The following is a 55,991-nucleotide window of genomic DNA, read 5'->3' on the forward strand; positions in this document are numbered from 1 at the left end:
CGGCAGCCGCCGCGCGGCCGAGGAGGGCGTCGAGAACCGGCACGCGGCCCGCCGCGGCGCCCATCCGGTGCAGGCCGATCATCACGTTGTCGAACACCGTGTCGTCCGGGAAGACGCTGGTGCGCTGGAATGTCCGGGCGAGGCCGAGCCGCGTGATCGCGTGCGGCGACAGGTCTTTCAGGGATGTGCCGCGGAAGCGAACGTCTCCCTGGCTGGGCTTGAGGAAGCCCGTCATCACGTTGAAGGCGGTGGTCTTGCCGGCCCCGTTCGGGCCGATCAGGCTGACGATCTCGCCTGCGTGGACGTCGAAATGCAGGTCGGCGATGGCGACGAGACCGCCGAAGCGGACCCCGACATGCTCGACCGAGAGGATCGCGCTCATCGCTGCACCGCTGGATTGACCTCGAGGACGGGCGCGGCCGGGGCCGGCCGGCGGCCGAGCAGCGCCGCCAGTCCCGGCACGATGCCCCGCGGCATCACGAACAGGATCACGATCAGCACGAGGCCGTAGACGATCCACTGCGCCTCCGGCGCCATGACCGGGCGGAGCGCCACCGGCAGCAGGCCGAAGATCAGGCCGCCGACGACCGGCCCCATCAGGGTGCCCTTGCCGCCCGCCACGACCATGATGACCATGCTGACCGTGGTGGCGAACAGGAACACGTCGGGATCGATGATCCGCAGGTAATGGGCGTAGAGGCTGCCCGCCGCGCCGGCCATCGCGGCCGAGATCACCGCCGCCACCGTCAGCGTGCGGGTGGCGTTGATGCCGACCGAGAGCGCCAGCGGCTCGTTCTCCTTGAGGCCCCGCATCGCCCGGCCGAAGCGTCCGCCGACCAAGCGGGCGATCGCGCCGTAGCAGAGCGTCCCCATGGCCAGCACGAGGTAGTAGTTCTGGAGCTTGGTCTTGAGGGTCCACATCCCGAGCCCCGGCAGGCCGAGGGTGATGGCGGGTATGTTGGTGAGCGCGAGCGGACCCTGCGTCAGCTCCACCCAGTTGAGCGCCACGAGCCGCACGACCTCGGCGAACGAGATCGTCACGATCACGAAGTAGGCGCCCCGGACCCGGAAGGAGAGCCGCCCGATCAGGTAGCCGCAGCCGCCGGCCGCCACCGTCGCCAGCAGGAGGCCGACTGCCGCCGGCCAGGGCTCGTGGACCGCCCGGATCCCGAAGCCGAGATCCACGTCGAAGCCGAGGCTCGTCAGCGCGCTGACATAGGCGCCGATCCCGAAGAACGCGATGTGGCCGAGGCTGAGCTGCCCGGTGAAGCCGAGGAGCAGGTTCAGGCTCATGGCGCCGATCGTCAGGATGCCCGTCACGATCAGCGCGTTGAGGAGGTAGGGGTTGGCGCCGAGCCCCAGGGGCAGGGCGACGAGGCCGGCGAGCAGGGCGAGGGGGAGGAGCCGGTTCATCCGATGCGCTCCGCCTTCGCGAACAGCCCGGTGGGCTTGTAGAGCAGGACCGCGATGATGATCAGGAAGCCCATCGCGTCCCGGTAGCCGGAGGAGACGTAGCCGGCGCCCAGCTCCTCGGCGAGCGCCAGGATGAAGCCGCCGATCGCCGCGCCGGTGACGTTGCCGAGCCCGCCCAGGATGACGATAGCGAAGGCCTTGAGCTCGGCGAGGCCGCCCATCTGCGGGAACACCACGTAGACCGGACCGAGGAGCGCGCCGGCGGCCGCGGCGAGCGACGAGCCGAGCGCGAAGGTGGCGGTGTAGATCCGGCGGACGTCGACGCCCATCAGCGCCGCCGTGTCGGAATCCTGGAACGCGGCGCGCATGGCGAGCCCGAGCTTGGTCCGGTTAATCAGCGCGTAGGTGAGCGCGATCAGGGCCAGCGCCGCCCCGAGCACGAACAGCCGCAGCCACGACACCGAGACCGGGCCGACCTGGAGCGGCGCCTCGGGGAACGGCGACGGGATCGCCTTGGCGACGCCGCCGAAAGTCCAGAGCGTGCCCGATTGCAGGATGATCCCGGCGCCGATCATCACCAGCATGGTGGTGTCGATGTCCGAGCCCCGGAACGGGCGCAGCAGCACGAACTCGATCGCGGCCCCGAGCAGGAGCCCGCCGAGGATCGCCACCGGCAGAGCCAGGAAGAAGTTCAGCCCGAGCGCCGCGACGGCCAAGTACATCACGTAGGCGCCGACCGTGTAGAGCGCGCCGTGGGTGAAGTTCACGACGTTCATGATCCCGAAGATCAGCGTCAGGCCGATCCCCAGCAGCGCGTAGGTGCCGCCGAGGATGAGCGCGTTGACGAGGTGCTGGATCAGTTCGTTCACGGGCGGCCTCCGAGGGTGCGCCCCGGCCCGGGGCCGGTTGACGGGCGAGGGGACCGGCGTCGGGCCGCCGGTCCGGAGGCGCTCACAGCGCCGGCACGATTACTTTCCCGTCCTTGATCTCGATGAGGTAGACGTCGGGCTTGCTCTGGCCGCTCTCCTTCCCGGCGGGGCCGGCCTTGGCGAAGCGGATCGGCCCGTTGAGCCCGACGAAGTCGACCGACCAGAAGGCCTTGGTGATCGCGGCCGGATCGGCCGACCCCGCCTTCTCGATGGCGTGGGCGATCGCGCGGATGCCGTCGTAGCCGCGGAAGCTCTCGGTGACGCCGGCGAAGTCGAAGCCGCGCTTCTTCCACGCGGCGATGAACGCCTCGGTGGCCTTCGGGTCCGGCGTCTTGTCGGGCGACCAGGGCAGGAAGGTCGTGAGGTGCATCGTGCCGTCGGCGGCCGCGCCGGCCTGGGCGATGATCTGGTCCGGGTTCTGGGATCCGCCGGTGGTGATGACCCGCTTCTTCAGGCCGAGCGCCGCCATCTGCTTGAACAGCAGCACGAGCTGATCGACCGAGCTCGTGATCATGATCGTGTCGGAATCCGACGCCTTCAGCTTGGCGAGCTGGGCGCTCATGTCCTGCGCGCCCTGGTCCATGGTCTCGACGAGGCCGACCGTGACGCCCTTGTCCTTGAGCATCTTGCCGAAATCGGTCGCGGCGCCGCGGCCGAAATCGTTGTTGAGGACGAGGAAGTCGACCTTCTTCATGCCGAGGCGGTCGACCATCGGCGCGAAGGTCGCGGCCTCGAGCGACGAAGGCGGCGAGATCCGGAACACGTAGGGGTTGCCGGAGGTCGTGATTTTGCCGGACGAGGAGGTCTCGACCAGCATCGGCGTCTCGTAATCCGCGAGCTTGGGCATCACGGCGAGCGTCAGGCTGGAGCCCCAGGCGCCCATCATCACCGGGGTCTTGTCGCTGGTGATCAGCTTCTCGGCGACGGCGGCGGCCTCGGTCGGGTTGCTCTTGTTGTCCTCGATCACGAGCTCGATCGACTTGCCGAGGACACCGCCCTTGGCGTTGATCTCGTCGGCGGCGATCTTGGCGCCGTTGACCACGTAGGTGCCGGAGGCCGCGAACGGCCCGGTCAGGGGCTCGTTGACCCCGATGCGGATCGCGTCCGCCCGGGCGCCTGTCGCCGTCAGCGCCAGCAGGATCGCGGTCGTGAGGGTGAACCTGCTGGGCATTCGCTTGTCTCCGGTGGATTGAGGCGGAAGGGGATCAGGCGCGGCCGAACCACGCCGCGAGGCGCGCGCGGGCGAGGCCGAGGAGCAGGCGGAGCGGGTTGAGACCGGCGGGCGCCGGCGCGGCGACGCCGGAGAGCCGGGCCTCGAGGCTTCCGATCTACGACGCGATCTGGCCGCAGGATATCCTCGCCGCCGTGCGGGACAGGATCCTCCAACGGCTCGCCGCGGATGGAGTCGATCTCCGACGGACCGGACGGCGCATCATCCTGTCCCGGCGGGGGTTCACGCAGCGCCAGCTCGTCAACGAGGCCGATCGGCCCGATCCGCACCTGCAGGCCGCCCTCCATTGTGTCGGCGGTGGGCCGTGCGGTCAGCACCGCGCCCGGCAGGCAGGCGGCGACCGCCGCGATGTCGCCCAGCAGGGCGAAGACGGCCTCCGGCGGGTGGGGGAGGTCGAGCACCTGCGTGAAGCCGTGGGCCGGCGTGAACGCGTCGGACAGGTCCGCGACGGCCGCGGGCGCCGCCGGGGCGATCCGATCCGCCGGCGATTCCAGGGGCGCGAAAGCCGCGTCGCCGATCCGGGCGCCGACCGGGCCGAGCGGCCGCGCCGCACCGGTCTCCGGGGGGATGCCGCGCCCGCGCCGGTCCGCGATCACCGCCATCACGGCCCGGACGATGCCGGCATAGCCTGTGCAGCGGCACAGGTTGCCCGACAGGCCGACCCGGATCCGCCGCTCGTCGGCCTCGGGCAGCCGCAGGACTAAGTCGCGGGCGGCCACCAGCATCCCGGGCGTGCAGTAGCCGCACTGGAGCGCGTGCTCGCGGTTGAAGGCGGCCCGCAGCTCGCCCGCGATCGCGTCCGCGTCGAGCCCCTCGATCGTCGTGACGGCGGCGCCCGCGCAGGCGCCCGCGAACGTCAGGCAGGCGCGGGCCGGCTCGCCGTCGAGGAGTACGGTGCAGGCGCCGCAGACGCCGTGCTCGCAGCCCAGATGCGTGCCGGTGAGGTCGAGCCCGTCGCGCAAGACGTCGCCGAGATGGCTGCGCGGCTCGGCCGCGACCCGCACGGCGCGGCCGTTCACCGTCAGCGCCAGGGCCATGCGGGACGGCCCGGGTTCGGCCAGCGCGGCGCTCATGCGGCCTCCGGAAGGGTGTTGGATCGGGGTTCGGGCGCGGCCGCCGCGGCCACCGCGCGGCTCAGGACGGTGACGTGGATGTGTCGCTCGACCGTGTCGGCCATGCCGGCCTCCCGCAGCGCGAGGTCGGCGGCGCCGGCGTCGAAGCGCGCGGCGAAGTCGGCGCCGATGCGGCCGCCGAAGAGCGGGCGGGCGTCGGCCAGGAGCACGGGCGGCCCCTCGACCGCGCCGATCACGGCCCGACCGAGGCCGGCGTCGGGCTCGAGGCGCACGGCCCCGATGGCGTGGGCGAACTCGCCGATCTTCGCGCAGTGCTTGACGTAGCCCCAGGCCGCGCCCGCCGGCAGCGCCGGGACGCGCACCGCGACCAGGATCTCGGCCGCACCGAGGGCGACCGCGAGGGCGCCGGTCACGAAGCGCTCCAGCGGCACGGTGCGACGCCCGTTCCGACCCGCGATCTCGACCTCGGCGCCGAGGGCCGTCAGGGCACTCACCCAGTCGGCGGCCGGGTCGGCGTGGACGAGGCTGCCGCCGACCGTGCCGCGGTTGCGCACGGGCCGGTAGGCGATCGCGGCCGCGACCCGCCGCAGCGCGCCACCGGTGAGATCCGGGACGCGCCCGTCCTCGATATCGGCGTGGGTGACGCAGGCCCCGAGCACGAGCGTGTCGCCCTCGACCCGCGCGGTCCGGAGCTCGGGCACGCCGGTGATGTCGAGGATGAGGGCGGGCTCGACGAGGCGCAGGTTCAGCATCGGCCCGATGGACTGGCCCCCCGCGATCAGCTTCACGCCCGCGGGAGCCTCGGCGAGGCGCGCCAGCAGCGCGGGCAGGCTGTCGGGGCGCTCCCAGGCGAAGGCGGCGGGCTTCATGCGGCCTCCCGCGCGGTCACGGCGGGGGCGCGGGTGGCGAGCACCGCCTCCACGATCCGCCGGGGGGTGGCGGGCGAGTGCAGCAGCTCGACGCCGAGCGGCGCCAGCGCGTCGTTGACCGCGTTGGCGAGCGCCGCCGGCGGCGCGATGGCGCCGCCCTCGCCGATGCCCTTCTGGCCGAAGCGCGTGTAGGGCGAGGGCGTCTCCATGTGGTCGATGCGGGCCATCGGCACGTCGGCGGCGCCGGGCAGGAGGTAGTCGGCGAAGGTCGAGGCGAGCGGCTGGCCGCGGGCGTCGAAGCGCATCTCCTCGAACAGGGCCGTGCCGATCCCCTGGGCGAGGCCGCCGTAGATCTGGCCGTCGACCACGAGGGGGTTCACCAGCGTGCCGCCGTCCTCGACGATGACGTAGTCGAGGATCTCGACCGCACCGAGATCGGGGTCGACCGCCACCACGGCCGCGTGCGCCGCGTACGAGAAGGTGCCGGAATCGCGCACCGGCTTGTAGCCGGCGGTGACCTCGAGACCCCCGGGATCGGTGTCGGGCGCGAGATCCTGCGGGCGCCGGTACCAAGTGCGGGCGATGGCCTCCAGCGGCACGTCGCCCGTGGGGCCGACGACGTGGCCGCCCTCGAACCGGCACGCGTCGGGCCGCGCCTGGAGCAGGTGGGCGCCGATCCGCACGGCCCGGGCCCGCAGTTCCTCGCAGGCCGCCGCAACCGCGCCGCCCGCCATCACCATCACTCGGGAGCCCCAGGAGCCGGTGGAGTAGGGAGTCATGGCGGTGTCGCCGTGGACGAGGCGGGTGCGCGCCACCGGGACGCCCAGGATCTCGTGGGCGACCTGGGCCAGCGTCGTCTCCAGGCCCTGGCCGTGGGAATGGGCGCCGATGCGCAGCTCCAGGCCGCCGTCCGGGGTCAGGCGGGCGCTCGCCTGCTCGTGGCCGGGCACCATCGGAATCCCCCAGCCCGAGTAGACCGAGGTGCCGTGCGCGGCCTGCTCGCAGTAGATCGCGAGGCCGAGGCCGATCCGGCGCCCGTCCGGCTCGCCCTGACGCTGGCGGGCGCGGATCGCGTCCACGTCGACGGCCTTCAGCGCCCGGGCCAGGGCCTCCGGGTAGTCGCCGCTGTCGAAGTGCTTCTTCGTGATGTTCTCGAACGGCATCTGCTCGGGCCGCACGAGGTTCCGCTCGCGCACCGCCTCGGGCGCGATCCCCGCCGCGCGGGCGACGGCGTCGAGCACCAGTTCCAGGGCGAAGCAGACGCCCGTGCGCGCCACCCCCCGGTAGGGCAGGATCGGGCACTTGTTGGTCGCCACCGACCATGTCCGGCAGCGATAGGCCGGGAAGTCGTAGGGTCCCGGCAGGATGCTGGCGACCTGCGCGGCCTCCAGGCAGGCCGAGAACGGGTAGGCCGAGTAGGCGCCGGAATCGACCGTGGCCTCGCAGTCGATGCCGCGCAGCCTTCCGTCCCGCTCCGCGTAGGCGGTGATGCGGTAATGGTGCTCGCGGCAATTGGCGTTGGAGGTCAGGTGCTCGCGCCGGTCCTCCAGCCAGCGGACCGGGTGGCCGCAGCGGAGCGCGAGCCAGGCGAGGGCCACGTCCTCGGCGAGCAGGATCGCCTTGTAGCCGAAGCCGCCGCCGACATCCGGCGAGACGATGCGGATGCGGCCCTGCTCGATCCCGAGGCATTCGGAGAGGCCGTTGCGCACGATGTGCGGCATCTGACTCGCGGTGTGGACCACGAGCTGGTCGAGGCGGTGATCGAGCTGCACCACGGTGCCGCGGCCCTCGATCGGCGCCATGCACTGGCGCCCCGTCGAGATGGTGCGGCTGACCTTGATCGGCGCGTCGAGGGCGCTCTCGATACCGACGTCGACCAGCGTCTCCAGAAAGACGTTGTCGCCCCAGTGCTCGTGGACGAGGGCGGAGCCGGGCTCGCGCGCGGCCAGCATGTCGTGGACGGCCGGCAATTCCTCCAGGTCGAGCACCACGGCGGCGGCGATGTCCTCGGCCTCGGCGCGGGTCGGAGCGACGCACATCGCGACGAGCTCGCCCACCTGCCGGACCTTGCCGGTGGCGAGCACCGGCTGCTCGGAGACCTTGAAGCCCGGCAGCCCCGAGACGGCGCGGATCGGCAGCACGCCGTCGAGGTCGGCGGCGGTGAAGACGCGGTCGCGGTAGGCCTCCGGCACGTGGACGGCGCGGATCCGGGCATGGGCGAGCGGGCTGCGCACGAAGGCCACGTCCTGCATCCCCGGCAACCGGAGGTCGCCGACATACTGGCCACGCCCGCGCATCAGGCGGTCGTCCTCCTTGCGGGGCAGGGGAGCCCCGACGCCCTCGCGGCTCATCGCGGACCTCCGAGAAGATCCTGCGCGGCGCGGACCAGGAGGCCGTCGGGCCGGCGGAACCCGTCGAGGATCGAGAAGTGGTCGGCGCCCGGCACCGGCAGCAGGGCGCCCGGCGCGTGGGCGGCGCCGCGCAGGGCGTGGAGGTTGCGCGCGTCGCGGACGAGGGCGGGCAGCTCCCGGCTGCCGTAGGCGACTGTCATGGGCTTCGGCGTGACCGGCAGCCGCAGCGGCGACAGGGTCTCGATCTCCCCGTCGGTCAGGCCGAGCTTCTCGTTCAGGTAGGTCTCGCGGAGCGGCGCGAGGTCGTAGACGCCGGAGATCGCCAGGACCGCCGCGACGGCCCGATGGCCGAGATGGAGGGCGGCGAGCTGCGCCCCCGCGGACCAGCCGGAGAGGACGATCGGGCCGCCGATCCCGCGCGCCGCCCCCTGCCCGGCGAGCCAGTCGAGCGCGGCCCCGATCTCGGCGACGATGCCGGTGAGGCTCGCCTCGGGCGCCAGGGTGTAGCCCGGCATCGCCACCGACCAGCCGGCGGCGTTCAGCCCCTCCGCGAAGCAGGCAAAGTCGGCCCGGGCGTTGCGCTGCCAGTAGCCGCCGTGGACGAAGACGAGGCACGGGGCCCGCGCGTCCGCCGCCGGGTAGAGATCGAAGGCGGTGCGGTCCCCCGCGGCATACGGGATGTCGAGGCCGGCCGGGTGCGCCGCGCGGTAGGTCGCGGAGGCCGCGTTGCGGGCCGCGACCTGCGCGGGGCTGTCGGGCACGCCCGCGTTGTTGTCGTAGCAGGCACCCCGGGCCGCGAAGTCCAGGCTGTCCCAGCGGCGGCGCGGGTCCGGCGGGGTCGGGTCGTCGAGGACGAAGGCGGGCACCGGCGCCACCTCAGGCCGCGATCGCCTGGGGCAGGATCGGTGAGTCGGCCTCGAAGCGCTTCCCCGCGCGCAGGCAGAAGGCCGGGCGCAGCAGGCGGTCGGCGATCACCCGCGTGTCCTCGTTGTCGCGCAGCAGGAAGCGGCCGCGATCGTCGTGCAGCACCGACACGTCGGCCGCGTAGCCGACCTTGAGGGCACCGATCCGGTCGCCCATGCGCAGCATCTCGGCCGGGTGCGACGTCACCATCGGCACCACGTCCTCCAGCGGGATGCCGAGCGCCATCATCGAGCTCATCGCCTGGGTGAGGCTGAACCGGGCCTGCCCGAGGAACGGGTGGTTCTCGTCGTCGTGGTGCTCGTCCGGGGTGCCGGCGGGTTGAGGCACCTCGGTGTTGTAGCCGTGCATGTCGGCGCCCAGCGTGTAGGGGATCACGCCGGCCGGCAGCGAGGCGCGGGCGACGCGATAGGAGAAGTGGCTGCCGTGGCCGACATCGACCTTCAGCCCGGCCTCCATGGCCCGGCGGATGATGTGGTGGACCTCGCCCTGCTCGTTGATGAAGCCGCCCGGGTGGCGGGTGAAGGGATGGGCCAGCACGTCACCCGGCCGCAGCAGCGGGATCACCCGCTCGACGATGGTGTCGGCATCCTCGCCGTTGGCGCCCGATTCCGGCAGGCCCCAGAGCTGGCCGAAATGCACGTAGAGCGGCAGGTCGGCGCGTCGGCTGATCTCGGCGGCCATCTCCATCACCTTGATGCCCCAGCGGGCGAAGCCGCCGATCTCGGCGTGCCCCTTGATGCCGCGCACGAGGTCGCGGTTCTCGGTGGCCGACTTCACGGTGGCGTCGATGTCGACGCCGTCTGGGCTGTAGAGGTTCGGGTAGAAATGCCCCTCCAGGCCGCCGACGAGGTAGGCCGACAGGAAGGCGAGGACCTGCGTCTCCGAACGCTCGGCGATGAAGTGGCGGAAGCCCGGCAGGGTCATGCAGGACGGGCCGCCCTGGTCCACCACCGTGGTCACGCCCGAGCGCACGCCGACCATGTCGGGGTTCAGGCCGAACCGGCCGGTGACGTACTGGTAGACGTGGGCATGGGTGTCGATCATGCCGGGCAGGACGAGCTTGCCCGCGACGTCGACCACCTCGGCGGCGGCCGAGGGCAGGATCGTCTCCGCCAAGGCGGCGATGCGCCCGTCCTGCACCGCCACGTCGCGGATGCCGTCGATGCCGGAGGCTGGGCAGATCACCCGCCCGCCCCGCAGAACCAGATCATAGCGGCGATTGTCCATGTCGACCTCGTGGTCCCGGCCGGCGCGCGCCGGCCTCGCCCTTGCCAAAAGCGAAGCATGCTTCGTATTCCGGCGTTGCACGCCGCGTGCCAAGGCTGGAACCGTTCTGCGGAGGCGGACGATGGATGAGGTCCCGGACACCCGATTCGCTGCGGGATCGGCGGAGGCGGGGGCCGCGGCAGGGGCGGCGAACGAGGCAACGGACGCGGCGGCGGACGTGCGGCACTGGCCCCTGGCCGAGCGCCCCGGCTTCCTCGCCCGGCGCATGCATCAGATCCACGTCAGCCTCTTCGCCGAACGCTGTGCCGCGTTTCGCGTCACCCCGCTCCAGTACAGCCTGCTCTCGCTGCTGCGCGACCTGGAGGAGGCCGATCAGACGACGCTCGCGAGCGCGGTCGCCCTGGACCGGACGACGACGACCGGCGCCCTGAAGCGCCTCGCGGCCCGCGGTCTGGTGAGCCGAACGACCTCACCCCACGACCGCCGCGCGCAGATCTGCCGGCTGACGGAGGCGGGGGCCGCGCTCCACGGCGCGATGGAGCCGGCGGCGCGGGCCGCGCACGCGCTGACCGTCGAGGCCCTCACCGCTTCGGAGCAGGACACCCTGACCCGGCTCCTGCGCCGCGTCATCGCGGGGCACGAGCACCGGAGAGGCCAGCCCGACATCGTCTAGGGCATCGCCGAGGAAGCCGCGAACACGCGCGCCTGCTCAAAGAAAAACCAGTTTGTACTGCTCCTAGACGCTTCGAGAGCGCTCTCCTTCCAACACCTTCGGGAAAATTGGACGCGCGTTCCATTTACAGGACGCGAGCCCGTTGCGCATAAATACGGCATGGAATGCCCACAGGTCGCGCTGATCTGATCACACGGCGCGTCTGAGCTTCCTACCGCACGACGAATGTCGACTGCCGGCCGACGTTTCGTGCGCCGATGCTCGCCGCGCGCGACCGGACCGGCGTGGGGTTGGCACATGTCCTGCCTACGGTGAGCAGCTCACAGCATGCTGTGGGAGCCTCAATGCCTGAACAGCGAGGTGCCATGACGACGCGCGATGACAGGTCCCGGCCGGATCGCCCGACGGCGACGGTGCTCGCCGTCCCCGACGCCACGCGCAAGGGCAACCAGGCCTACGACCTGATGCGGCGCGAGATCGTCGCCTGCCGCCTCCTGCCCGGCACGCGCTTCACCGAGGCCGAGGTGATGGAGCGGTTCGAGATCGGGAAGGCGAGCTGCCGGATCGCGCTCCAGCGCCTGGCCCAGGAAGGCTTCGTCAGCTCGATGCCACGGCACGGCTACCGGGTCAGCCCAGTGACCGTGAAGGACGTTGACGAGGTCTTCGCGCTGCGGATGGAGCTCGAGCCCCTCGCGGCACGGGGCGCCGCCGGCCGCGTGAACCGGGCGCATCTGGAGCGCCTGGAGCAGGCCTGCCGCCGCAAGATCACGGTGGAGATGGGCAACCAGATCGACTTCTTCCTGGAGGCCAACCGGGGCTTCCACCTCGCGATCGCCGCGGCTTCGGGGAACGGGCGCCTGTATCGGACGCTGTCGGGCCTCCTCGACGAGATGACCCGCCTCGTCGCCCTCGGCTTCGGCGTGCAGGGTGTCCGGCCGAACATCGCGAACGACCACACCGCGATGATCGAGCATCTGGTGGCCGGCGACGCCGACAGCGCCGCCCTGGTGTCGCGCCGCCACGTCGAGACCTTCCGGGCCATGACGATGGAGAAGGTCATCGCCAGCCTGCGCGACACCGCGGTGGTGGCGCCGGTGCGACCGAACCGGGCCGACGGGGGCGAGCCGTGAACGCCGTCGAGCTCGACCAGGTCAGCAAGTGGTTCGACCGGCGCGAGGGCGGGCCGCTCCACGTCCTCGACGCTGTCGACATCGCGATCCCGCAGCACGCGATCGTCGCGATCCTGGGCGCGTCGGGCTGCGGCAAGAGCACCCTCCTGAACATGATCGCCGGGCTGGTCGAGCCCGACCAGGGCGCCGTCCTCCTGAACGGCATCCCGTCGCACGCTTTCCGCGACTGGCGGGCCATGACCTACATGTTCCAGGAGGACCGGCTGCTGCCCTGGCGAACGGCCGCCCAGAACGTCGCCTTCGGTCTCGAGGCCGGGCCCATGGGCCGGGCGGAGCGGGCCCGGCGGGTCGACGAGACCCTGCGTCTCGTCGGGCTCGAAGCTTTCCGCGACGCCTACCCGCACGAGCTGTCGGGCGGCATGCGCAGCCGGGTGGCGCTCGCGCGCAGCCTCGTCACCGAGCCCCGGATCCTGCTCCTCGACGAGCCGTTCTCGAAGCTCGATCCCGAGATCCGCGCGCAGATGCACGCGGAGCTGCTGCGCATCGCCGGCCTGCGGGCGATGACCCTGGTCTTCGTCACGCACGACGTGGAGGAGGCGGTGGTGCTGGCGAGCCAGGTGGTCGTCCTGCACCCGCGGCCGGGGCGGATCGGCACCGTCCGGGCGATCGATCTGCCGTACCCCCGCGACCCGCTCTCGACGGAGGTCGCCGAGGAGGTCCGGCGCCTGCGCATCAGCCTCTCCGCCGCGAGCGCGCGATGCTCGTGAAGACCCCGCCGCGCCTGATCCGGCGGACGCGGACGTCCGGCGCCGGGCGTCGGGCCGGCCTGCTCCTGCAGCGGTTCGCCCTGCTCGCGCTGGCACTGGCCGCGTGGCAGCTCGGGTCGCTGCACGCGCCGAGCTTCGTCCTGCCAAGCCCCGCGCGGGTCTGGCACGCGTGGCTCGGCCTCGTCGCCACGCCGAGCTTCGCCGCCGATCTCGGCATCACTTTGGGCCGGATCGGCGCCGGCCTCGCCTTCGCGGCCCTGGTGGGCCTGCCGCTCGGCCTGCTGCTCGGTGCGAGCCCCCGCCTCGGCCGGTTCTTCGAGCCGGTGCTGACGGTGACCAACACCGTCTCGTCGGCGATCTGGGCGATCTTCGCGCTGATCTGGTTCGGTCTCTCGAACTGGACCACGATCTTCGTGGTGTTCATGACCGCGATGCCGCTGATCCTGACCAACGTCTGGCAAGGCACGCGCACGGTCAGCGCCGAGCATCTGGAGCTCGCCCGCACCTTCCGCATGCCGCGCCGCAAGGTGCTGACCAAGATCTACCTGCCGACGATCCTTCCCGCCTTCTTCTCGGGCGCGCGCCTCGCCATCGGCTTCGGGGCCCGGGTCGTCCTCGTGGCGGAGTCGCTGGGGGCGAGCAGCGGCATCGGCTACCGCCTCCGGCAGGCGGCGGACCTCGTCCAGACCGACCAGGTCTTCGCCTGGACCCTCACCCTCGTCGCCCTGATGATCGGGCTCGAGACGCTCGTCCTGAAGCCGGCCGAGCAGCGCCTGTTCGCCTGGAAGAAGGTGGCGCAGCCGTGACGGCCGGCGCCAGCCGGGGACACGCCCGCCGCACGTCCTCCCATCGCAGCTCCTGGAGAACGCCTTGAAACGAATCGGCGCCCTCGCCGTCGCCGCGCTCTGCGCGGTCGGCCTGCCCGGCCTCGCGCGCGCCGAGACGGTGCGCATCGGCTACTGGAGCTCGGGCATCAGCCTCGGCTTCGGCGCCGTGCTGGAGGCCGGCAAGTTCATGGAGAAGGAGGGCCTGACGGTCGAGTACGTCAAGTTCCCGGACGTGAACGCGCCGACCAAGGCCATGGCCGCCGGGGCGATCGATTTCGCGATCGCGGCGAGCGCCGGGACGGCGCTGAGCGTAACCGCCGACGGCCTGCCGATGAGCATCGTCCTCGCGACCCAGGTGGCCGACCTCGACTTCGTCGTTCCGGAGGACTCGCCGATCAAGACGATGGCCGACCTCAGGGGCAGGAAGATCGGCACCTCGCCGGCCGGCAGCGGCACCGCCGCCATCGCGGCGGCGATCTTGGAGACCAATCACGGCCTCAAGCCCGCCGACTACCAGGCCGTCCCCGGCAACGATTCCCGGCTGGCGCAATTCCTCGTCCAGAAGGACATCGACGCCGCGGCCCTGCGCACCGTGACCCTCGCGCTCCTGCCGGACGTGAAGCTGCGCCGGCTCGGCACCTTCCGGGAGGAGTGGAGGCGCCTCACCCAACAGGACGCGCCGCCGGTCCTCGGCGTCGGCCTGATGCGCAATGCCTGGATGACGCAGAATCCGGACGCGCCCGCCAAGGTCGTGGCCGCGATGCGCAAGGCCTACGCTTTCGGCCAGGCCGACAAGCCCGGCGTGGCCAAGATCCTGAAGGCGGCCGCGAACCTGAGCGACGCCGACGCCGCGGCCTACGCGGGCCTCTGGGACGGCATCTACACGGTCAGCCTGGAGCCCGCCGACATCGCCTCGCTGAAGCGGGAGTTCGACGTGTTTAAGGCGGTCGGCGCCGTCCAGGGCAGCCTGCCGGACACGGCCCTGGTCCCCGGCCCTTACGAGCGGTCGAAGTCGATCCCGTAGCCTTTCCGACCTGCAGAAGAGGGTTTCCACGATGGCTCAGACGATGAAGGCGCTCGTGCTGGAGGCGCACGGCGACATCGACACGCTGAAGGTGGTGAACGACTATCCGAGGCCGTCCCCCGGCCCGGGCGAGGTCCTGATCCGGGTCGGCGCATCCTCGTTCAACTACCACGACGTGTTCACCGTGAAGGGCATGCCCGGCATCAAGGTGCCGATGCCCGTGGTAATCGGCCTCGACATGGCCGGGCAGATCGTCGAGCTCGGCGACGGCGTCACGGAGTGGCGCGTCGGCGACCGGGTGCTGGTCAACCCGCTCAACAAGGCCAAGGGCCTGATGGGCGAGATGCTCGACGGCGGCATGGCCGAGTACTGCCGGGTCTCGACGGGCCAGCTCATCGCGATGCCGCCGGACGTGAGCTACGCGGACGCCGCCTCGCTGCCAGTGGCCTACGGCACGGCCCACCGCATGCTGATCACCCACAACACCGTGAAGGCCGGCGACAAGGTCCTGATCCTCGGCGCCAGCGGCGGCGTCGGCACCGGCTGCGTGATGCTGGCCAAGCAGCTCGGCGCCGAGGTGATCGCTTGCGCGGGCAGCGCGGAGAAGATGGCGGCGCTCAAGGCGCTCGGGGCCGACCATGTCGTCAACTACCGCGAGACCGACTTCTCCAAGTGGGCGATCCAGCAGTACGGCAAGCCGCAGCGCCGGACCTACGAGGGCGGGGTCGACGTGGTGATCAACTTCACCGGCGGCGACACCTGGGTGCCCTCGCTCAAGTGCCTGAAGCGCGGCGGCACGCTGCTGGTCTGCGGCGCCACCGCGGGGCACGATCCCAAGGAGGATCTCCGCTACATCTGGAGCTTCGAGCTCAAGGTGATCGGCTCGAACAGCTTCTACGACGATAACCTGTCGGCCCTGATGGACATGATCCAGGCCGGCACGCTGAAGCCGACCATCGACAAGCTCCTGCCCCTCGAGGAGGCCGCCGAGGGCCTGCGGATGATCCGCGACCGCGAGGTCATGGGCAAGATCGTCGTCACCCCCTGAAACCGATCCGGTCAATCGCGCGTCGTCGCCCCCCAGCCCCGCCCGAGGAGATCCCGAAGCCATGTCCGACATCCCCCTCACCAAGGAGCAGGTCGAGGCGCTGCTGCTGCGCGGCCCTTTCCACCAGTGGCTCGGCCTCTCCGTCGTCTCGGTCGGCGCGGGCACTATCGAGCTGAAGGCGACGTGGCGGCCGGAATGGGTCGTCAACGCCGAGCGCGGCTACGTCCACGGCGGCATCCTGGCGACCCTCGTCGATCTCACCGCCGACTGGGCGCTGGTCTCCAAGACCGGCCGGGGCGTCCCCACCGTGGACCTGCGGGTCGATTACCACCGGGCCGCGATGCAGGGCGATCTCACCTGCCGCGGCACGGTGGTGAAGTTCGGCAACCAGCTCTCGGTGGCGGAGGCGCAGATCCTCGACGAGGAGGGGCGCCTGCTCGCGAGCGGCCGCGGCGTCTACATGACGGCGCCGGCGAGATGACAGGGCCGGACCTCGCCGCCCCGGCGGACAGGGCCCTCGACCACGTGGTGATCAACGTGCTGCGGCGGATGGACGAGGCGGCGGAGCTGTTCGCCGCCCTCGGCTTCCGCCTGACGCCGCGCGGCCACCACTCGCTGGGCTCCGTCAACCACCTGATGATGACGGCGGGCCCCTACCTAGAGCTCGTCGGCCTGCCCGAGACGGGTCCGCAGCGGCAGGACGTCTTGGACAGCCCGTTCGGCCTGAACGGGCTCGTCGTGGCGAGCCGGGACGCCGACGCGACGCATGCCCGCCTCGCCGCGGCGGGGCTCGCGGCCGGCCCGCCCGTCGCCTTCACGCGCCCCGTGACCGTCGACGGCCGCGAGGCGGCGGCCCGGTTCCGGACGGTGCGGGTGCCGGCCGACCGGTTCCCGGCGGGCCGCCTCTACCATTGCGAGCACCTGACCCCGGATCTCGTCTGGCGCCCCGAATGGCTCGACCATCCGAACGGTTTTTCGGGGATCGACGCGCTGAGGATCGAGAGCCCGGCCCCGGAGGCTGACGCCGCTCTCTACGCCGCCGCGACAGGCACCGCGGCCGAGGCCACGGGCGGCGGCTGGACCCTCCGGCTGGGCGAGACGCGGGTCGCGATCGTGCCGGGCGCGACGGCGCGCTTCGCCGCCCTGACCCTGCGCTTCCGCGGCCTCGACGCCCTCGAAGCCCGCGCGGGCGCGCTCCCGGAAGCGGCCTGGGTTCGGCACGGGCCGGACGCGGCCACGCTGACGCTACCGGCCTTCGACCTCCGTCTCGTGTGCAGGGCGGCCCCATGACGCGCGCGTCCAAGGGGCCGACCAATCTCGGCGATCTCGTCGACCGGTCCGGGCCGCCGGAAAGGCCGCTCATCATCGGTGTCGCCGCCGATGCCGAGCCCGAGGTGATGACCCGCGCCGGCCTCGATGCCCGGGCCGACGCCTTCGCCCGCGGCCTGCTGCGCGGCGGGATCGCGCGCGGCGAGCGGGTCGCGATCCTCTCGGCCAACCGGCCGGACACAGTCGCTTCCCTGCTCGGCGCGATGCGGGCCGGCGTGGTCCCGGTTCCGGTCAATCACAAGTTCCCGCCGACCACGATCGCCGCCGTGCTCGCCGATTCCGGGGCGCGGCTCGTGCTCTGCGACGGCCCGCGCTGGGCGATGCTCGCGGGGCTCGGCCCCGGCGTCCGGGTCGCCGGGTTCGACGACGACGGGCCGGAGGGCTTCGCGGCCTGGCTCGATCCCGGGCCCCTCGTGCCGATCGTCCCGGAGCCGGACGAGGCGGCCCTGTTCCTCTACACCTCCGGCTCCACGGGGCGACCGAAGGGCGTGCGGCTGAGCCATGCGAGCCACCTCTGGGTGGCGCGAACCCGCGCCGCGGAGACGGACCTGCGCGACGACCGGCTGCTCGTCGCGGCGCCGCTCTACCACATGAACGCGCTGGCCCTGGCGCTCCTCGTCTGCGCGGCCGGCGCCACGATGGTGCTGCTGCCCCAGTTCGAGGCGCGGGCCTACATCGCGGCGATCGACCGCCATCGCTGCACGTGGCTCACCGCCGTGCCCCCGATGATCGCCATGATGCTGCGGGAGCAGGATCTCCTGGCGGAGGCCGACCTGACCGGCGTGCGGACGGTGCGGATGGGCTCGGCGCCGGTCAACGACGCGCTCGCCCGGCAGATCCGCGCCCTCCTGCCGAATGCCCGCATTCTCAACGCCTACGGGACCACCGAGGGCGGCCCGGTCGTGTTCGGCGACCATCCGGACGGCCTGCCGACGCCGGTCGCGTCGGTCGGCGCGCCGCATCCCGAGGTGGACTTGCGCCTCGTCGGGCCGGAAGCGCCGGAGACGGGCGTCCTGCAGATGCGCAGCCCCGCGATCATGCTGGGCTACCACAACCGGCCGGACGTCCCCGTGCCGATCACCCCGGACGGGTTCTACGATACCGGCGACGTGTTCCGCCGCGACGCGGACGGGTTCTACTATTTCCTGGGGCGGACCGACGACATGTTCGTCTCGGGCGGGGAGAACATCTTTCCCGGCGAGGTCGAGCTGGTGCTGGAGCGCCACCCCGCGGTGCTCCAGGCCTGCGTGGTGCCCGTGGACGACGCCATCAAGGGCACCAAGCCCGTCGCCTACGTGGTCCGCCGGCCCGGCGCCGCCGTCGACGAGGCCGCCCTCAAGGAGCACGCGCTCGCCCAAGCGCCCGCCTACCAGCATCCCCGCCGGGTCTGGTTCGTCGAGGCGCTGCCGCTCGCCTCGACTGGCAAGATCGACCGCGCGGCCCTGCGCCTGCGCGCCGAGGAGACCGTCCGCGCCCAGTGACCGGGCCGGGCGGAACGGCGCTTGCAGGTTGTGTTCCTGCGGAATGCGCGCCCGCAGAAGGCATCCTCGCGAGGGATCCCGCCCGGCGCACCCGTCCCCGCCCGCCTGACCCGGAACGCCAGGAGTGACCCCCATGCTGCGACGAACCTTCCTCGGCGGCGCCGCCGCCGCGGCCGCCGCGCCGTTCCTGCCGGCGCGCCCGGCCCTGGCCCAGGGTGACCGGGCGAGCGTCCTGCGCTTCGTGCCGCAATCCGACCTCACCATCGTCGATCCGGTGACGACCACCGCCTACGTCACGCGCAACCACGCGCTCATGGTGTTCGACCAGCTCTACGGCCTCGACGCGCAGTTCACGCCGCAGCCGCAGATGGTCGAGGGCCACACGGTCGAGGAGGACGGGCGGCGCTGGACCTTCCGGCTGCGCGAGGGCCTGAGCTTCCACGACGGCGAGCCGGTGCGGGGCCGCGACTGCGTCGCGTCGATCCGGCGGTGGGCGCAGCGCGACAGCCTCGGGCAGGCCCTGATGGCGCGCACGGACGCCCTGGAGGCGCCGGACGACCGCACCTTCGTCATCCGCCTGAAGCGGCCCTACGGGCTGATGCTCGAGACGCTGGCGAAGCTCGGTCCGCCGGTCCTCGTCATCATGCCCGAGCGCCTCGCCGCCACCGACCCGGCCCAGCAGATCCCCGAACTGATCGGCTCCGGGCCGTTCCGGTTCAACACCAAGGAGCGGCTCGTCGGAGCCCGCGTGGTCTACGACCGCAACCCGGATTACCGGCCCCGCGAGGGCGGCCCCGTCTCCTGGGTGGCGGGGCCGAAGCGGGTCCATTTCGACCGGGTCGAGTGGCAGGTCATGCCCGATCCCGGCACCGCGGCCGCCGCCCTCCAGAACGGCGAGGTCGACTGGTGGGAGAACCCGATCAGCGATCTCGTGCCGACGCTGCAGGCCCACCCGCAGATCGCCACGCAGCTCGCCTCGCCGCTCGGCAACCTCGGCACCGGCGTCATGAATCACCTCTACCCGCCCTTCGACAAGCCCGCGGTCCGGCGCGTGGTCCTCGAGGCCCTGTCGCAGGCGGACTTCATGGCGGCCGCCGCCGGCGACGATCCCAAGCTGTGGCGCAAGGATGTCGGCCTGTTCACGCCGGGGACCGCGATGGCCACCGATGCCGGCCTCGACGTGCTCACCCGGCCGCGCGATCTCGCGAAGGCCAGGCGCGACCTCGTCGCGGCCGGCTACAAGGGCGAGCGCGTCGTGCTCATGTCGACGAGCGAGAACCCCGTGCTCGGCGCCCTTGGCGAGATCATGCACGACCTGCTCCAGCGCCTGGGGATGAACGTGCAGTACGTCGTGTCCGACTGGGGCACGCTGGTCACGCGCCGCGCCAGCAAGGCGCCCCCCGACCAGGGCGGCTGGAACATCTTCAACACGACCTGGACCGGCCTCGACATGGCCAACCCGGTGGTGGAGCAGGTCCTGCGCTGCGGCGGTCCGAAGGGCTTCTTCGGCTGGCCGGACCTGCCCGAACTGGAGAGCCTGCGCGAGGCCTGGATCGAGGCGCCGGACCAAGCGGCGCGCAAGGCGATCGCGGCCCGGATGCAGACCCTGGCGATGCGCGACGTGCCGTACCTGCCGACCGGCCAGTACTTCTACCGGACGGCCTTCCGGCGCGACCTTCAGGATTTGGTCGACGGCCAGTTCGTCTTCTGGAACGCCCGGCGCGCCTGACGAGCGGTGCGGCCCAGCTGCCCGTCGCCGCTCCGGCGACGGGTGGCTGCAAGGGGCGCGGGCGCGCGTCAGTGCGCGAAGACGCCGGCCAGATCCCGGAAGCCCTTGATCTCGATCGGATTGCCGCTCGGGTCGAAGAAGAACATCGTCCGCTGCTCGCCCGGCTCGCCGGCGAAGCGGATGACCGGCGGGATGTCGAAGGCGATGCCGGCCGCCTCGATGCGCCCGGCGAGCGCCTCCCAGGCGTCGAGCGGCAGCACCACGCCGAGATGCGGCATCATCACCAGGTGCTCGCCGACCTTCCCGCTCCGGGTGGTGGCGAAGGGCTCGCCCAGGTGCAGCGACATCTGATGGCCGAAGAAGTCGAAATCGACCCAGGTCTCGGTGCTGCGGCCCTCCCGGCAGCCGAGGACGCCGCCGTAGAAGCGGCGCGCCGCGTCGAGGTCGGTGACGTGGTAGGCGAGATGGAACGGCGTGAGCATCGACGGTCTCTTGCTTGCTGGGCTCGGTGAGAGGGGGTTGCGGCGCCGTCAGGGCGCCGGATCGGGGACGCGCGCCGAGACGACGCCGCCGACGAGGTTGCAGGACAGCAGGAACGCGCTGTCGAGAGCGCCGCCGCCGGCCGGCACCAGCGCCGCCAGCCGCGCGGCCAGAGCGCTTCGAGCCGCGCGGGCGATGGCCTGCGCCTCCGCGACGGCGACGGCCGCGAACCGGATCGTCTCGCCCGGCCGCACCTGCGCCAAGCGGCCGAGATCCGCCGAGATCACGGTGGCGATCTTGGGGTAGCCGCCGGTGGTGTGGCGGTCGGCGAGCAGGATCAGCGGGCGCCCGTGGCCGGGCACCTGGATCGAGCCGTTCACGATCCCGTCGGAGACGATGTTGAAGCCGTCCGCGTGGGCGATCGGCGGCCCGTCGAGGTGGCAGCCCATCCGGTCCGCCCGCGCCGTGAGCGTGTAGGGCGCGGAGAGGAAGGTCCGCAGGCCGTCCGCGGTGAAGCCGTCGGCCTGCGGCCCGAGAACGACCCGGATCGGCCCGCCGAAGGTCGGCCGGTGGGGCGGCGGCAGGGTCAGCGGACGGTCGCGGGGCGCGGGCGCGGCGAGGGGCAGCAGGTCGCCCGCGGCAAGGGGGTTGCCGTCGAGNAGGTCGCCCGCGGCAAGGGGGTTGCCGTCGAGGCCGCCGAGGCGGGTGCGGGTGTGCGTCGCGACGCTGCCGAGCATCGGCGCGACCGCGAAGCCCCCGGCGACCGCGAGGCAGGCGCGCAGGCCCTGCCGCGGAGCGCCGAAGGTGAGCCGGTCGCCCCGCCGCAGGTCGTGGGCCGTGAACAGGTCGAGGGCGCGGCCGTTCAGGCTCAGGGCGAACGGCGCCCCGGCGAGGGCGACGCGGCAGGTCTCCGTCTCGCAGACGAGGGTCGGACCGACCATCGCCATCTCGATCACCGCGGCGTCGAGCGGGTTGCCGACGAGGCCGTTGGCCAGGGCGAGCAGGTCGGGATCCATCGCGCCGGACCCCGAGATGCCGTAGCGGAGGTAGCCCGACCGCCCGGCATCCTGCAGGGTCGAGGACACGCCGGGGGCGACGACGCGCAGGCCCTCAGGCATCGATCCGCTCCAGGATGGCGACGGTCTCGCCGGCACGGGCGGCCTCGCTGAGGGCATCGAACGCGGCGCGGTCGATCGGCTCGAACCGGATCAGGTCGCCGGCCGCGAACAGGAACGGCTCGGCCCGGGCCGGATCGTAGGAGCGCGCGGGCGTGCGGCCGATGAGCTGCCAGCCGCTCGGCAGCTCCAGGGGCGGCGAGACGCCGGTCTGGTTGCCGCCGATCGAGACGCTGCCCGCCGGGGTCTTGGGCCGGGGATCGGTGCGCCGGCTCGCGTGGAGCCGGGGATCGAGGCCGCCGAGATAGGCGAAGCCGGGGGCGAACCCGATCATGTAGACGCGGTAGTCGCGGCCGGCATGGAGCGCGACCACCTCCTCGGGGCTGAGTCCGGCCCCGGCGGCGAGGTCGGCGAGGTCGGCGCCGTGCTCGTCGCCGTAATGGACCGGCACCCGCCAGCGGCGCAGCGCCCCCGCCGCCCCGTCCGGTGGCGGCCAGTGCGCGGCGATCAGCGCGACGAGGTCGTCCCGGGGCAGCAGGTCCGGATCGTAGAGGACGAGGAGCGAGCGGTAGGTCGGCACGGTCTCCAGGAGGCCGGGGCGGGCGGCGCCGCGGAGCGCCGCGTCGAGGGCGATGACCCGCGCGTTGAGGGCCGGGTCGACCGCGCGGCCGAGCTCCACCGTCAGCGCCCGGTCGCCGCTATCGAGGAGGCGGTAGCCGGCCTCAGACACCGAGCACCTCGGCCATCGGGCGCAGGGCGATCCCCTTGGCGGCGCAGTCATCGCGCAGGCGGCGCGCCATGGCGACGGCGCCGGGCGTGTCGCCGTGGACGCAGACCGTGTCGATCCGCGTCGGGATGCGCCGCCCGGACAGGCAGGTGATCGCCCCGTCCTCCAGCATCCGCGCCACGCGCGCCGAGACGGATTCGGGATCGTGCAGCACGGCGCCGGGGAGCTTGCGCGAGACCAGGGTGCCGTCATCCGCGTAGGCGCGGTCGGCGTAGATCTCGCGCGCGATCGGCAGCCCGAGTTTCTCGCCGGCCCGCTCGGTCTCCAGGCCGGGCATCACCACGAAGATCAGGTCGCGGTCGAGGGTGCGGATCGCCCGGGCCACCGCCAGGGCGAGGTCGGCATCCTCGTTGGCCATGTTGCCCATGGCCCCGTGGGTCTTCACGTGGCGCACCGGGCAGCCGGCATCCTGCGCCAGCGCCAGGAGGGCGCCGACCTGGTAGAGGACCGCCTTCTCGATGTCGGCCGGGCGCTCGCCGTGAATCGGCCGCCGGCCGAAGCCCCAGAGGTCGAGGAAGCTCGGGTGGGCGCCCGCCTGCACGCCGTTCGCGGCGGCGCGGCTCAGGGTCTCGTGCATCACCAGCGGGTCGCCGGCGTGGAAGCCGCAGGCGATGTTGGCCGAGGTCGCCACGGTCAGCATCTCGGAATCGTCGCCCAGGCGGTAGACGCCGAAGCCCTCGCCCATGTCGCAGTTCAGATCGACGATCATCGGTGCATCCTTTCTCTCGCGCGGGGTCAGGCTTCGGCGGCGAGGTGGGCCACCAGGGTCGCGGCCGCGCAGAGATCCTCGATCCGCATCGCCTCGTCGGGGTTGTGGCTGCCGTTCTGGTTGCGGATGAAGATCATCGTGCTCGGCACGCCCTGGCCGGCCAGCGTCGCGGTGTCGTGCCCCGCCCCGCTCGCCATCGTGCGGAACGGCGTCCCGAGCCGGCGCGCGTGCCCGGACAGGGCCTCGACCAGCGCGGCGCTCATCCGCGCCGGGGTGCTGCCGGTGCGCTCGCCCAGGACGAAGCGCACCGAGCGGGCGGCCTCGACGGCGGCGACGCGCTCGGCGAGCGCCACCTCGACCCGGTCGAGGACGGAAGGCTCGGTGCTGCGCACGTCGAGGCAGAAGCGGACCTCGCCGGGGATCTTGGCGAAGGCGTGCTGGACCGGGTCGGTGGCGACCTCGCCCAGCGTGATCGTGGCCGGGGAGCCCTCCGCCTCCAGCGTGCCCCAGAGCGCGTCCAGGCCGGCGATCAGGTCGGCGAGGGCGAAGACGGCGTCGCTGCGCTCGCCCCGCGCCACGGCACCGGAATGGCCGTAGCGGCCGTAGCAGGCTGCCTTGCGGTAGCGGAAGCTGCCGCTGATCGCCGTGACGAAGCCGACAGGGATCCCGGCCGCCTCCAGCGCCGGACCCTGCTCGATATGCATCTCCACGAAGCCGTGGATCCGCGCCGGGTCGAGGAGCCGCTCGCCCCGCGCCACCGCCTCCGGCCGCAGGCCGAGGTCGGCCATGTGGTCGCGCAGGCTCCGGCCGGTATCGGCGCGGGGCAGATCGAGCACCTCGGGCGGCAGCAGGCCGAACGCGGCCCGGCTCCCGACATAGGAGGCCGGGAACCACACGCTCTCCTCGGCCCGGAACACCGCCACCGTCACGGGACGCGCCGGCACGATCCCCGCCCGGCGCAGGGCCTCCACGGCCGCGAGACCGCCGATCACGCCCGCCGCCCCGTCGAAATTGCCCCCGTGGGGCACCGTGTCGACGTGCGACCCGACCATCCAGTGCGGCAGCGCCGGGTCGCGGCCCGCCATCGTCAGGAACAGGTTGCCGGCCGCGTCGGTCTCGGCGGTCAGCCCGAGCGCCAGCCCGGTGGAGCGCATCAGGGCGTGGGCGCGCTCCTCGCCGGCGCCGTAGGCCGCCCGCGTCACGCCGGGGACGTCCTGGCTGAAGCTCAGAAGCTCGGCGAATAGGCCGGCACAGAAATCCGGGTCGATCGCGAGGCCGGTCATGCCGGCTGCCCGCTGCGCGCGGCCCCCGACCGTCGCCGATCCCCGGCATCCGGTTCGGCGCGGATCGCGGGACCGCGGCCGGCGCGGTAATCCAAGGCCGGAGCCCGCCGACGCGCCGGCCCGAGCCGGTCCAGCGGCTGAACAATGAGGCACAGGTTCGGCGCGGTCGCGAAGGGAATACCGGAACCGAGGAGCTCGATGACCATGTCGGAGGCAGCCATGCTCAAAAATACCGCTTGAATGCCGGCGGTATACCGGCTCTGCTAAGGCATCGAAGCGGTCTTGGCAACGTAAAACTGGTCGATTTCGAAATAAAATCTCCGTTTTTATAGATCTTCCAAGCACAATATCAGCAGATTTGCGCCGGACTTGCGCGGCTCGAAGCAGAGAACCGCGGCATGACCGCATCACAGCAGGTTCGACGATGGCTCAGATCGACACGGCCGCGCCTCCGCTCCTGAAGATCAGGAAGCTGCACAAGAGCTACGGTGCCAACGAGGTCCTGAAGGGCATCTCTCTCGACATCCACGAGGGCGAGGTCGTGTCGATCATCGGCGCGAGCGGCTCGGGCAAGAGCACGTTCCTGCGCTGCCTGAACCTCATGGAGACGCCGACCTCCGGCTTCATGGATTTCGAGCGCTTCGCCTTCGACTACGAGCAGGGCGCCCGCCGCCAGCCGACGCCGCAGCAGCTCTGCGAGCTGCGCGCGCGGATCGGCATGGTCTTCCAGAGCTACAATCTCTGGCCGCACATGACCGTGCTGGAGAACGTCATCGAGGCGCCGATCCGGGTGCGCCGGCTGCCGCGCCGGCAGGCGGTCGCGGAGGCCGAGGCGCTGCTCCAGCGCATCGGCCTCTACGAGAAGCGGCACGCCTACCCGTCGAAGCTCTCCGGCGGGCAGCAGCAGCGCGTGGCGATCGTGCGCGCCCTGGCGATGGCGCCCAAGGTGATGCTGTTCGACGAGGTGACCTCGGCCCTGGACCCGGAGCTGGTGGGCGAGGTGCTGGCGCTGATGGGTTCCCTCGCGGCGGACGGGATGACGATGCTGCTCGTCACCCACGAGATGGCCTTCGCCCGGGATGTCGGCACCCGCACCCTGTTCTTCGACGGCGGCGTGATCGCCGAGGACGGGCCGCCGGACGACATCATCGGCGCGCCCCGGAGCGAGCGGCTGCGCCAGTTCCTCCGGCGCGTGCTGCATCAGCCCGCCGCGCCCGGACAGACGGCGTGAGCCGCCGGCCCATCCTCGAGGAGATCGGACGGCGATGAGCGGCACGGCGTTGCAGGAATGGTGGCTCACCCTCTCAGACGAGGTCGTCACCTACGGCCCCGGCTTCCTCTCGGCGACCCTGGTCGTGCTCGGCGTCACGGTGGCGAGCATCCTGGTGAGCTGGGTCTGCGGCCTGCTCGGGGCGCTGGGCAAGCGCTCGTCCTTCGCGCCCTTCCGGGCGCTGGCGAGCTTCTACGTCTGGTTCATCCGGGGCACGCCGACCCTGGTCCAGATCTTCATCGTGTATTTCGGCATGCCGCAGATCGGGGTGAAGCTCTCGCCGATCACGGCCGGCATCATCGCGCTGGGCGTCAGCAGCGGCGCCTACGTGGCCGAGACCATCCGGGCCGGCCTCGCGGCGATCCCCCGCGGTCAGGTCGAGTCGGCGCTCGCGCTCGGCATGAACCCGCGGATCATGATGGTGCGGATCGTCCTGCCCCAGGTCTTCCGCATGATCCTGCCCTCGCTGACCAACGAGGCGATCTCGGCGGTCAAGAACACCTCGCTCCTGTCGACGATCACGGTCGTGGAACTGACGCTCTACGCGCAGCTCATGATCGCCACGACCTTCCGGCCGTTCGATTTCTACATCGCGGCGGCGCTGATCTACCTCGGCCTCACGTCGATCCTGTCGCAGCTCTCGGCCTATTTCGAGCGGCGCTACGCCCGCCTGTCCTGAGCCTTCCCCCGCCGCGGGACGGGCCGCGGCCGACACCTCCCGCCCCGTCCCGAGACCGGAGATCACCATGAACCGCCGCCACGTCCTCGCCCTCGCCGCCCTCTGCGCCAGCCTCGGCGCCGGCCTCCTCGCCGCCCCCGCGACCCGCGCGGCCGAGGGCAAGCTGGAGCTGATCGAGCCCGGCAAGCTGATCGTGGCGACGGACAGCACCTTCGCGCCCTTCAGCATGCGCGCGCCGAGCGGCGAGCTTGACGGGCTGGAAGTCCGGGTGATGCGCGAGGTCTGCCGGCGGATCGGGCTCGAGTACAGCCCGGTCAACATCAAGTTCGACGCCCTGCTGGTGGGCCTGATGGCCGATCAGTACGACATCACCAGCGAGTCGATGGACATCACCCCCGCCCGGCAGAAGCAGGTCGCCTTCGCGGACGGGTGGCTCGAATCCGGAGCGCGGATCGTCACCCGCAAGGATACCGGCATCAAGGGGCCGGAGGATCTCAAGGGCCGCAACGTCGGGGCGCTCTCGGCCTCGACCTTCGGCAAGCTCGCCGAGGAGCACGGCGCCAACCTGAAGAGCTACAAGACTGCCGCGGACGCCATGCAGGATCTCGTCGGCGGCAACATCGACGCGGTGATCAACGACGCGGTGGCCGGCAACTACGCCATCAAGGCGCGCAAGCTGCCCCTGGTGATGATCGAGACCCCACTGAGCACGGTTCAGAAGGGCTTCGCCATCAAGAAGGGCAAGCCGAACCTGCACGCCGCCGTCAACAAGGCCCTGGCCGAGATGATCGCTGACGGTACCTATGCCAAGCTCGTCACGCCGCTGATCGGCTATGACCCGGCCCCGAAGGCGCCGATCCGCACGCCCGCCATGTAGGCGGGCGCGGCGGACGCCGGAGAACAAGAAAATGGGGGCGGCCCGGACGGCCGCTCCGGGAGGACGCCATGAAGACCCTCGACGCATCGTCGTACACGACGGCGCTCAGTGCCCGGCGCGAGCAGAGCCTCGGCCAGATGGCCTACGACCGGCTGCTCGACATGCTCGTCCGCCGCGACCTTCCGGCCGGCACGGTGCTGCACGAGCGCCGCCTCGCCGAGATGCTCGACATCTCCCGGACCCCGACCCGCGAGGCGATGTCGCGGCTGGAGACCGAGGGGCTGATCGAGCGGCAGCCCGGCGGAATGCTGGTGGTCAAGGAATTCTCCCTGCGCGACCTGATCGAGATCCTGCATGTTCGCCGCCTGCTGGAGCGGGAGAGCGTCGTGCTAGCGACCGGCCGGATCGCCGACGCGGTGCTGGCGGACCTGCAGCGGCAGATGGAGGCGCTCCTGGCGGCGGGCGACCCGGACGCGCCGGGCAACTGGGAGGTCGACCGGCGCTTCCACGACCTGATCGCGGATCACAGCCACAATGCGATCCTCGCCAAGACGATCAAGGACCTGCGGCTCAAGACGCAGATGTTCAACCTGAGCCGGATGCCCGAGCGGTTCGAGGCGGTCCATCGCGAGCACCTCGCGGTGGTCGCCGCCCTGCGGGCCCGGGACGCGGCGGCGGCGGCGGACGCCATCGCGGCCCATCTCGAGAATTTCAAGCAGGGCATCATCCGGCGCCTGAGCGAAGTCTGAGCGGAGTCTGGGGCGAGGGCGGCGCGATGCACGAATTCACCCACCTGCGCGGCCGCGAGGCGGCCTTCCCGGAGGCGGAGTTCGCCGCCCGGCAGGCGGCGGCCCGGGCCGCCATCGCGGCGGCGGGCCACGACGCCCTCGTGGTGACCGGCCCGGAGACGATCTACTGGCTGACCGGTCGCCAGACGGCGGGCTACTTCGCCTTCCAGGCCCTGCTCGTGCCGGCGGAGGGCAACCCGGCCCTCCTGGTCCGGCAGCTCGAACTGCCGGGCGCGGCCGCCAACACGTGGCTCGACGACATCCAGGCCTATCCGGACGGCGCCGACCCGGCCGAGGCCCTGGCGGCGCTCGTGCGCGGGCGAGGGCTCGGCCGGCCGGCCCTTGAGCGGGACGGCTGGTTCGTCGCGCCGGCGCTCGCGGCGCGGATCGACGCCGCCCTCGGAAGCGGCCCGCTGCCCGACGGATCCGGCCTGCTCGCGCCCCTGCGGGCGGTGAAGGGGCAGGGCGGCCCGGCCGCAGCGCCGGATCAGCCGGGCGGCGGTGCCGGCCGCGAGGCCGAACCCGCCGTCCGCCTCGGAAACCAGCGCCAGCGGCAGGCCGTTCTCGGCCAGCGCCGACCAGAGATCCGCGGGCCAGGCGGCCGCTCCTGCGGCGCCGTCGCAGGCCGTGCGCAGCGCCGGCGTGAGGTGCTGGGCGAGCAGGCGCTCGACCTGATCCAGGACGATCCCGGCGACCTCGTCGCCGGTCTCCTCCGCGGCGTGCTCGGTCCGGCTCATCGCAGCCCCAGCCCGCGGGCGATGACGCCGCGCAGGACCTCGCGGGTGCCGCCGCGCAGCGTGAAGGACGGCGCCCTCAGCGTGACGCCGCCCAAAGCCTCGCGGAAGGCGTCGCCCTGGGCCGCGAGGCTCGGCTCGACCGGCACCAGCCGCCGGGCGATCTCCGGCACCGCGCGCTCGAAGCCGTTGCCGACGTCCTTGACCAGAGCCGCCGCGACGCTTGGCACGATGCCCCGGTCGAGCAGGCGGGCCACCGAGGCCGACATGCCCAGCAGCGCCGTGAGCTGCGCGACCATCCGCCCGGTCTCGACCGCCTGGAACCGGTCGGGTTCCGGCCCGATCCGGTCGACGAGTTCGACGAGCAGCCGGTAATCCGACAGGAACCGGTCGGGCCCCGAGCGCTCGAAGGCGAGCTCCTCCGTGACGAGGCCCCAGCCCGCGCCCTCCGCACCGACCCGCATCGCGTCGGGCACGCGGTGATCGGTGAAGAACACCTCGTTGAACTCGTGATGGCCCGACAGGTCGAGGATCGGCCGCACCGTCACCCCCGGGGCCGCCATGTCGACGATGAACTGGGTCAGCCCGCCGTGCCGGTCCGGCCCGGGCTCGCCGGTCCGGACCAGGGCGAGCAGGTAGTCGACCTGATGGGCGTTCGTCGTCCAGATCTTGGAGCCGTTGATGACCCAGCCGTCGCCGTCGCGCACTGCCCGGGTCCGCACGGCGGCGAGGTCCGAGCCGGAATTCGGCTCGCTCATGCCGATGCCGAAGGCGCATTCCCCGCTGCAGATGCGCGGCAGGATCGCCCGCTTGGCCGCCTCGGTGCCGTGTCGCAGGATCTGCGGACCCGACTGGCGGTCGGCGATCCAGTGCGCGCCGCAGGGCGCACCGGCCGCCAGCATCTCCTCGGTGACGACGAAGCGGACGAGGCCGGATCGGGCGTGGCCGCCATAGGCCTCCGGCAGGGTCAGGCCGATGAAGCCCGCTGCGCCGGCGCGCCGGCTGAAGGCGGCGTCGAAGGTCGTCCACGAGGTCCGGTGCGGCACGAAATGGCCGTCCGCCCGTTCCGCGTCGAGGAAGGCGCGGACAGAGGCGCGCGCGGCCTCGGCCTCGGGCGGGAGCGGCTCGGCGCTGAAGCGGAAACTGTGCATCGGGGCTCCGTGAGCGGCGGGACGGGCGGGCGGCGCGGGATCCGGGCCGCTCAGCTGCCGTCGCGGCCCTCGAGGCCGGGGAAGAAGATCTCCTGCCAGTCGCCCGGGACCTTCCGCAGGAAGCCCTGTGTCGCCATCGCCTTGGCGAGGTTGACCATGCCCTTCGGCGCCACGTCGTAGACGATGGACCCGTCGGTCAGGATCGTCTCGACCTGCGCGCGGTCGATCTGCACCTGCTCGGAGGCGAGGTAGATCGTGGCCGCGCGCTTGGGGTCGCTGCGGATCAGCGCGACCGCGTCCTCCATCCCGGCGCGGATCGCCTGCGCGACCTTCGGATTCGCGTCGACGAAGCCCTGCTTGGCGTTCAGGGTGGCGGCGGTGATGTCGCCGCTGCCGATCAGGCCGGTCGAGGTCATGACCGTCCGGATCTTGGGATCGGCCTGCAGGACCTGCGTGAACGGCGGCGTGGCGAAGTAGCCGGCGATGCCCTGTCCGGCGCGCATCGCCGCGGTGGCGTCCGGATGGGGCAGGCTTACCATCAGCGCGTCGGCCTTGGCCGATCCGCCGAGCTGCTGGGCCGCCGCGACCCGCAGCAGGATCGCCTGGGGTGAGTTGAAGGCCGGGACCGCGATCTTGTCGCCGAAGGTGAAGTCCTTCAGCGCGGCGACGCCGGGCTTGCCGGTGAACAGCGTGTATACGACCGAACTCAGGGCGGTGAGGCTCTTGATCTGCTGGCTCCCACGGGTCTTGTCCCACGCGATCAGGGCACCGGCCGAGCCGAGGGTGCCGAGTTCGACGCTGTCGGAGAGCAGCGCGTCGTTCATCGCGGACGAGCCGCTGAACCGGGTCAGCGTCACGGTCAGCCCGTCGAGCCCGGCTTCCTTGGCGCGCTTGTCGAACAGCCCCTCGCTCTGCGCGATCATCACCGGCAGGTAGACGAGGCCGTATTGCAGGCCGATGCGGACGGAGGCCGTCTCGGCCCGCGCCGCCCCGCCGAGGGCCGGGAGCATCAGGGCGGCGGCGAGGAGGCGCGCGGCGACGGCCGCGTGGCGGATCGACATCGGCATTCCTCCCGAACAGGGCCGCGCTTGCCGCGCGGTCTCCCGGTGCCGGTCGGTCAGACGAGCCCGACACCGCGGGCGAGTAGGGCAGAGCGCGCACCCGGCTTCAACCGCCATCGCCCATCTGCTGAAGAATATCACATGTGTGATGGGGCGTGTCGTCGGTGCAGGCGCTATACTGCCGGCCGATGGCGCGCGGGCTCGCGCTGCCGCAGGGGAGACGCGCCGGCGATGCGCCGCGAGAACACCGGATTCGCGCAGGGGCGATCAGGGCCGGTACGAACCATGCGGCCTCCGCGAGAGCCGGTCCGCGGGTTCCCACATGGGTGAGGGCATCGGTGAGCGGGGCGCCGCGTGCACCGACCTGACGGTGGGGGCCGATCCCGCCGGCGCGGATCTGACCCTGGTCAAGTCCGCCGGACGGGTGCTCCAGATCCTGGAGCTGTTCGACGAGATCCAGCGCGAGGCCCGGGTCTCCGAGATCGCCGAGCGGCTGAACTTTCCGCAATCCTCGACCTCGGTGCTCCTGAAGAGCCTCGTCCGTCTCGGCTACCTCGATTACGACCCGGCGCGCCGCAGCTTCCTGCCATCGCCCCGGGTGGCGCTCCTCGGCGCGTGGCTCGACAAGGGGCCGGTGCGCGACGGCAGCCTCGTGCGCATGCTCGAGCACCTCTCCGAGCGCACGGGCGGCACGGTGATCCTCGCCGCGCGCAACGCGATCTTCTCGCAATACGTCCACGTCCTGCAGGCGCGCACCGCCATGCGCTTCCACGTGCCGCCCGGGACGCGCCGCCTCGTCGTCTGGTCGGCGACCGGCACCGCGCTCCTCGCGGACAGCCAAGAGGCCGAGATCGGTCCGCTGGTCCGCCGGACGAACGCCGAGGCACCGGCCGAGCAGCCGCCGATCGCGCTCGCGGCCGTCCTGGCCAATCTGGCGCGGCTGCGGCGGAACGGGCACTTCTTCTCCCGCGGCCTCGTCACGCCGGGCGCCGGCTCGATCGCGGTCCCGCTGCCCAAGCGCATCGACAGCAAGGGCCGCCCGCTCGCGGTCGCGGTATCGGGCCTGCTCGACGCGCTCGAGCATCGGGAAGCGGAGATCGCCGCGACGATCCACGACGCGGTCGCGCGGTTCCTGCCCGAGGATCCCGCGCGGCTCTGAGGCCGGTCGCCGCCGAGCCCGCCGTCACCTCCGAAGCCCGCGCACGGCTGCAGATCGAGGATTGCGGGGCTGGAGCGCCCGGCGGCGCGCTAGTGAAGCTCGAGGCCCTGCAGCCTCGAACGCGATCCAGTGGAGACGTCATCATCGTGCCCGGCGCCCCATCCGCGCGCAGTTTTGAGCCGCCCAAGGCGCCGCCGCGTCCGACCCTCGCCGGGAACGCCGCCCTCGGCGTGACGCAGATCGTCCTGTGGGGTGGCACCTTCTTCCTCACCGCGGTCGTCTCGGACCCGATCGTCGCCGAGACCGGCTGGCCGCAGGCGATGGTGGTGGGCGCGCTCTCGCTCGCGATCTTCGTGTCGGGCCTGCCGGCACCCGTCGTCGGCCGCATGATCCGGCGTCACGGTGGGCGGCCGGTCCTGGTCGCCGGCGCCACGATCATCGCGGCCGGCCTCGTGCTGATGGCGGTCGCACAGTCCCTGCCGGTCTTCCTGCTCGCGTGGGTGATCGCCGGCCTCGGCATGTCGGCCGCACTCTACGACCCGCTCTTCGCGGCGATCGGCCAGGCCTACGGCGCCGCCGCGCGCGGGGCGATGACCCAGATCGCGATCTCGTCGGGCTTCGCGGTCTCGCTCTGCTGGCCGGCCACGCGGTTCCTGGTCGATCATGTCGGCTGGCGCGGGGCCTGCCTCACCTACGCCATCCTGTCCGTCGCCCTCGTGGTCCCGCTCTTCGCCTGGGCCCTGCCGGCGCGGAGCCGGGCCGCGGTCGCGCCCGCTGCTGCGCCCCGGCCCCACGAGCCGGCCGGCTCGACCGAGGCGGCGCGCCTGCCGGCCGAGCGCCTGCTCGCCGTGACCTTCACCATGGCGGCGATGATCATGACCGCCGCCTCGGTGCAGCTGCTCAACCTGCTGCAGACGCTGGGCGTCGGCGCGACCGCGGCGGTGGCCCTGACCGGCCTGATCGGCCCCGCCCAGGTCGGCGTGCGCGTCGTCGAACTCGCCTTCGGGCGCCGCGCCCACCCGGCCTGGTCCCTGCTCCTGTCGAGCGCCAGCGTCGGGCTGGGCCTGCTGCTTCTGGCGACGCTGCCGTCCCTGGCCTGGCTCGCGATGCTGCTCTACGGCGCCGGCAACGGCATGCGCACCGTCGTGCGGGGGACGCTGCCGCTGGCGCTCTACGGACAGCGCGACTACGCGGCGGCGATGGGCCGGCTCGCCCGCCTCCCGCTCCTCGGCCAGGCGATCACCCCGCTAACCTGCGGCTACATCGCCGAATGGTTCGGCCTGATGCCGTTGCTGGAGGTGATGCTGGCCGTGGCGGCAATCAATCTCGGCCTGTCCCTCTGGGTGTTCAGCTTCGCGATGCGTCGCCCGGGCGCGCAGGCCTGATCGGAGCGGGAGCCTATCACGGGGTCCGCCGAGCGGGGTCGATGACCGGCGCCGTCAGACCCGGTTTTGCCAGATTGACAGATTGTCGGACGATGTGCTCCATTCGGTTCGCGGATGAGATGCATCCGCGAGGAAGAGCCGGATCAATCGGCCGCCTGAAGGAAACGCCCGCATGGACGCAGAGATCTACAAGATCTACGCGATCAAGTACGCGCATCATCACCGCATGGCCCGCGAGAACTTCATCGACGGGGACATCCACGACGGTCCGATGCCGATCGACTACTTCGTCTGGGTCGTCGTCGGCGGCGGCAGGACGGTCGTCGTCGACACCGGTTTCGACCGGGCGATGGCGACGAAGCGGGGCCGTCACATCGTGCGGCCGGTCGAGGAGGGCTTGGCGCGGATCGGGGTCGACCCGCTGCGGGTCGAGGACGTCGTCCTGACCCACCTGCACTACGACCACGCCGGCAACCACGACCTGTTCCCGAACGCCCGCTTCCACGTCCAGGAACGCGAGATGGCCTTCTGCACCGGCCGGTGCATGTGTCACCCGGAGATCCGCCACCCCTTCGCCGCAGAGGACGTGAAGGCGATGGTCGACCGCCTGTTCGAGGACCGCGTCCGCTTCCGCGAGACGACCGACACGCTCTGTCCGGGCATCACCCTCCACCGGGTCGGCGGGCATTCGGACGGCCTGCAGATCGTCCGGGTCCGCACCGCGCGCGGCTGGGTCGTGCTGGCCTCCGACGCCGCGCACTTCTTCGCGAATATCGGACGCCGGCTCGCCTACCCGATCGTCTACAACCTCGGTGACATGTTCGAGGGCTACCGGACAATCCGGCGTCTGGCCGAGTCCGAGGATCACATCGTCCCGGGCCACGATCCGCAGGTTCTCGCGATCTACCCGCCGGCGGCCGACGACGTCGCCGGCTGGATCGCGCGCGTCGACCTGCCCCCGACCGCTTCACCGACAACCTGACCGGAGGATTCCATGATCGTCGAGATGCGCGTCTACTACTGCGCCCCGACACGCCTGCCGGCGCTGCTGGAGCGGTTCCGCTCCACGACGCTCGGCTTCTTCCAGAAATACGGCATCGAGCAGGTCGGCTTCTGGACCACGCTCGTCGGTCCCGACAACCACGCGCTCACCTACCTGCTCAAGTGGGACGACATGGCCCAGCGCGAGGCGCGCTGGAACGCCTTCCAGGCCGATCCGGACTGGATCGCCGCCCGCGCAGAGACCGAGAAGGACCGGCCGATCGTCGCCCGGATCGAGAACACCTTCCTCACCCCCACGGACTTCTCCGCCCTGCGCTGACGGGGACACGCGGCGGCGGGCCGCTCCGGTCGTCGCCCAGAGGGACATTCACGGCATGGAACAGAGAACCATCGGCGTCATCGGCCTCGGCATGATGGGCGACCCCATGAGCCGGTGCCTCGCCAGGGCGGGGCACGCGCTCCGCCTGCTCGACGCGGACGCAGGCCGGACCGACGCGCTCACCCGGGATATCGGCGCGGAGACGCTCACGCGGGAGAACGCGGCCGGGCTCGACCTGCTGATCACGATGCTGCCGAACTCGGCCATCGTCGAGGCCGTGCTGCTCGACGAGGGCTGGGCCGACGCGCTCCCGGCCGGCGCCACCGTGATCGACATGAGCTCCTCGGAGCCGGTGCGGTCCCGCGCGCTCGGCGAGACGCTCGCCGGGAAGGAGCTCGGCTATCTCGACGCGCCGGTCTCGGGCGGCGTCCGGCGGGCGGTTGACGGCACGCTCGCGATCCTCGTCGGCGGCGAGGCCGATCTCCTCGCCCGCTGGCGGCCGGTTCTGGAGGCGATGGGCAGCTCCGTCCTGCATATTGGCCCGGCCGGATCGGGCCACGCCGCCAAGGCGCTGAACAACTTCGTCTCCGCCGCGGGCCTGCTCGCCACCGTCGAGGCGCTCCACGTGGCGCAGCGCTTCGGCATCGCGCCGGAGGCCATGACCGACGTGCTCAACGCCTCCTCCGGGCGCAGCAACACCTCCGAGAACAAGGTCAAGCAGTTCATGCTCAGCGGCAGCTTCGCCTCGGGCTTCTCGCTGAAGCTGATGGACAAGGATCTCGGCATCGCCGGTGCTCTGGCAGACTCGGTCGACTACCCGCTCGGGTTCGGCCGGCACTGCATCGAGACCTGGCACGCCATCGCCGCCGAGGTCGGGCCCGCGGCCGACCACACCGAGATGTACCGCCTGCTGGCCGAGGGAGCCTGAGACCATGGCGCTCCCGGACCTGAGCCGCTTCTACATCGACGGCGCCTGGGTCGAGCCGGTCGCGGCCCGGCCGTTCCCGCTGATCGATCCCGCCACCGAGACGGCGTTCGGCACCCTGGCGCTCGGCAGCGCCGAGGACGTCGACCGGGCCGTCCGCGCGGCCCGCGCCGCCTTCCCGGCCTTCTCGGAGACGGCGCCCGCCGATCGCGTCGCGCTCCTGCGCCGGATCCTGGCGCTCTTCGAGGAGCGGTTCGAGACCTTCGCCGAGACGATCCGGCAGGAGATGGGCTCGCCCATCGGCTTCGCCCGCAAGGGGCAGGCGGCGCGCGGGCCGGCGCACCTCAACGCGCTCATCGCGGTGATGGAGCGCTTCGCCTTCGAGGAGGACCGCGGCACCACCCGGATCCGGCGCGAGCCGATCGGCGTCTGCGGCCTGATCACCCCGTGGAACTGGCCGATCAATCAGATCGTCGTGAAGATCGCCCCGGCGCTCGCGGCCGGCTGCACGATGGTGCTGAAGCCCAGCGAGTACTCGGCCGTCAGCGCGATGCTGTTCGCGCAGGTCCTGCACGACGCCGGCGTGCCGCCGGGCGTGTTCAACCTCGTGAACGGGGACGGCCCCGGCGTCGGCGCCGCGATCGCCGCGCATCCGGGGATCGACATGGTCTCGTTCACCGGGTCGACCCGCGCCGGGATCGAGATCGCCCGGGCGGCGGCCCCGACCATCAAGCGCGTCGCGCAGGAGCTCGGCGGCAAGTCCGCCAACATCCTGCTTGAGGACGTCGACTTCGATCAGGCGGTCCGGCGCGGCGTCGCGGCCTGCTGCACCAATTCCGGCCAGTCCTGCTCCATCCCGACGCGGATGCTCGTGCCCCGGGCCCGGATGGACGAGGCGGCCGCCATCGCGGCCGAGGCCGCGGCGGGTTTCCGGCTCGGTCCGACCGCCGATCCCGAGACGGATCTCGGCCCGGTGGTCAATCGCACCCAGTACGAGCGCGTCGTCGGGCTGATCCGCACCGGCATCGCGGAGGGCGCGCGGCTCGTCGCCGGCGGCCCGGACCGGCCGGACCACCTCGACCGTGGCTTCTACGTCCGCCCGACAATCTTCGCCGACGTGACGCCCGAGATGACCATCGCGCGCGAGGAGATCTTCGGCCCGGTCCTGTCGATCCTCGCCTACGACAGCGAGGACGACGCGGTCGCGATCGCCAACGGCTCGCGCTACGGGCTCGCCGCCTACGTGCAGGGGCGGGACCGCGACCGGGCGCGCGCCGTGGCGCGGCGGCTGGTCGGCGGGCAGGTCCACATCAACTACCCGCCCCCGGACGTCCACGCGCCCTTCGGCGGCTACCGCCAGTCCGGCAACGGCCGGGAATGGGGCGAGGCCGGCCTCCAGGAATACCTCGAGACCAAGGCGATGATCGGCTTCGGCCTCGACTGATCCGTCCCGCGCGATGCGGCCGGCGCCCGCGCGCGTCGGCCTCGACCAGGAGAACCAGATGTCCGACGAGAGCGAGCTGTTCGGCCAGGGTTTTGAGAACCGCAAGACCGTCCTCGGCGCCGCCCATGTCGAGAAGTCCTGGGCCAATGCCGACGCGTTCAACCGCCCGGTGCAGCGGCTGGTGACCGAGTATTGCTGGGGCGCGGTCTGGGGCGACGAGACGCTGCCGTTCAAGACCCGCAGCATGCTCAACATCGCGATGCTGACCGCGATGAACCAGCATCACGAGCTCGGTGTCCACGTCAAAGGCGCGCTCAACAACGGCGTGACCAAGGACGAGATCCGAGCCGTGCTGATGCAGGCGCTCGTCTATTGCGGCGCCCCGGCGGCTCTGGCCGCCTTCCGGACCGCCTCCGCGGCGATCGCCGCGTGGGACGCGGAGCAGGCCGGCGACCGCTGATTTCGCGAACGACCGCGCGGGCGCGAGCCCGCGCCCCGGACCGACGCAGTCGAGAAATTGCGCGGCAAACGAGCAGGGAGGAGGACGCCATGTCGGTCACGTCGGCAGCCTTGGCAACGGACGCGGCGGGCGCGCGCCCGGCCGCGTCCCAGTCGATCGAGGAGAAGCGGAAGAGCGCCATACGCGGCGCATTCTTCTCCGAATACATCGACATGTTTGACATCTACCTGCCGGTGGTCGCGCTGGCGCCGGTGATGTTCATGTTTCAGCCGAAGAACCTGTCTCCCCAGATGGAGACGGTGCTGGCCTCGCTGGTCTTCATCACCACGCTTCTCGGCCGCCCGATCGGCGCGCTCATCTTCGGCCTGATCGCCGACAAGGTCGGCCGCCGGGCCGCCTCGATCTACTCGGTGGCGGGCTTCGGGGTGATCACGCTGCTGATCGGCCTGCTGCCCGGCTACGAGACGCTCGGCCTCGCCTCGTACATCTTGCTGGTGTTGCTGCGCTTCCTCGACGGCATCTTCCTCGGCGGCGGCTACACCGGGGCGATGCCGCTCGCCATCGAGTATTCCAAGAAGGACAAGCGCGGCTTCGTCGGCGGCCTGATCATCGCGGGCTTCCCGGCCGCCTACGTCAGCATCAACCTCATCACGATGCTGATGTTCTACCTGTTCCCGCTCGACGGGCCCGGGTCGCCCTACACGGTCTGGGGCTGGCGCATTCCCTTCATCGTCGGCGCGGCGCTCGCCGGCCTGCTCGCCCTCTACTACGTCCACAAGGTCTCGGAATCGGAGGTCTGGAAGAAGGAGGCCGCCGCCGGGGCGGTCCAGGCCGAGACGTCGCCCATGGCGGGACTGCTCTCCGGTAAGGCCGGTCGCGACCTCCTGCAGGTCCTGCTGCTGATGACCGGCTTCTGGATGACGCAGAACATCATCACGATCTACATGCCGACCGGCTTGCTGGTGAGGACCCTGCACCTCAACGGCTTCGCGCTGACCGCGACGCTGATGATCTGCTACACGATCCTGTTCTTCAGCTACATCGGCTCCGGATTGCTGGGGCAGGTCATCGGCCGCCGGCGCTTCTTCGTGATCGTCGGCCCGCTGATCGCGACGGTCGGCGCGTACATCCTCTACACGCTGACCGTCACGCCCGAGATGGCGTTCGGCACCCGCGTGCTGCTGGTCAGCCTCCTGGCGGTGATCGTGACCTCGCCCTGGGGCGTCATCGTCACCTACATCAACGAGCGCTTCGCCACCGATGTCCGCGCCACCGGCTTCGGCATCGGCTTCAGCCTCTCGGTGGTGATCCCGTCCTTCTACGCCTTCTACATGGACTGGCTGAGCGCGCTGATGCCGCTCGCGCTGACGCCCGTGGCCCTGCTGATCGTCGGCGGCCTGATCGGCACCGTGGGCGCGCTCATCGGGCCGGAGACCAGGGACGTCGATTTCGGCACCGGGCACTGAGCCGGATGCCGCGCGGAGGACGCAGCATGAACGGGAACCGGATCGGCTTCATCGGGCTCGGCAACATGGGCGGCCGCATGACCAGCCGCCTGACCGGGGCGGGGATCGATGTGGTCGGCTTTGACACCGACCGGGAGGCCGCTTCGCGCTGGGGCGCGACGGAAGCGGCCTCGATCGCCGCGGTCGTCGAGGCGGCCGACGTGATCCTGATGTCGCTGCCCGACAGCAAGGTGGTCGAGCGCGTGGTGCTGGGCGAGAACGGCGTCCTCGCGGGCTGCCGGGACGGGCAGATCGTCGTCGACCTCAGCACGGCGGCCGCCAGCTCGACGCGCCGCATCGCCGCGGCTCTGGCCGCGCGCGGCGTCGCCTACGTGGATGCGGGCATCTCCGGCGGCGCCGCCGCGGCCGAGAATGGCACGCTGACCCTGATGGTCGGGGGCGATCCGGCCGTGATCGACCGGCTGGGCTGGGTCTTCGCGCCGATCGCCCGGAAGGTCGTCGTGATGGGCGGCTCCGGCGCCGGCCACACGACCAAGCTGCTCAACAACTTCCTGAACGCGGTCAGCCTCGCCGCCACCGCGGAGGTGATGGTCGCGGGCCGGAAGGCCGGCCTCGACCTGCACCGGCTCCTGGAGGTGCTGAACGCGTCGAGCGGCGTCAATTTCGCGACGCTGAACCGTTTCCCGAAGATCGTGGACGGCGACTACCTGGAAGGCGGCCTGACCGGCAAGCTGATGACCAAGGACGTCGTCCTCTACACCGATCTCCTGCACGAGCTCGGCGTCGCCTCCCTCAACGCGGCGGGCCCGATGGCGAGCTTCGGCCTCGCCACAGCGCTCGGCTACGGCGACGTCATCTCCAACCGCGTCGTCGACGCGATCGGCGACGTCTCCGGCGGCGTCCGGCTCCACGGCAACCGACACGAGAACTGAGAGGATACGATGCAGATCTTCCACGGTCGCGAGAACAGCGCGAGATCCGAGAGCCGCGGGCCGACCTTCACCGGGCAGGTCTGGGCCGACCCGGTCATGCCGGCGACGGGCGGCGTGATGATCAACAACGTCTTCTTCACGCCCGGCGCGCGGACCTTCTGGCACGCGCACGCGCAGGGCCAGATCCTGCAGGTGACCGCCGGCAAGGGCTGGATCTGCGTCGCGGGCCAGCAGGCGCAGCCGATCCGGGCGGGCGACACCGTCTGGATCCCCGCGGACGAGCGGCACTGGCACGGCGCGGCCGCCGACAGCTACCTGCTCCACACGGCGATCTCGCTCGGCAAGACCGACTGGCAGGACGAGGTGGTCGAGGCTGACTACGCCGGAGCCACGGCATGACCGGGACCGCGCCGAACCCGGAGACCCTTCGGCACACCGTGCAGCAGCAGCTCGGCTACTGGGACGCCGAGCAGGCGGCTCTGGCCGAGCTGTCTCCGGGCTTCCTCGACGCCTGGGCGCGGCTGGCGACGGTCCCGGTGCGCAAGAACCGTCTCGGCGCCAAGGACCGCGCCCTGATCGCGCTCTCGGCCGCGACGGCCGCGACCCACCTCTACGCGCCCGGGACCCGCCGCCAGATCCGCAACGCCCTCGACGCGGGCGCGACGGTTGACGAGATCACGGAGGTGCTCGCGCTCACGGCGACGCTCGGCATCCACGCCTGCAACATCGGCGTGCCGCTGCTGCTGGAGGTGCTGGAGGAGGCCGGGCAGCGGAGCGGACCGGAACCGCTGACGCCGCGGCAGGAGCAGCTGAAATCCGACTTCACCCGCGACCGGGGCTACTGGCACGCGTTCTGGGACGGTCTCCTCGAACTCGATCCCGACCTGTTCGAGGGCTACCTCGACTTCTCGGCCTGGCCCTGGCGCCACGGCGTCCTGACCCCGAAGATGAAGGAGTTCGTCTACTGCGCCTTCGACGCCGCGGCGACCCATCTCTACGTGCCGGGCCTGAAGATGCACATGAAGAACGCCCTCGGCTACGGCGCGACCAAGGAGGAGCTCATGGAGGTTCTCGAGATCGTCAGCCTGATCGGCATGCACGGCGCGGAGCTGGCCGCGCCCATCTTGCGCGACGAACTGGCGGCGCGACGTCGGGGCTGACGGACGCGCTTCGGGCATGCCTTGCCACCCGACGGCGCGCCATGTCACCCGTTCGGCTCGTCAGTGATCCCCGAACACCGAGCGATGAACAAGATCAGGGCCATCCAGCCGGACACGCTCCGTCGAAAGGTCGAGGACGCGGTCCGCGAGGCCATCACCTCGGGCGTCTACGCCCCCGGCGAGCGGCTGATCGAGCGCGAATTGTGCGAGGGCCTCGGCGTCAGCCGCGCCTCCGTGCGCGAGGCCCTGCGCCGGCTCGAGGCCGAGAAGCTCGTCCATACGGTCCCGCATCGCGGCCCGGTCGTGGCCTCGATCTCGGTCGAGGAGGCGCGGCAGCTCTACGCGCTGCGGGCCGTGCTGGAGGGCTTCGCGGCACACGAATTCGCCACCCAGGCCTCGGATGCCGCCATCCTGCAGTTCGCGCGGGCTGCCGCGGATCTGCGCGAGGCTGCCGGCAGCGGCGACACGGACCGTGTCCTGCGCGCCAAGGGCATCCTGTACGACGTCATGCTCAGCCATTGCGGCAACGATCTCGTCCGCGAGATCCTCCGCGGCTTCTACTCCCGGATCAACCTGCTGCGGGCGACGTCCCTGATGCACCCCGAGCGGCTGCCGCACAGCCTCGCCGAGATCGACGCCCTCGTCGCGGCCTTCCAGGACCGGGACGCCGGGCAGGCGGAGCGGCTGGCCCGCCTCCACGTCACCAACGCGTGCGCGGTCGCCCTGAAGCAGCTCGCGTCGCTCACCGAGCCGGCGACCCTCGACGCAGTGAGCTGACCCGCGCTCCCCGGTCCCACGCTCCATCCGTCGCTCGGCCCATCCGGTGACAGGATCCGGCTGCCGGTGACCGTCGACCGACCGTGATGGGGCGCCGGCGCGCGAAGCCGCCGCGGCGGCGCGGCCCGTGGCGCTTTCGGTGCGCCTTCGATCGACCGATGCAACGCGATGTTTTGTGCAGGGGATGCCACCAGAAGCGGCAGCTCTCCGCTTGCAAATGATCTAAAAATTTCTCACCCTCGGTTCAGTTGATAGTTTTTTATCGAGCCCAGCGCCGTGGTACTGCAACCGGGGGAAGCATCTGTCGCCCAGCGCATCGCGCAGGCTTACCCGTCCCTCAGCGCCGCCCATCGGCAGGTCGCCCGCTTCGTCCTCGATCACCCGCTCCGCGCCGCGACCCTCCCGGTCAACGAGCTGGCGGATCTCGTCGGCGTCTCCGTCGCCACCGCCAACCGGTTCGCCCGCGCCGTCGGCTACGCGGGTTACGCGAAGTTCCGCGCGGCCCTCGTCCTCGGCTACGAGAAGGCGCTCGCCCCGGTCGAGAAGCTGCGCGGCGGCCGGGAGCAGCCCGCGACCGTCTCCGGCATCCTCGACGGGGCCCTGGCCGACATCGTTCGCAACATCGAGGCGACGCGGCGCGGGCTCGACGGCGAGACGTGCGGCCGCGCGGTCGAGGCGATCCGGCAGGCCCGCCGGGTCTACGTCGTGGGCCTGGGCAGCAGCAGCTGGCCGGCCGGCATCCTCGCGCGCAACCTCGACGTGAACCGCGAGGACATCCACCTGCTGGCGACGCTGGAGGGGCCCGGCTTCGCCGCCCGGACCCTGCGCCGGCTGACGGCCGACGACCTGGTCATCGCGCTCGCCACCCCGCGATACTTCGCCGACACCGTGCGGCTGGCCGAGATCGCCCGCAAGCACGGCGCCGCGGTCCTGGCGCTGACCGACGGGCCGCACTCGCCCCTCGTCGCCACCGCCACGATCGCGCTCTACGCGCAGACCGACTGCCACTACTTCGCGGCCTCGGATGCCAGCCTGACCGCCCTCGTCGAGGCCCTGGCGAGCGCCTTCGCCCACGTCACCGTGGACCTCGTCCCGGCGGCGACGCGGGTGACGGAGGCCGTGCTGCCGTGGCTCGACCGCGACTACGCCGCCTGGCCGCCGCAGGGCGGAGCCGACGACCTGCCCGACACCCCGCCTCCGGGAGCCGTTCCATGAGCGACCACCGCCCCGTTCTCGTGATCCACGGCGGCGCCGGGACGATCTTGCAGGGTCAGGACGATCCGGGGGAGGCGCGCTATCACGCGGCCCTCGCCGAGATCCTGGCGGCCGGAGCGGCCTGTCTCGCCGCCGGCGGCAGCGCCCTCGACGCCGTGAGCGTCGCCGTCGACCTCCTGGAGGAGTGCCCGCTGTTCAACGCCGGCCACGGCGCCGTCTTCACGAGCGCCGAGACCCACGAGCTCGACGCCGCGATCATGGAAGGTGCCACCCTACGGGCCGGCGCCGTCGCGGGCGTCTCGCGGGTGCGCCGGCCCGGCCGCGCCGCCCGCGCGGTGATGGAGGCGGGCGAGCACGTCCTCATGGCCGGGGCCGGCGCCGAGGCCTTCGCGCGCCAGCACGGAATGGAGATGGTCGAGCCCGATTTCTTCTCGACGGAGGCCCGCCGCGACCAGCTCCGGCGCGCCCGGGCCGCGGGCCAAGTCGCCCTCGACCACGACGCGGCGTCGGGGCCCCTCGACGAGACCCGCAAGTTCGGCACGGTGGGCGCCGTCGCCCTCGACCGGGACGGCCATCTCGCCGCCCTGACCTCGACCGGCGGCATGACCAACAAGCGTCCCGGCCGGATCGGCGACTCGCCGCTGATCGGCGCGGGCACCTACGCGGACGACCGGTTCGCCGCCGTCTCCTGCACCGGCACGGGCGAAGCCTTCATCCGCGTCGCGGCGGCGCACGATGTCTGCGCGCGCATGGCCTACGGCGGGCAGGACCTCGCGGCGGCGGCCCGGGCGGTGGTCGAGGACGCGCTCCCGGCGGTCGGCGGTCGCGGCGGTCTGATCGCCGTGGACGGGCGCGGGCGGGTCGCGATGCCGTTCAACACGGAGGGCATGTATCGCGGCCTCGTCCGCCCCGGCGAGGTGCCGACCACCGCGATCTTCGGCGATCCCCGCCGCGCCCCGGCCCCCGCGCGCTGAGTTCCGCCATGCCGACCATCGCAGCCGGGACCGCCTCTCCCACCACTCTGCCCGACGGGCGGGTCGTCTCCGTCACGGGCCTCACCGTCCGCTTCGCGACCTCCGAGCGGGTCGTGGAGGCGGTCCGCGACCTGTCGTTCCACGTCGACGCGGGCGAGACCCTGGCGATCGTCGGCGAGTCCGGGTCCGGCAAGTCCGTGACCTCGCTGAGCCTCATGCGCCTCGTCGAGCACGGCGGCGGCCGGATCGCGGCCGGGCAGATGCTGTTCCGGCGCGGCTCGGGCGAGATCCTCGATCTCGCCGCCGCCCCGAACGCCCGGATGCGGGCGATCCGCGGCGCCGAGATCGCGATGATCTTCCAGGAGCCGATGACCTCCCTGAACCCGGTCTTCACCGCCGGGGACCAGATCGCCGAATCGATCCGTGTCCACCAGGGGAAGAGTGCCTCCGCCTCGCGTGCCGAGGCGCTGCGGATGCTCGACCTCGTGCGCATCCCCGAGGCGCGCAACGTCCTCACGCGCTACCCGCACCAGCTCTCCGGCGGCATGCGCCAGCGCGTGATGATCGCCATGGCCCTGTCCTGCAAGCCGCAGCTGCTCATCGCCGACGAGCCGACCACGGCCCTCGACGTCACGATCCAGGCGCAGATCCTCGAGCTGATCCGCAGCCTCCAGGCCGAGATGAAGATGGGCGTCGTCTTCATCACCCACGACATGGGCGTCGTGGCCGAGATCGCCGACCGCGTGCTGGTCATGTACCGCGGCGACAAGGTGGAGGAGGGGGCGGCGCCCGCGCTCTTCGCCGCGCCGCGCCACGCCTACACCCGGGCGCTGCTCGCCGCCGTTCCCCGTCTCGGCGCCATGGCGGGCAGCGACCTGCCGCGGAAGTTCGACCTGCTGCGGGCCGAGGCCCGGGAACACCCGGCGGGGCAGGGTGCGTCCGCCCCGGTCGACGAATCCCACGACACCGTGCGCACCGGCGCCGGGCCGATCTTGCGGGTGCGCGACCTCGTCACCCGGTTCGACATCCGCGGCGGCCTGCTCAACCGCGTGCGCCGCCGCGTCCACGCGGTGGAGCGCGTCAGCTTCGACCTCCATCCCGGCGAGACCCTGGCCCTCGTCGGCGAATCCGGCTGCGGCAAATCGACGACGGGCCGCTCGCTCCTGCGCCTCGTGGAGAGCCAGAGCGGCCTGATCGAGTTCGACGGCGGCAACATCCGCGACCTGCCCCCCGGGCAGCTGCGCGGCCTGCGGCGCAACATCCAGTTCATCTTCCAGGACCCCTACGCGTCCCTCGATCCCCGCCTGACCGTCGGCTTCTCGATCATGGAGCCGCTGCTGGTCCACGGGATCGCGACGCGCCGGGAGGCCGAGGCGCGGGTGGCGTGGCTGCTCGAGCGCGTCGGGCTGACCTCCGACCAGGCCCAGCGCTACCCGCACGAGTTCTCGGGCGGCCAGCGGCAGCGCATCGCCATCGCCCGGGCCCTCGCCCTGAACCCGAAGGTCATCGTCGCGGACGAGGCGGTGTCGGCCCTCGACGTGTCGATCCAGGCGCAGATCGTGAACCTGATGCTCGACCTCCAGCGCGAGTTCGGCCTCGCCTACCTGTTCATCAGCCACGACATGGCGGTGGTCGAGCGGATCAGCCACCGCGTCGCGGTGATGTATCTCGGCCAAATCGTCGAGATCGGCCCGCGCCGGGCGATCTTCGAGAACCCGCAGCACCCCTACACCCGCAAGCTGATGGCGGCGGTGCCGGTCGCCGACCCGGCCCGCCGGCACCTGCGCGCCCGCCGGCTCCTGACCGACGAGATCCCGAGCCCGGTCCGGGCGCTCGGCGACGAGCCGCAGGTCGCGCCCCTCGTCGAGATCGGCCCCGGCCATCTCGTCGCCCGCCACACGGTCGGCGGCCTCGCCGCCTGACACCGCCTATCCCCGCCAGCAGGATCGTCCCATGCCCCGAGGTCTGACCATGTTCGAGCGCTTCCTCCTCGCCGCCGGCCTGCTCGCCGTGGCGGCCGCGCCCGCCGCCGCGGCGGGCGACCCGATCCTGGCGATCAGCGGCCAGCCCGAGACTCTCGACCCGTACAACACCAACACGACGCTCACGACCGCCGTCACCAAGTCGTTCTACGAGGGCCTCTTCGGCTTCGACAAGGATCTCAAGGTCCGCAACGTCCTGGCCGAGAGCTACGAGACCTCGCCCGACGGCCTCGTCTACACGTTCAAGCTGCGCGAGGGCGTCAAATTCCACGACGGCACGACGTTCGACGCCGCTGCGGTGAAGGCCAACCTCGACCGCGTCCTCGACCCTGAGAACCACCTCGCGCGGTACAACCAGTTCAACCGCATCAAGACGATCGAGGTGCTCTCGCCCACGAGCCTGCGCATCACCCTGAAGGAGCCCTTCGGGCCGTTCATCAACTCGCTGGCCCACGCCTCGGCGGCGATCATCTCGCCCACGGCCCTGAAGAAGTACGGCAAGGACATCGCCTTCCACCCGGTCGGAACCGGGCCGTTCACCTTCGTCGACTGGAAGCAGACCGACTACGTCAAGGGCGCCAAGTTCGCCGATTACTGGCAGGCCGGCTTCCCGAAGGTCGACACCATCACGTGGAAGCCGGTGCCCGAGAACGGCACCCGCGCCGCCATGCTGCAGACCGGCGAGGCCGACTTCGCCTTCCCGCTGCCCTACGAGCAGGCCAAGATGCTCGAAGCCAGCAAGAAGCTGAAGATCGAGGTGCACGCCTCGATCATCGAGCGGTATCTCAGCATGAACGTGCTGCAGAAGCCGTTCGACGACCTGCGCGTCCGGCAGGCGATCAACTACGCGATCAACAAGGAGGCGTTGGCCAAGGTCGCCTTCTCGGGCTACGCCTTCCCCGCGCAGGGCATCGTCCCGCAGGGCGTGCGCTACGCCCACAAGATGGATCCCTGGCCCTACGATCCGGCCAAGGCGCGCCAGCTCCTGAAGGAGGCCGGCTACGCCAACGGCTTCGAGGCGACCCTCTGGAGCGCCTACACCACCACCACCGCCCAGAAGGCGATTCAGTTCCTCCAGCAGCAGCTCGGGCAGGTCGGCATCAAGGTGCAGACCCTGGCCCTGGAGCCCGGCCAGCGCACCGAGTGGGTGCAGACCGCCCCCGACCCGAAGACCGCCCGCGTCCGCCTCTACTATGCCGGCTGGTCGTCCTCGACCGGTGAGGCCGACTGGGGTCTGCGGCCTCTGCTGGCGACGGAGGCGTGGCCGCCCAAGCTCAACAACACCGCCTACTACAGCAACGCGGAGTTCGACGCCCTCCTCGCCAAGGCGCTGGTCTCGACGAACGACGCGGAGCGGGCCGAACTCTACGCCAAGGCCCAGGAGATCGTGATGAAGGACGCCCCCTGGGCACCTCTGGTCACCGAGCAGAACCTCTACGCGACCTCCGCGCGGCTCTCCGGCGTCTACGTCATGCCCGACGGCAACATCGATTCCGGCGCGATCGCCGTCGCTCCCTAGCCGCGGATCGCGGACCCCGCGCCGGGCGGCCCGGACGATGGCCGGCCCGGCGCGGAGCTCCCGCGCGATCGCCTCACGGAAACCCCGGATCCCGGGCGCGAGCCTATGCTGACCTTCCTGCTCAAGCGGCTCCTCGGGCTGCTGCCGACGCTGCTGATCGTCTCGGTCCTCGTCTTCCTGTTCGTCCACCTGCTGCCCGGTGATCCGGCGCGGCTGGCGGCCGGGCAGGATGCCGACGCCCAGACGGTGGCCCTGGTGCGCACCGAGCTCGGCCTCGACCGGCCCCTGCCGGAACAGTTCGTGCGGTACTTCGCCAACCTCGCCCGCGGCGATCTCGGCGTCTCGATCCGCACCCGCCGCCCGGTCTCGACCGAGATCGGCGAGCGCTTCCTGCCGACCCTTCTGCTCACCCTCACCAGCATGGCCTGGGCGGTCGCCTTCGGGCTGATCATCGGCATCGTCTCGGCGGTCTACCGCAACGAGTGGCCCGACCGGGTCGGGATGACGCTCGCCGTATCCGGCATCTCGTTCCCCGCCTTCGCGCTGGGCATCCTCCTGATGCAGATCTTCTCGGTCGAGCTCGGCTGGCTGCCGACCGTCGGCGCCGACACGTGGCGGCACTACGTGCTGCCGTCGCTGACGCTCGGCGCGGCCGTGGCCGCCGTGATGGCCCGCTTCACCCGCGCGGCCTTCGTCGAGGTGATCGGCGAGGATTTCGTGCGTACCGCGCGCGCCAAGGGCCTCAAGGAGCGCGTCGTCATCGCCAAGCACTGCCTGCGCAACGCCCTGATCCCGGTCGTGACCATGATGGGCCTGCAGTTCGGCTTCCTGCTCGGCGGCTCGATCGTCGTCGAGGCGGTGTTCAACTGGCCCGGCATGGGCCGCCTGCTCGTCGATGCCGTGAACCAGCGCGACTACCCGGTGATCCAGGCCCTGGTGCTGCTGTTCTCGCTGGAGTTCATCCTGATCAACCTGGTCGTGGACGTGCCCTACGGCCTCATCAACCCGACCATCCGCTACAGGTGAGCCGGCCGTGACCGACATCCTCGTCCCCGCCGCCCCCACCGTCGCGCCCGTCCCCACCGGCATCCGGACGCCATGGTCGGAATTCTGGCGCAAGTTCCGGCGCCAGCGCGTCGCCGTCGTCGCCCTGGGCTTCATCGGCCTGCTGGTCGTGGTGGCCGTGCTGGCGCCGTGGATCGTGCCCTACGACCCGGTCAACGACTTCGACTACGACCGCATCAACGAGGGCCCCTCGCTGGCCCACTGGCTCGGCGTCGATCCCCTCGGGCGCGACATCCTGAGCCGGATCGTCGAGGGCGCGCGGATCTCTCTGGCGACCGGGTTCCTCTCGGTCGCGGTCGGCGGCCTCGTCGGGACCGTGCTGGGCCTCCTGGCGGGCTATTACGGCGGCTGGTGGGACCGGATCGTGATGCGCATGTCCGACGTGCTGTTCGCCTTCCCGGGGATCCTCCTGGCGCTCGGCGTCGTCGCCATCCTGGGCTCCGGGCTCGTCAACGTCGTCGTGGCGGTGTCGGTCTTCAGCGTCCCGGCCTTCGCGCGCCTCGTGCGCGGCACGACCCTGGTCCTGAAGAACAGCACCTACATCGAGGCCGCGCGGAGCATCGGCGCCCCCGACCGGACGATCATCCTGCGCCACATCCTGCCGGGCACGATCTCGGGCATCGTCGTCTACTTCACCATGCGGCTGGGCACCTCGATCATCACGGCGGCGAGCCTGTCGTTCCTCGGCATGGGCGCGCAGCCGCCGACGCCCGAATGGGGCGCCATGCTGAACGAGGCCCGGGCCGACATGGTCTCGGCGCCGCACGTGGCGCTGTTCCCGAGCCTCGCGATCTTCTTCACGGTGCTGGCCTTCAACCTCCTCGGGGATGGCCTGCGGGACGCCCTCGACCCGAAGATCGACCGCCTGTGACCCCGGCCGCCTCCCCGCGCCCGGCTCCCCGCGTCGGCCGCCTGCCGCGGGGCCCGCGCGACGCCATCACCGACGTCCCGGGCGTGGCGGTCGGCCATTGCACGCTGGCCGAGGGCGACGTGCAGACCGGGGTGACGGTCGTGCGGCCGCACGGCGGCGATCCCTACCGGGACCGTGTTCCGGCGGCGGGGGTCGTGCTGAACGGGTTCGGCAAATCCGTCGGCCTGATGCAGGTCGAGGAGCTCGGCGTGCTCGAGACGCCGATCGCCCTGACCAACACCTTCGCGGTGCCGGCGGTGGCCGCCGCCCAGATCCGCGCCGCGATCGCCGATAATCCGGAGATCGGGCGCGCGCTGCCGACGCTCAACCCGCTCGTGTTCGAGTGCAACGACGGCTACCTCAACGACATCCAGCGCATGGCGGTGGAGGCGCCCCACTATCGCGACGCCCTCGGCGCGGCCGGCCCGGCTGTCGCGGAGGGGTCGGTGGGGGCCGGGCGCGGGATGTCGAGCTTCGGGCTCAAGGGCGGCATCGGCACCGCCTCCCGGCGGGTCCGCACGCGCAACCGCGGCCGGTTCACGCTGGGCACCCTGGTCCTGTCGAATTTCGGCAAGCCGTCCCAGATCCGGGTCTGCGGCACGCCGCTCGCCGCCCACCTCCGGGCGGCCGCCGGGGAGCCGGAATCCGGCGCCGAGCCGCCGGAGAAGGGCTCGATCATCATGATCGTCGCCACCGACGCGCCCCTCGACGCGCGCCAGCTCCGCCGCCTCGCCCTGCGGGCCGGGGCGGGCCTCGCCCGGACCGGCTCGGTGTTCGGCCACGGCAGCGGCGACATCGCGCTCGCGTTCTCGACCGCCTACACGGTTCCGCAGGATCCCGCGTGCGCCATGCCGGCGCCCGCCCTTCTGCATGACGCGGAGCTCGACCCGCTGTTCGAGGCCGCCGCGGACGGGATCGAGCAGGCGATCATCCACGCCCTGTGGCGGGCCGAGGCGGTGACGGGCCGCGACGGCCACCGGCGGCACGCCCTGACCGATCTCCTGCCCGGCTGGGCCGATATCCTCGGAGCCTGAGCGATGCGCGTCCTGATCTCGACGGATATCGAGGGCGTCGCCGGAATCTACCATCGCGTCCAGACGACGCCGGGAAATCCCGAGTACGAGCGCGCGCGGCTGCTCATGACGCGCGAGGCCAACGCCGCCATCGCCGGCGCGTTCGACGGCGGCGCGCGGGCGGTGCTGGTCAACGACTCGCACGGCGACTTCCGCAACATGCCCCCCGACCTCCTCGATCCCAGGGCGCAGGTCGTGCAGGGCAAGCCGCGGCCCCTCGGGATGATGGCCGGCCTCGATCAGGACATCGATGCGGTCTGCCTCGTGGGCTACCACTCGCGGGCGAGCGGGCGGGGCATCCTGGCCCACACGGTCAACAGCTTCGCCTTCGCCCGGATCGCGATCAACGGCCAGGAACTCGGCGAGGCCGGCCTCTACGGCGCGCTGGCCGGCGCGCACGGCGTGCCGGTGGCGATGGCGAGCGGCGACGACGTGTTCATCGCCGAGAACCGCGCCCTGCTTCCCGGGACCCGCTTCGTCGAGACCAAGCGCGCGACGGGGCAGAACAGCGGCGTCAGCCTCTCGCCCGCGCAGAGCTGCGCGGCGATCGGCGAGGCCGTCGCGGCGGCTCTTCGGGACAACCGCGCGCGGCCCTTCCGCCTGGACGGCCCCCTGGAGATCCGCGTGCGCGCGCAGACGCCGGCCCTGGCGGATCTGTTCTGCCTGTGGCCGACCCTGCGGCGGGGGGAGGGCAGTGACGTCGCGTTCTCGGCGACGCACGTCGCGGAGGTCGTGCAGGTCATCAACGCCCTGTCGGCGATGTCGAGCGCTCTGCGCTGAACTGTCCTGCGCGCGGACGACGTCGATCCTTCGCGCGGCGGCCGAATTCCGGCCGCGCCTTGCGGACGTCCGGCGGAAGGCCCAGAAGCGCACGGTCCTTGCTTCCCCCATGCCGCTGCCACGGGAGTTCGTCGCTTGGTCCGGACCGTCTGCCCGCACGATTGTCCCTCCGCCTGCAGCCTCGACGTCCAGGTCGCGGACGGGCGCGTCGTCTCCGTCCGGGGGGGTGACAATCCCTACACGGCCGGGGTGATCTGCGCGAAGGTCAGTCGCTACGGCGAGCGCGTCCACCATCCCGACCGGATCCTCCACCCGCTGGAGCGCGCCGGCGCGAAGGGCGGCGGGGCGTGGCGCCGGATCTCCTGGGACGCCGCCCTCGACCGGCTGGCCACGGCCTTCTCGGAGACGGCGGACCGATGGGGACCGGAGGCGGTCTGGCCGTACAATTCCGGCGGGACCATGGGCCTCGTCCAGCGCGACGGCATCCACCGGCTGACCCACGTCATGGGCTATTCGCGGCGCAAGCGCACCATCTGCACGGCGGTCGCGATCGCGGGCTGGAGCGCCGGGGTCGGCCGGATCGCCGGGCCGGATCCCCGCGAGATGGCGCTCTCCGACCTGATCGTGGTCTGGGGCGGCAACCCGGTCAGCACGCAGGTCAACGCGATGACCCACATCAGCCGCGCCCGCAAGACGCGGGGCGCCAAGCTGGTGGTGATCGATCCGTACCGCACCGGGACCGCGGCGGCGGCCGACCTCCACCTCGCACCCCGGCCCGGCACCGACGGGGCCCTGGCCTGTGCGGTGCTCCACGTCCTGTTCCGCGACGGTCACGCGGACCGGGCCTATCTCGCCGCCCATGCCCAGGACACGGCCGCGCTGGAGGCGCATCTGGCGTCGCGCACGCCCGAGTGGGCGGCGGCGATCACCGGGCTGGAACCCGCCGCGATCGAGGCCTTCGCGACCCTCTACGGGAGCACGCCGCGCAGCTACATCCGCTGCGGCTTCGGCTTCACCCGGAGCCGCAACGGTGCCGTGAACCTGCACGCGGTGACCTGCCTGCCGACCGTCACCGGCGCGTGGCAGCACGAGGGCGGCGGCGCCCTCTGGCAGCACGCCGCGATCTTCAACTGGGACAAGACCCTGACGGAGGGCCTCGACGCCAAGGCGCCGGGCGTGCGCGAACTCGACATGAGCCGGATCGGCGCGGTTCTCGCCGACGATCCCGACGCTCTGCAGGGCGGGCCGCCGGTCCGCGCCATGCTGATCCAGTCGGCCAATCCCGCGATCTCCGCGCCCGACAGCGCCCGTGTCCGCGCGGGTCTGACGCGGCCGGACGTGTTCGTCGCCGTGCACGAGCAGTTCATGACCGAGACGGCCGCGCTCGCCGACCTCGTCCTGCCGGCCACCACCTTCCTGGAGCACGACGACATCTACGGGGCCGGCGGCCACAGCCACATCCAGGCAGGTCCCGCGATCCTGGAGCCGCCGGGGGAGTGCCGCTCGAACCACGCGCTGCTCTCCGCGCTCGCCGCCCGGCTCGGCGCGGACCATGCGGGCTTCCGCCTGAACGCCCGGGATCTCGCCGACGCCACCCTGGCGCGCTCCGGCTGGGGCGGCCTCGACGGGCTGGAGGCGGCCGGCTGGATCGACGCGCAGCCGGCCTTCACCGAGAGCCACTTCCTGAACGGGTTCGGCCATCCCGACGGACGCTTCCGCTTCGCCCCCGACTGGGCGGCGCTCGGCCCGCGCGCGGCCGGGATGCCGGGCCTGCCCGATCACTGGCCGGAGGCCGAGCCCGCCGACGCGGAGCACCCGTTCCGCATGATCGCGCCGCCGGCCCGCCAATTCCTCAACGCGACCTTCACGAACGTCCCCGAATCGCTCCGCCGCGAGGGGCGGCCGACCTGCCTGATCCACCCGGAGGACGGCGCGCGGCTCGGGATCGGCACGGGCGATGCCGTCGAGCTCGGCAATGCCCGCGGCCGGGTCCGGCTGCACGCGCGGCTCGCCGAGGGACAGCAGCCGGGTGTCGTGGTGGTCGAGAGCCTGTGGCCGAGCGCGGCCTTCGGGAGCGGCGTCGGGATCAACACGCTGATCGGTTCAGCGCCGGCCGCGCCCAACGACGGCGCCGCCTTCCACGACACCGCGGTCTGGGTCCGGGCGGCCTGAGCCGGGTGCCTGGGCCCTCAGAACCTACGCTCCTCCTCGGGTGCCTCCGTCACAGAAGCCGGGGCGGGCGATCCGGCGGCGATTGGCTGCTTAGGTTCCCGGTAAGGCGACCGGCAGGCCGGGAACGACGGGTCGGACGGCGCTCTCCGGCGCCCGCGCGCCTCACCCCGCCCGCGGGCGAGACTATGGCGCGGCCGTCGTCGCGCTCGGCCCGCAGATGCCCCTGAGCGCGGTCCACGCCCCGCCGGACATGATCTGTCGTTCGGCCGCCGCAGGTCCCGCCTGGGCCCGGATCGCGGCGGCCCGCTCGCGCGTGAAGGGATGGCTGCGGAGCAGGTCCAGCACCTCGCTCTTCCCGCCGTGCTTGTCCTTGGCGATGCGTTCGAGGATGTCGGCGAGCGCCGCGCCGTTGCCGCCCGCGCGGGTCATCAGGTCGACCGCGTAGCTGTCCGCCGCCCGTTCGGCGTCGCGGCTGTAGCCGGCCGAAAGCAGCGCGTCGCCCAGCGCGATGATGATGGTCGAGCCGGTCAGATCCCCGAGGACGAGGCTCAAGAGGAACGAGGTGCCCGACGCCCGGATGAGGGAGCGGGTCGGATCGCGTCTGCGGACATGGCCAAGCTCGTGCGCCAGGACTGCCGCGGCCTCGTCGGCCGATCGCGCCCGCGCGATGAGGCTCGAGAGCACGATCACGCGGGCCCCCGGCAGGGCGAAGGCGTTGGCCGTCCCGTGCCGGCGCACGCTCACGGCCAGTCCCGGAGGCAGTGATCCCTCCGCCTGACCGGCCGCGACGAGGCGGGTGACGAGATTGTCGAGGGTCTCGCGTCCGGCCGGTTCCGCGCAGACTGGCGGGTCGCCGAGGATTCGCAGGATCTGCGGTTCCGCCACCGCTCCGAGCCGCGCCTCGGCCGCCTCCGGCACGAGCGGGGCCAGCAGGCCCGCGATCCGCGGGACGCCGAAGACCGCCACGAGCAGGACCGAGAGGCCCGCCGCGAGGGACCAGAGCACGAGCCGCACAGTCCCGCCCGAGCCCTCCCGACGGTGGAGGTCCAAGCAGCGCGCGGCCAGCGCGGCGGCGAGCGTCGCGTCCGAGAACTCCACGCGGGCCGCCTCGCCGGCAGGGCCGATCCGCATCAGCGGCGGCACCGAGACGGCGGCGCGCAGGTCGAGCAGATTCCAGTCCCGTGCCACGTCGGGCCCGGAGACGCGGAAGCGGTCGTCGAGGCGCAGCGTGACGGGATGGGGCCGCGCGGTGACGCCGTCGAAGTAGCGACCTTCGACCTCGATCGGCGTCGTGTCGGGCGCCCCCCGAGCGCGGGTCAAGCGTCAGAAGCCGATCTGGAGCGCGCCTCCGACGTCGAGCGCGTCGGCGAGGCCTTCCTGCAGGCCGCTACCGGCTCCGCGCGACGAGGCGAGGACGGCGTCCAGGGCCTCGGGGTCGATCACCGTCGTGGTCGTCGCGACCGCCGCCCAGAGCCTGGCCTGCACCACGCGCACGTACAGCACCGCGAAGAGCGGGGCGCCGACGAGGTAGATGAGGACGACGAGCCAGTGGAGCATGCCGAGATCCTTCGCCGCCTGTGCGGCGAAGATCAACAGAGCCGCGACAAGGCCGAGGACGACCAGGAAGCCCAGAAGCGACAGCATGTAGACGATGTAGGGCCAGTAGAACTGGCGCGCCCGGAGGTTCGAGGCGAGCCGCGCACGCCCGAGACTGGCGGCTCGCATGAAGGCCCGCGTCTCCCGGGCGCGGTAATAGGGTATCAGAAGCAGCGCTGCGGGCAGGCAGAATGTGGCGGCGAAGCCGATCGTCCGGAGGATGATGCCGATGTTCGAGGCCGCGTAGGCGGGATTGAACACCGTCTCGCCGGCCTTGCCCCCGGGTTTCGGCACCAGGAGATCCTTGGGCAGGGAGAAATCCGCCGCGACCAGCAGGGCGATGCCGAGCCCGATCAGCGGCCCCAACCCGACGACGTAGAGCAGGAGCCAGGGGCCCAGCACGCTGCGTCCCCGCGCCGTCGAGTGCATCCGGCTGGTGCCGACCAGGGTGTGGTCGATGCGGTAGCGCTCCAGGCTCGCCCGCATGAACGGGAAGGCGAGGCCGAGGGTGATGAGCGTGAGCAGCCACCAGCCGCCCGCGCGCGCCGCGTAGGCGAGACCCGATCCGTCCTGTCCGAGGCGGATGCCGCGCCACAGCGTCCGCGTCGCCCGGTAGCGGCGTCCGCGGAAGAGCGCGAATTGCCCAAGCAGGAACAGGAACACGAAGGAGATCACCACCGAGAACGGGGCGAGCGCGGGCACGACGAGCGAGACCGC

Annotated in this window: 53 protein-coding genes and 2 pseudogenes (1 of these 55 running past the window's edge); 36 read left to right on the plus strand and 19 right to left on the minus strand. The window is 72.0% G+C overall.

The genetic code is table 11. The features are described from left to right. From MOTC310_RS08345 to MOTC310_RS08385, 9 genes and pseudogenes are all read right to left on the minus strand, one after another. Positions 1–382 (minus strand): ATP-binding cassette domain-containing protein (locus MOTC310_RS08345; RefSeq protein WP_331301490.1); only part of this gene is annotated, 382 nt, incomplete at its 3' end. Beyond that, a complete protein-coding gene (locus MOTC310_RS08350; protein WP_331292615.1) occupies positions 379–1,413 on the minus strand; it encodes a branched-chain amino acid ABC transporter permease in 1,035 nt (344 codons plus the stop codon). The genes MOTC310_RS08350 and MOTC310_RS08345, both read right to left, overlap by 4 nt. Beyond that, the gene (locus MOTC310_RS08355; protein WP_331292616.1) at positions 1,410–2,282 is read right to left on the minus strand and encodes a branched-chain amino acid ABC transporter permease; all 873 of its coding nucleotides are present in this window, start codon (positions 2,280–2,282) and stop codon (positions 1,410–1,412) included. The genes MOTC310_RS08350 and MOTC310_RS08355 overlap by 4 nt, the downstream gene beginning before the upstream one ends. Before the next feature lie 82 nt (positions 2,283–2,364). Further along, positions 2,365–3,513 (minus strand): ABC transporter substrate-binding protein, encoded by a 1,149-nt coding sequence (locus tag MOTC310_RS08360; RefSeq protein WP_331292643.1) that lies wholly within the window; start codon positions 3,511–3,513, stop codon positions 2,365–2,367. Between the two features lie 34 nt (positions 3,514–3,547). Then, a pseudogene (locus MOTC310_RS08365) lies at positions 3,548–4,646 on the minus strand (2Fe-2S iron-sulfur cluster-binding protein). Continuing rightward, positions 4,643–5,515: an FAD binding domain-containing protein gene (locus MOTC310_RS08370; protein ID WP_331301492.1), complete on the minus strand. Its 873-nt coding sequence runs from the start codon at positions 5,513–5,515 to the stop codon at positions 4,643–4,645. Before MOTC310_RS08370 ends, MOTC310_RS08365 begins: the two are co-directional and overlap by 4 nt. Beyond that, complete coding sequence (locus tag MOTC310_RS08375) at positions 5,512–7,866, minus strand: xanthine dehydrogenase family protein molybdopterin-binding subunit (RefSeq protein WP_331301493.1); 2,355 nt, start codon at positions 7,864–7,866, stop codon at positions 5,512–5,514. Before MOTC310_RS08375 ends, MOTC310_RS08370 begins: the two co-directional genes overlap by 4 nt. After that, the gene (locus tag MOTC310_RS08380; RefSeq protein WP_331301494.1) at positions 7,863–8,732 is read right to left on the minus strand and encodes an alpha/beta hydrolase; all 870 of its coding nucleotides are present in this window, start codon (positions 8,730–8,732) and stop codon (positions 7,863–7,865) included. Before MOTC310_RS08380 ends, MOTC310_RS08375 begins: the two co-directional genes overlap by 4 nt. 10 nt (positions 8,733–8,742) lie before the next feature. Continuing rightward, positions 8,743–10,017 (minus strand): amidohydrolase/deacetylase family metallohydrolase, encoded by a 1,275-nt coding sequence (locus MOTC310_RS08385; RefSeq protein WP_331292620.1) that lies wholly within the window; start codon positions 10,015–10,017, stop codon positions 8,743–8,745. Between the two features lie 121 nt (positions 10,018–10,138). On the opposite strand from MOTC310_RS08385, the gene MOTC310_RS08390 reads away from it, so the two are divergent. The 10 genes from MOTC310_RS08390 (at position 10,139) to MOTC310_RS08435 (ending at position 20,025) form a co-directional block, all read left to right on the plus strand. Then, the gene (locus tag MOTC310_RS08390) at positions 10,139–10,690 is read left to right on the plus strand and encodes a MarR family winged helix-turn-helix transcriptional regulator (RefSeq protein WP_331292621.1); all 552 of its coding nucleotides are present in this window, start codon (positions 10,139–10,141) and stop codon (positions 10,688–10,690) included. A 365-nt stretch (positions 10,691–11,055) separates the two neighbouring features. Then, positions 11,056–11,820, plus strand: a complete 765-nt coding sequence (locus MOTC310_RS08395; RefSeq protein WP_331301495.1) for a GntR family transcriptional regulator — start codon at positions 11,056–11,058, stop codon at positions 11,818–11,820. Beyond that, complete coding sequence (locus MOTC310_RS08400) at positions 11,817–12,587, plus strand: ABC transporter ATP-binding protein (protein ID WP_331292623.1); 771 nt, start codon at positions 11,817–11,819, stop codon at positions 12,585–12,587. The genes MOTC310_RS08395 and MOTC310_RS08400 overlap by 4 nt, the downstream gene beginning before the upstream one ends. Then, positions 12,578–13,393 carry an ABC transporter permease gene (locus tag MOTC310_RS08405; protein ID WP_331292624.1) on the plus strand — a complete coding sequence of 272 codons (816 nt, stop codon included), beginning with the start codon at positions 12,578–12,580 and terminating at the stop codon, positions 13,391–13,393. Before MOTC310_RS08400 ends, MOTC310_RS08405 begins: the two co-directional genes overlap by 10 nt. Before the next feature lie 64 nt (positions 13,394–13,457). Next, on the plus strand, positions 13,458–14,438 hold the full coding sequence (locus tag MOTC310_RS08410) for an ABC transporter substrate-binding protein (RefSeq protein WP_331292625.1): 981 nt from the start codon (positions 13,458–13,460) through the stop codon (positions 14,436–14,438). 31 nt (positions 14,439–14,469) lie between these two features. Further along, positions 14,470–15,486 (plus strand): quinone oxidoreductase family protein, encoded by a 1,017-nt coding sequence (locus MOTC310_RS08415; RefSeq protein ID WP_331292626.1) that lies wholly within the window; start codon positions 14,470–14,472, stop codon positions 15,484–15,486. Positions 15,487–15,547: 61 nt separating this feature from the next. Continuing rightward, complete coding sequence (locus tag MOTC310_RS08420) at positions 15,548–15,967, plus strand: PaaI family thioesterase (RefSeq protein WP_331292627.1); 420 nt, start codon at positions 15,548–15,550, stop codon at positions 15,965–15,967. After that, entirely contained in the window at positions 15,964–16,776 is an 813-nt protein-coding gene (locus MOTC310_RS08425) for a VOC family protein (RefSeq protein ID WP_331301496.1), read from the plus strand. Before MOTC310_RS08420 ends, MOTC310_RS08425 begins: the two co-directional genes overlap by 4 nt. Beyond that, positions 16,773–18,296: a class I adenylate-forming enzyme family protein gene (locus MOTC310_RS08430; RefSeq protein WP_331301497.1), complete on the plus strand. Its 1,524-nt coding sequence runs from the start codon at positions 16,773–16,775 to the stop codon at positions 18,294–18,296. Before MOTC310_RS08425 ends, MOTC310_RS08430 begins: the two co-directional genes overlap by 4 nt. 133 nt (positions 18,297–18,429) lie before the next feature. Further along, the gene (locus MOTC310_RS08435; RefSeq protein ID WP_331301498.1) at positions 18,430–20,025 is read left to right on the plus strand and encodes an ABC transporter substrate-binding protein; all 1,596 of its coding nucleotides are present in this window, start codon (positions 18,430–18,432) and stop codon (positions 20,023–20,025) included. A 68-nt stretch (positions 20,026–20,093) separates the two neighbouring features. Here the strand turns inward: MOTC310_RS08435 and MOTC310_RS08440 are convergent, their stop codons facing one another. From MOTC310_RS08440 to MOTC310_RS08465, 6 genes are all read right to left on the minus strand, one after another. Continuing rightward, complete coding sequence (locus MOTC310_RS08440) at positions 20,094–20,507, minus strand: VOC family protein (protein ID WP_331301499.1); 414 nt, start codon at positions 20,505–20,507, stop codon at positions 20,094–20,096. A 48-nt stretch (positions 20,508–20,555) separates the two neighbouring features. Continuing rightward, entirely contained in the window at positions 20,556–21,623 is a 1,068-nt protein-coding gene (locus MOTC310_RS08445; protein ID WP_331301500.1) for a 5-oxoprolinase subunit C family protein, read from the minus strand. Beyond that, positions 21,616–22,350 carry a 5-oxoprolinase subunit PxpB gene (gene pxpB / locus MOTC310_RS08450; protein ID WP_331301501.1) on the minus strand — a complete coding sequence of 245 codons (735 nt, stop codon included), beginning with the start codon at positions 22,348–22,350 and terminating at the stop codon, positions 21,616–21,618. The genes MOTC310_RS08445 and pxpB overlap by 8 nt, the downstream gene beginning before the upstream one ends. Next, on the minus strand, positions 22,343–23,116 hold the full coding sequence (locus MOTC310_RS08455) for a LamB/YcsF family protein (RefSeq protein WP_331292633.1): 774 nt from the start codon (positions 23,114–23,116) through the stop codon (positions 22,343–22,345). Before MOTC310_RS08455 ends, pxpB begins: the two co-directional genes overlap by 8 nt. Positions 23,117–23,142: 26 nt before the next feature. After that, on the minus strand, positions 23,143–24,399 hold the full coding sequence (locus MOTC310_RS08460; protein ID WP_331292635.1) for a Zn-dependent hydrolase: 1,257 nt from the start codon (positions 24,397–24,399) through the stop codon (positions 23,143–23,145). Next, positions 24,396–24,605: a hypothetical protein gene (locus tag MOTC310_RS08465; protein WP_331301502.1), complete on the minus strand. Its 210-nt coding sequence runs from the start codon at positions 24,603–24,605 to the stop codon at positions 24,396–24,398. Before MOTC310_RS08465 ends, MOTC310_RS08460 begins: the two co-directional genes overlap by 4 nt. Before the next feature lie 218 nt (positions 24,606–24,823). Here MOTC310_RS08465 and MOTC310_RS08470 point away from each other — a divergent pair, with 218 nt between their 5' ends. The 5 genes and pseudogenes from MOTC310_RS08470 to MOTC310_RS08490 all read left to right on the plus strand — a co-directional run. Next, a complete protein-coding gene (locus MOTC310_RS08470) occupies positions 24,824–25,630 on the plus strand; it encodes an amino acid ABC transporter ATP-binding protein (RefSeq protein WP_331292636.1) in 807 nt (268 codons plus the stop codon). A 34-nt stretch (positions 25,631–25,664) separates the two neighbouring features. Further along, complete coding sequence (locus MOTC310_RS08475) at positions 25,665–26,348, plus strand: amino acid ABC transporter permease (RefSeq protein ID WP_331292637.1); 684 nt, start codon at positions 25,665–25,667, stop codon at positions 26,346–26,348. Positions 26,349–26,415: 67 nt separating this feature from the next. Next, positions 26,416–27,225 (plus strand): transporter substrate-binding domain-containing protein, encoded by an 810-nt coding sequence (locus MOTC310_RS08480; RefSeq protein ID WP_331292638.1) that lies wholly within the window; start codon positions 26,416–26,418, stop codon positions 27,223–27,225. 68 nt (positions 27,226–27,293) lie between these two features. Then, entirely contained in the window at positions 27,294–27,974 is a 681-nt protein-coding gene (locus tag MOTC310_RS08485; RefSeq protein WP_331292640.1) for a GntR family transcriptional regulator, read from the plus strand. A 26-nt stretch (positions 27,975–28,000) separates the two neighbouring features. Further along, a pseudogene (locus MOTC310_RS08490) lies at positions 28,001–28,408 on the plus strand (aminopeptidase P family N-terminal domain-containing protein); the annotation flags it as partial. A gap of 338 nt (positions 28,409–28,746) precedes the next feature. Here the strand turns inward: MOTC310_RS08490 and MOTC310_RS08495 are convergent. Further along, the gene (locus MOTC310_RS08495; protein ID WP_331301503.1) at positions 28,747–29,898 is read right to left on the minus strand and encodes an acyl-CoA dehydrogenase family protein; all 1,152 of its coding nucleotides are present in this window, start codon (positions 29,896–29,898) and stop codon (positions 28,747–28,749) included. Positions 29,899–29,948: 50 nt separating this feature from the next. Then, positions 29,949–30,959, minus strand: a complete 1,011-nt coding sequence (locus MOTC310_RS08500; protein WP_331301504.1) for an ABC transporter substrate-binding protein — start codon at positions 30,957–30,959, stop codon at positions 29,949–29,951. 322 nt (positions 30,960–31,281) lie between these two features. Here MOTC310_RS08500 and MOTC310_RS08505 point away from each other — a divergent pair, with 322 nt between their 5' ends. From MOTC310_RS08505 to MOTC310_RS08605, 21 genes are all read left to right on the plus strand, one after another. Then, the gene (locus MOTC310_RS08505; RefSeq protein ID WP_246695446.1) at positions 31,282–32,118 is read left to right on the plus strand and encodes an IclR family transcriptional regulator; all 837 of its coding nucleotides are present in this window, start codon (positions 31,282–31,284) and stop codon (positions 32,116–32,118) included. 146 nt (positions 32,119–32,264) lie between these two features. Further along, positions 32,265–33,503 carry an MFS transporter gene (locus MOTC310_RS08510; RefSeq protein ID WP_331301505.1) on the plus strand — a complete coding sequence of 413 codons (1,239 nt, stop codon included), beginning with the start codon at positions 32,265–32,267 and terminating at the stop codon, positions 33,501–33,503. 172 nt (positions 33,504–33,675) lie between these two features. Continuing rightward, positions 33,676–34,485, plus strand: coding sequence for an N-acyl homoserine lactonase family protein (locus MOTC310_RS08515; protein WP_331301506.1), 810 nt, complete (start codon positions 33,676–33,678; stop codon positions 34,483–34,485). A gap of 12 nt (positions 34,486–34,497) precedes the next feature. Beyond that, positions 34,498–34,824 carry an NIPSNAP family protein gene (locus MOTC310_RS08520; protein ID WP_149313684.1) on the plus strand — a complete coding sequence of 109 codons (327 nt, stop codon included), beginning with the start codon at positions 34,498–34,500 and terminating at the stop codon, positions 34,822–34,824. Positions 34,825–34,879: 55 nt separating this feature from the next. Then, entirely contained in the window at positions 34,880–35,752 is an 873-nt protein-coding gene (locus tag MOTC310_RS08525; protein WP_331301507.1) for an NAD(P)-dependent oxidoreductase, read from the plus strand. 4 nt (positions 35,753–35,756) lie between these two features. Next, complete coding sequence (locus MOTC310_RS08530; RefSeq protein WP_331301508.1) at positions 35,757–37,193, plus strand: aldehyde dehydrogenase family protein; 1,437 nt, start codon at positions 35,757–35,759, stop codon at positions 37,191–37,193. A 58-nt stretch (positions 37,194–37,251) separates the two neighbouring features. Then, positions 37,252–37,653: a carboxymuconolactone decarboxylase family protein gene (locus tag MOTC310_RS08535; protein WP_149313681.1), complete on the plus strand. Its 402-nt coding sequence runs from the start codon at positions 37,252–37,254 to the stop codon at positions 37,651–37,653. A gap of 89 nt (positions 37,654–37,742) precedes the next feature. Beyond that, on the plus strand, positions 37,743–39,119 hold the full coding sequence (locus tag MOTC310_RS08540) for an MFS transporter (protein ID WP_331301509.1): 1,377 nt from the start codon (positions 37,743–37,745) through the stop codon (positions 39,117–39,119). A 26-nt stretch (positions 39,120–39,145) separates the two neighbouring features. Then, a complete protein-coding gene (locus tag MOTC310_RS08545) occupies positions 39,146–40,051 on the plus strand; it encodes an NAD(P)-dependent oxidoreductase (protein WP_331301510.1) in 906 nt (301 codons plus the stop codon). Positions 40,052–40,060: 9 nt separating this feature from the next. After that, positions 40,061–40,450, plus strand: coding sequence for a cupin domain-containing protein (locus MOTC310_RS08550; protein WP_331301511.1), 390 nt, complete (start codon positions 40,061–40,063; stop codon positions 40,448–40,450). Then, entirely contained in the window at positions 40,447–41,211 is a 765-nt protein-coding gene (locus MOTC310_RS08555; RefSeq protein ID WP_331301512.1) for a carboxymuconolactone decarboxylase family protein, read from the plus strand. The genes MOTC310_RS08550 and MOTC310_RS08555 overlap by 4 nt, the downstream gene beginning before the upstream one ends. An 84-nt stretch (positions 41,212–41,295) precedes the next feature. After that, positions 41,296–41,988, plus strand: a complete 693-nt coding sequence (locus MOTC310_RS08560; RefSeq protein WP_331301513.1) for a GntR family transcriptional regulator — start codon at positions 41,296–41,298, stop codon at positions 41,986–41,988. A 276-nt stretch (positions 41,989–42,264) separates the two neighbouring features. Beyond that, on the plus strand, positions 42,265–43,203 hold the full coding sequence (locus MOTC310_RS08565; protein WP_331301514.1) for a MurR/RpiR family transcriptional regulator: 939 nt from the start codon (positions 42,265–42,267) through the stop codon (positions 43,201–43,203). Continuing rightward, a complete protein-coding gene (locus MOTC310_RS08570) occupies positions 43,200–44,177 on the plus strand; it encodes an isoaspartyl peptidase/L-asparaginase family protein (protein ID WP_331301515.1) in 978 nt (325 codons plus the stop codon). The genes MOTC310_RS08565 and MOTC310_RS08570 overlap by 4 nt, the downstream gene beginning before the upstream one ends. 8 nt (positions 44,178–44,185) lie before the next feature. Then, positions 44,186–46,099: a dipeptide ABC transporter ATP-binding protein gene (locus MOTC310_RS08575; RefSeq protein WP_331301516.1), complete on the plus strand. Its 1,914-nt coding sequence runs from the start codon at positions 44,186–44,188 to the stop codon at positions 46,097–46,099. 31 nt (positions 46,100–46,130) lie between these two features. Then, the gene (gene gsiB / locus MOTC310_RS08580) at positions 46,131–47,678 is read left to right on the plus strand and encodes a glutathione ABC transporter substrate-binding protein GsiB (protein WP_331301517.1); all 1,548 of its coding nucleotides are present in this window, start codon (positions 46,131–46,133) and stop codon (positions 47,676–47,678) included. Positions 47,679–47,783: 105 nt separating this feature from the next. Beyond that, positions 47,784–48,704, plus strand: coding sequence for a glutathione ABC transporter permease GsiC (gene gsiC / locus MOTC310_RS08585; RefSeq protein ID WP_331301518.1), 921 nt, complete (start codon positions 47,784–47,786; stop codon positions 48,702–48,704). A gap of 7 nt (positions 48,705–48,711) precedes the next feature. Beyond that, positions 48,712–49,614, plus strand: a complete 903-nt coding sequence (gsiD, locus tag MOTC310_RS08590; protein WP_007568587.1) for a glutathione ABC transporter permease GsiD — start codon at positions 48,712–48,714, stop codon at positions 49,612–49,614. Next, entirely contained in the window at positions 49,611–50,687 is a 1,077-nt protein-coding gene (locus MOTC310_RS08595; RefSeq protein ID WP_331301519.1) for a DmpA family aminopeptidase, read from the plus strand. Before gsiD ends, MOTC310_RS08595 begins: the two co-directional genes overlap by 4 nt. A gap of 3 nt (positions 50,688–50,690) precedes the next feature. Continuing rightward, a complete protein-coding gene (locus MOTC310_RS08600) occupies positions 50,691–51,506 on the plus strand; it encodes a M55 family metallopeptidase (protein WP_331301520.1) in 816 nt (271 codons plus the stop codon). A 135-nt stretch (positions 51,507–51,641) separates the two neighbouring features. Beyond that, positions 51,642–53,678, plus strand: a complete 2,037-nt coding sequence (locus MOTC310_RS08605) for a molybdopterin-containing oxidoreductase family protein (RefSeq protein WP_331301521.1) — start codon at positions 51,642–51,644, stop codon at positions 53,676–53,678. 183 nt (positions 53,679–53,861) lie between these two features. Here MOTC310_RS08605 and MOTC310_RS08610 read toward each other — a convergent pair whose 3' ends face one another. Both MOTC310_RS08610 and MOTC310_RS08615 read right to left on the minus strand, forming a co-directional pair. Further along, positions 53,862–54,998: a M48 family metallopeptidase gene (locus MOTC310_RS08610; RefSeq protein WP_331301522.1), complete on the minus strand. Its 1,137-nt coding sequence runs from the start codon at positions 54,996–54,998 to the stop codon at positions 53,862–53,864. A 3-nt stretch (positions 54,999–55,001) separates the two neighbouring features. Then, on the minus strand, positions 55,002–55,991 hold the 3' portion of the coding sequence (locus MOTC310_RS08615) for a YjgN family protein (protein WP_331301523.1). The gene runs 303 nt beyond the window's last position; only the last 990 of its 1,293 coding nucleotides appear in the window; its start codon lies off the right edge, out of view; it ends in the stop codon at positions 55,002–55,004.

This window comes from Methylobacterium oryzae (genome assembly GCF_036441375.1).
Taxonomy (GTDB): Bacteria; Pseudomonadota; Alphaproteobacteria; order Rhizobiales; family Beijerinckiaceae; genus Methylobacterium; species Methylobacterium oryzae_A.

Excerpts from the sequence above, each read along its gene's own strand:
- MOTC310_RS08515 (WP_331301506.1), top strand. The coding sequence starts at position 33,676 with ATGGACGCAGAGATCTACAAGATCTACGCGATCAAGTACGCGCATCAT.
- MOTC310_RS08440 (WP_331301499.1), bottom strand. The coding sequence starts at position 20,507 with ATGCTCACGCCGTTCCATCTCGCCTACCACGTCACCGACCTCGACGCG.
- MOTC310_RS08540 (WP_331301509.1), top strand. The coding sequence starts at position 37,743 with ATGTCGGTCACGTCGGCAGCCTTGGCAACGGACGCGGCGGGCGCGCGC.
- MOTC310_RS08530 (WP_331301508.1), top strand. The coding sequence starts at position 35,757 with ATGGCGCTCCCGGACCTGAGCCGCTTCTACATCGACGGCGCCTGGGTC.
- gsiB (WP_331301517.1), top strand. The coding sequence starts at position 46,131 with ATGCCCCGAGGTCTGACCATGTTCGAGCGCTTCCTCCTCGCCGCCGGC.
- MOTC310_RS08395 (WP_331301495.1), top strand. The coding sequence starts at position 11,056 with ATGACGACGCGCGATGACAGGTCCCGGCCGGATCGCCCGACGGCGACG.
- MOTC310_RS08520 (WP_149313684.1), top strand. The coding sequence starts at position 34,498 with ATGATCGTCGAGATGCGCGTCTACTACTGCGCCCCGACACGCCTGCCG.
- MOTC310_RS08560 (WP_331301513.1), top strand. The coding sequence starts at position 41,296 with ATGAACAAGATCAGGGCCATCCAGCCGGACACGCTCCGTCGAAAGGTC.
- MOTC310_RS08385 (WP_331292620.1), bottom strand. The coding sequence starts at position 10,017 with ATGGACAATCGCCGCTATGATCTGGTTCTGCGGGGCGGGCGGGTGATC.
- MOTC310_RS08550 (WP_331301511.1), top strand. The coding sequence starts at position 40,061 with ATGCAGATCTTCCACGGTCGCGAGAACAGCGCGAGATCCGAGAGCCGC.
- MOTC310_RS08495 (WP_331301503.1), bottom strand. The coding sequence starts at position 29,898 with ATGCACAGTTTCCGCTTCAGCGCCGAGCCGCTCCCGCCCGAGGCCGAG.
- MOTC310_RS08460 (WP_331292635.1), bottom strand. The coding sequence starts at position 24,399 with ATGACCGGCCTCGCGATCGACCCGGATTTCTGTGCCGGCCTATTCGCC.
- MOTC310_RS08555 (WP_331301512.1), top strand. The coding sequence starts at position 40,447 with ATGACCGGGACCGCGCCGAACCCGGAGACCCTTCGGCACACCGTGCAG.
- MOTC310_RS08475 (WP_331292637.1), top strand. The coding sequence starts at position 25,665 with ATGAGCGGCACGGCGTTGCAGGAATGGTGGCTCACCCTCTCAGACGAG.
- MOTC310_RS08415 (WP_331292626.1), top strand. The coding sequence starts at position 14,470 with ATGGCTCAGACGATGAAGGCGCTCGTGCTGGAGGCGCACGGCGACATC.
- MOTC310_RS08470 (WP_331292636.1), top strand. The coding sequence starts at position 24,824 with ATGGCTCAGATCGACACGGCCGCGCCTCCGCTCCTGAAGATCAGGAAG.
- MOTC310_RS08350 (WP_331292615.1), bottom strand. The coding sequence starts at position 1,413 with ATGAACCGGCTCCTCCCCCTCGCCCTGCTCGCCGGCCTCGTCGCCCTG.
- MOTC310_RS08480 (WP_331292638.1), top strand. The coding sequence starts at position 26,416 with ATGAACCGCCGCCACGTCCTCGCCCTCGCCGCCCTCTGCGCCAGCCTC.
- MOTC310_RS08575 (WP_331301516.1), top strand. The coding sequence starts at position 44,186 with ATGCCGACCATCGCAGCCGGGACCGCCTCTCCCACCACTCTGCCCGAC.
- MOTC310_RS08485 (WP_331292640.1), top strand. The coding sequence starts at position 27,294 with ATGAAGACCCTCGACGCATCGTCGTACACGACGGCGCTCAGTGCCCGG.
- MOTC310_RS08425 (WP_331301496.1), top strand. The coding sequence starts at position 15,964 with ATGACAGGGCCGGACCTCGCCGCCCCGGCGGACAGGGCCCTCGACCAC.
- MOTC310_RS08390 (WP_331292621.1), top strand. The coding sequence starts at position 10,139 with ATGGATGAGGTCCCGGACACCCGATTCGCTGCGGGATCGGCGGAGGCG.
- MOTC310_RS08545 (WP_331301510.1), top strand. The coding sequence starts at position 39,146 with ATGAACGGGAACCGGATCGGCTTCATCGGGCTCGGCAACATGGGCGGC.
- gsiC (WP_331301518.1), top strand. The coding sequence starts at position 47,784 with ATGCTGACCTTCCTGCTCAAGCGGCTCCTCGGGCTGCTGCCGACGCTG.
- MOTC310_RS08405 (WP_331292624.1), top strand. The coding sequence starts at position 12,578 with ATGCTCGTGAAGACCCCGCCGCGCCTGATCCGGCGGACGCGGACGTCC.
- MOTC310_RS08535 (WP_149313681.1), top strand. The coding sequence starts at position 37,252 with ATGTCCGACGAGAGCGAGCTGTTCGGCCAGGGTTTTGAGAACCGCAAG.
- MOTC310_RS08370 (WP_331301492.1), bottom strand. The coding sequence starts at position 5,515 with ATGAAGCCCGCCGCCTTCGCCTGGGAGCGCCCCGACAGCCTGCCCGCG.
- MOTC310_RS08375 (WP_331301493.1), bottom strand. The coding sequence starts at position 7,866 with ATGAGCCGCGAGGGCGTCGGGGCTCCCCTGCCCCGCAAGGAGGACGAC.
- MOTC310_RS08505 (WP_246695446.1), top strand. The coding sequence starts at position 31,282 with ATGGGTGAGGGCATCGGTGAGCGGGGCGCCGCGTGCACCGACCTGACG.
- MOTC310_RS08570 (WP_331301515.1), top strand. The coding sequence starts at position 43,200 with ATGAGCGACCACCGCCCCGTTCTCGTGATCCACGGCGGCGCCGGGACG.
- MOTC310_RS08435 (WP_331301498.1), top strand. The coding sequence starts at position 18,430 with ATGCTGCGACGAACCTTCCTCGGCGGCGCCGCCGCCGCGGCCGCCGCG.
- MOTC310_RS08430 (WP_331301497.1), top strand. The coding sequence starts at position 16,773 with ATGACGCGCGCGTCCAAGGGGCCGACCAATCTCGGCGATCTCGTCGAC.
- MOTC310_RS08360 (WP_331292643.1), bottom strand. The coding sequence starts at position 3,513 with ATGCCCAGCAGGTTCACCCTCACGACCGCGATCCTGCTGGCGCTGACG.
- MOTC310_RS08465 (WP_331301502.1), bottom strand. The coding sequence starts at position 24,605 with ATGGTCATCGAGCTCCTCGGTTCCGGTATTCCCTTCGCGACCGCGCCG.
- MOTC310_RS08600 (WP_331301520.1), top strand. The coding sequence starts at position 50,691 with ATGCGCGTCCTGATCTCGACGGATATCGAGGGCGTCGCCGGAATCTAC.
- MOTC310_RS08420 (WP_331292627.1), top strand. The coding sequence starts at position 15,548 with ATGTCCGACATCCCCCTCACCAAGGAGCAGGTCGAGGCGCTGCTGCTG.
- MOTC310_RS08455 (WP_331292633.1), bottom strand. The coding sequence starts at position 23,116 with ATGATCGTCGATCTGAACTGCGACATGGGCGAGGGCTTCGGCGTCTAC.
- MOTC310_RS08500 (WP_331301504.1), bottom strand. The coding sequence starts at position 30,959 with ATGTCGATCCGCCACGCGGCCGTCGCCGCGCGCCTCCTCGCCGCCGCC.
- MOTC310_RS08525 (WP_331301507.1), top strand. The coding sequence starts at position 34,880 with ATGGAACAGAGAACCATCGGCGTCATCGGCCTCGGCATGATGGGCGAC.